At 59.1% G+C, this 55,181-nt stretch carries 60 protein-coding genes (2 of these 60 cut by a window edge); 23 read left to right on the top strand and 37 right to left on the bottom strand.

The genetic code is table 11. The features are described 5' to 3' along the window. Together J4721_RS04060 and J4721_RS04055 are read right to left on the bottom strand one after the other, a co-directional pair. On the bottom strand, window positions 1–4 hold the start of the coding sequence (locus tag J4721_RS04060) for a TRAP transporter small permease subunit (RefSeq protein ID WP_014874420.1). The gene continues 647 nt to the left of window position 1, outside the view; 4 of the gene's 651 nt are visible here — the first part of the coding sequence; it begins with the start codon at window positions 2–4; its stop codon lies off the left edge, out of view. 86 nt (window positions 5–90) lie between these two features. Continuing rightward, the gene (locus J4721_RS04055; RefSeq protein ID WP_102848989.1) at window positions 91–1,107 is read right to left on the bottom strand and encodes a C4-dicarboxylate TRAP transporter substrate-binding protein; all 1,017 of its coding nucleotides are present in this window, start codon (window positions 1,105–1,107) and stop codon (window positions 91–93) included. A gap of 601 nt (window positions 1,108–1,708) precedes the next feature. On the opposite strand from J4721_RS04055, the gene acs reads away from it, so the two are divergent. From acs to J4721_RS04040, 3 genes are all read left to right on the top strand, one after another. Further along, on the top strand, window positions 1,709–3,670 hold the full coding sequence (gene acs / locus J4721_RS04050; protein ID WP_211002147.1) for an acetate--CoA ligase: 1,962 nt from the start codon (window positions 1,709–1,711) through the stop codon (window positions 3,668–3,670). Window positions 3,671–3,678: 8 nt separating this feature from the next. Then, a complete protein-coding gene (locus J4721_RS04045; RefSeq protein WP_102855812.1) occupies window positions 3,679–4,362 on the top strand; it encodes an adenylate kinase in 684 nt (227 codons plus the stop codon). 201 nt (window positions 4,363–4,563) lie between these two features. After that, window positions 4,564–5,064 (top strand): flavin reductase family protein, encoded by a 501-nt coding sequence (locus J4721_RS04040; protein WP_014879792.1) that lies wholly within the window; start codon window positions 4,564–4,566, stop codon window positions 5,062–5,064. A gap of 33 nt (window positions 5,065–5,097) precedes the next feature. On the opposite strand, the gene J4721_RS04035 is transcribed toward J4721_RS04040, so the two are convergent. The 8 genes from J4721_RS04035 to J4721_RS04000 form a co-directional block, all read right to left on the bottom strand. Continuing rightward, window positions 5,098–6,345 carry a 4Fe-4S dicluster domain-containing protein gene (locus J4721_RS04035; protein ID WP_247655848.1) on the bottom strand — a complete coding sequence of 416 codons (1,248 nt, stop codon included), beginning with the start codon at window positions 6,343–6,345 and terminating at the stop codon, window positions 5,098–5,100. A gap of 293 nt (window positions 6,346–6,638) precedes the next feature. Further along, window positions 6,639–6,857 carry a DUF6500 family protein gene (locus tag J4721_RS04030; protein WP_014879790.1) on the bottom strand — a complete coding sequence of 73 codons (219 nt, stop codon included), beginning with the start codon at window positions 6,855–6,857 and terminating at the stop codon, window positions 6,639–6,641. A gap of 134 nt (window positions 6,858–6,991) precedes the next feature. Further along, window positions 6,992–7,978, bottom strand: coding sequence for an ABC transporter substrate-binding protein (locus tag J4721_RS04025; RefSeq protein WP_014874414.1), 987 nt, complete (start codon window positions 7,976–7,978; stop codon window positions 6,992–6,994). 120 nt (window positions 7,979–8,098) lie between these two features. Beyond that, window positions 8,099–8,944, bottom strand: coding sequence for an ABC transporter permease (locus tag J4721_RS04020; RefSeq protein WP_014879788.1), 846 nt, complete (start codon window positions 8,942–8,944; stop codon window positions 8,099–8,101). Between the two features lie 85 nt (window positions 8,945–9,029). Next, on the bottom strand, window positions 9,030–9,947 hold the full coding sequence (locus J4721_RS04015) for an ABC transporter permease (protein WP_027247488.1): 918 nt from the start codon (window positions 9,945–9,947) through the stop codon (window positions 9,030–9,032). Window positions 9,948–10,052: 105 nt separating this feature from the next. After that, a complete protein-coding gene (locus J4721_RS04010; RefSeq protein ID WP_061049273.1) occupies window positions 10,053–10,892 on the bottom strand; it encodes an ABC transporter ATP-binding protein in 840 nt (279 codons plus the stop codon). A gap of 60 nt (window positions 10,893–10,952) precedes the next feature. After that, window positions 10,953–12,407 carry a dihydropyrimidinase gene (gene hydA / locus J4721_RS04005; RefSeq protein WP_014874410.1) on the bottom strand — a complete coding sequence of 485 codons (1,455 nt, stop codon included), beginning with the start codon at window positions 12,405–12,407 and terminating at the stop codon, window positions 10,953–10,955. A 125-nt stretch (window positions 12,408–12,532) separates the two neighbouring features. Next, on the bottom strand, window positions 12,533–13,783 hold the full coding sequence (locus tag J4721_RS04000; RefSeq protein WP_211002145.1) for a Zn-dependent hydrolase: 1,251 nt from the start codon (window positions 13,781–13,783) through the stop codon (window positions 12,533–12,535). Between the two features lie 240 nt (window positions 13,784–14,023). Between J4721_RS04000 and J4721_RS03995 the strand changes: the two genes are divergently transcribed. Then, window positions 14,024–14,650, top strand: coding sequence for a TetR family transcriptional regulator C-terminal domain-containing protein (locus tag J4721_RS03995; RefSeq protein WP_102848985.1), 627 nt, complete (start codon window positions 14,024–14,026; stop codon window positions 14,648–14,650). A gap of 102 nt (window positions 14,651–14,752) precedes the next feature. On the opposite strand, the gene preA is transcribed toward J4721_RS03995, so the two are convergent. From preA to J4721_RS03975, 4 genes are all read right to left on the bottom strand, one after another. Then, window positions 14,753–16,057 (bottom strand): NAD-dependent dihydropyrimidine dehydrogenase subunit PreA, encoded by a 1,305-nt coding sequence (gene preA / locus J4721_RS03990; protein WP_014874407.1) that lies wholly within the window; start codon window positions 16,055–16,057, stop codon window positions 14,753–14,755. Between the two features lie 53 nt (window positions 16,058–16,110). Further along, a complete protein-coding gene (locus J4721_RS03985) occupies window positions 16,111–17,445 on the bottom strand; it encodes an NAD(P)-dependent oxidoreductase (protein WP_211002144.1) in 1,335 nt (444 codons plus the stop codon). Window positions 17,446–17,772: 327 nt separating this feature from the next. Further along, window positions 17,773–18,168, bottom strand: a complete 396-nt coding sequence (locus J4721_RS03980) for a RidA family protein (protein WP_102854466.1) — start codon at window positions 18,166–18,168, stop codon at window positions 17,773–17,775. Window positions 18,169–18,339: 171 nt separating this feature from the next. Continuing rightward, window positions 18,340–18,603, bottom strand: coding sequence for a DUF2312 domain-containing protein (locus J4721_RS03975; RefSeq protein WP_014874404.1), 264 nt, complete (start codon window positions 18,601–18,603; stop codon window positions 18,340–18,342). A 233-nt stretch (window positions 18,604–18,836) separates the two neighbouring features. Between J4721_RS03975 and J4721_RS03970 the strand changes: the two genes are divergently transcribed. Continuing rightward, on the top strand, window positions 18,837–19,058 hold the full coding sequence (locus J4721_RS03970) for a hypothetical protein (protein WP_014874403.1): 222 nt from the start codon (window positions 18,837–18,839) through the stop codon (window positions 19,056–19,058). Between the two features lie 113 nt (window positions 19,059–19,171). On the opposite strand, the gene J4721_RS03965 is transcribed toward J4721_RS03970, so the two are convergent. Next, window positions 19,172–19,402 carry a hypothetical protein gene (locus J4721_RS03965; protein WP_027247495.1) on the bottom strand — a complete coding sequence of 77 codons (231 nt, stop codon included), beginning with the start codon at window positions 19,400–19,402 and terminating at the stop codon, window positions 19,172–19,174. A gap of 346 nt (window positions 19,403–19,748) precedes the next feature. Between J4721_RS03965 and J4721_RS03960 the strand changes: the two genes are divergently transcribed. The 4 genes from J4721_RS03960 (at window position 19,749) to J4721_RS03945 (ending at window position 22,013) form a co-directional block, all read left to right on the top strand. Then, entirely contained in the window at window positions 19,749–20,612 is an 864-nt protein-coding gene (locus J4721_RS03960; protein WP_211002143.1) for an MBL fold metallo-hydrolase, read from the top strand. A gap of 80 nt (window positions 20,613–20,692) precedes the next feature. Continuing rightward, window positions 20,693–21,121 carry a YeeE/YedE family protein gene (locus J4721_RS03955; protein WP_014874401.1) on the top strand — a complete coding sequence of 143 codons (429 nt, stop codon included), beginning with the start codon at window positions 20,693–20,695 and terminating at the stop codon, window positions 21,119–21,121. Continuing rightward, entirely contained in the window at window positions 21,121–21,552 is a 432-nt protein-coding gene (locus J4721_RS03950; protein WP_014874400.1) for a DUF6691 family protein, read from the top strand. Before J4721_RS03955 ends, J4721_RS03950 begins: the two co-directional genes overlap by 1 nt. 11 nt (window positions 21,553–21,563) lie before the next feature. Next, the gene (locus J4721_RS03945) at window positions 21,564–22,013 is read left to right on the top strand and encodes a TIGR01244 family sulfur transferase (protein WP_014874399.1); all 450 of its coding nucleotides are present in this window, start codon (window positions 21,564–21,566) and stop codon (window positions 22,011–22,013) included. Between the two features lie 115 nt (window positions 22,014–22,128). Here J4721_RS03945 and J4721_RS03940 read toward each other — a convergent pair whose 3' ends face one another. From J4721_RS03940 to J4721_RS03920, 5 genes are all read right to left on the bottom strand, one after another. Beyond that, complete coding sequence (locus J4721_RS03940; RefSeq protein ID WP_211002142.1) at window positions 22,129–23,523, bottom strand: FliM/FliN family flagellar motor C-terminal domain-containing protein; 1,395 nt, start codon at window positions 23,521–23,523, stop codon at window positions 22,129–22,131. A gap of 81 nt (window positions 23,524–23,604) precedes the next feature. Next, window positions 23,605–26,283, bottom strand: a complete 2,679-nt coding sequence (locus J4721_RS03935; RefSeq protein ID WP_211002141.1) for a sensor histidine kinase — start codon at window positions 26,281–26,283, stop codon at window positions 23,605–23,607. Next, window positions 26,283–26,618, bottom strand: coding sequence for a hypothetical protein (locus J4721_RS03930; protein ID WP_014874396.1), 336 nt, complete (start codon window positions 26,616–26,618; stop codon window positions 26,283–26,285). The genes J4721_RS03935 and J4721_RS03930 overlap by 1 nt, the downstream gene beginning before the upstream one ends. Continuing rightward, entirely contained in the window at window positions 26,615–27,058 is a 444-nt protein-coding gene (locus J4721_RS03925; protein WP_211002140.1) for a response regulator transcription factor, read from the bottom strand. The genes J4721_RS03930 and J4721_RS03925 overlap by 4 nt, the downstream gene beginning before the upstream one ends. A 99-nt stretch (window positions 27,059–27,157) precedes the next feature. Next, window positions 27,158–28,471 carry an XRE family transcriptional regulator gene (locus tag J4721_RS03920; protein ID WP_211002139.1) on the bottom strand — a complete coding sequence of 438 codons (1,314 nt, stop codon included), beginning with the start codon at window positions 28,469–28,471 and terminating at the stop codon, window positions 27,158–27,160. A gap of 232 nt (window positions 28,472–28,703) precedes the next feature. Between J4721_RS03920 and J4721_RS03915 the strand changes: the two genes are divergently transcribed. The 9 genes from J4721_RS03915 to aat all read left to right on the top strand — a co-directional run bounded on the left by J4721_RS03915 (window position 28,704) and on the right by aat (window position 37,470). Then, the gene (locus J4721_RS03915; RefSeq protein ID WP_014874393.1) at window positions 28,704–30,050 is read left to right on the top strand and encodes a substrate-binding protein; all 1,347 of its coding nucleotides are present in this window, start codon (window positions 28,704–28,706) and stop codon (window positions 30,048–30,050) included. 152 nt (window positions 30,051–30,202) lie between these two features. Next, a complete protein-coding gene (locus J4721_RS03910) occupies window positions 30,203–31,225 on the top strand; it encodes a branched-chain amino acid ABC transporter permease (RefSeq protein WP_014874392.1) in 1,023 nt (340 codons plus the stop codon). A 4-nt stretch (window positions 31,226–31,229) separates the two neighbouring features. Continuing rightward, window positions 31,230–32,432 carry a branched-chain amino acid ABC transporter permease gene (locus tag J4721_RS03905; RefSeq protein ID WP_014874391.1) on the top strand — a complete coding sequence of 401 codons (1,203 nt, stop codon included), beginning with the start codon at window positions 31,230–31,232 and terminating at the stop codon, window positions 32,430–32,432. Window positions 32,433–32,444: 12 nt separating this feature from the next. Continuing rightward, window positions 32,445–33,200: an ABC transporter ATP-binding protein gene (locus tag J4721_RS03900; RefSeq protein WP_014874390.1), complete on the top strand. Its 756-nt coding sequence runs from the start codon at window positions 32,445–32,447 to the stop codon at window positions 33,198–33,200. A gap of 11 nt (window positions 33,201–33,211) precedes the next feature. Continuing rightward, a complete protein-coding gene (locus J4721_RS03895; RefSeq protein WP_014874389.1) occupies window positions 33,212–33,967 on the top strand; it encodes an ABC transporter ATP-binding protein in 756 nt (251 codons plus the stop codon). A gap of 197 nt (window positions 33,968–34,164) precedes the next feature. Then, window positions 34,165–34,701 (top strand): PAS and helix-turn-helix domain-containing protein, encoded by a 537-nt coding sequence (locus J4721_RS03890; protein ID WP_102854459.1) that lies wholly within the window; start codon window positions 34,165–34,167, stop codon window positions 34,699–34,701. 159 nt (window positions 34,702–34,860) lie between these two features. After that, window positions 34,861–35,358: an acetyl-CoA carboxylase biotin carboxyl carrier protein gene (accB, locus tag J4721_RS03885; protein ID WP_014874387.1), complete on the top strand. Its 498-nt coding sequence runs from the start codon at window positions 34,861–34,863 to the stop codon at window positions 35,356–35,358. A 9-nt stretch (window positions 35,359–35,367) separates the two neighbouring features. Continuing rightward, a complete protein-coding gene (gene accC / locus J4721_RS03880) occupies window positions 35,368–36,720 on the top strand; it encodes an acetyl-CoA carboxylase biotin carboxylase subunit (protein WP_211002138.1) in 1,353 nt (450 codons plus the stop codon). Between the two features lie 117 nt (window positions 36,721–36,837). Further along, window positions 36,838–37,470, top strand: coding sequence for a leucyl/phenylalanyl-tRNA--protein transferase (aat, locus tag J4721_RS03875; protein ID WP_211002137.1), 633 nt, complete (start codon window positions 36,838–36,840; stop codon window positions 37,468–37,470). Here aat and J4721_RS03870 read toward each other — a convergent pair. The 3 genes from J4721_RS03870 to J4721_RS03860 form a co-directional block, all read right to left on the bottom strand. Continuing rightward, window positions 37,434–37,796 carry a DUF2155 domain-containing protein gene (locus tag J4721_RS03870; RefSeq protein WP_076614802.1) on the bottom strand — a complete coding sequence of 121 codons (363 nt, stop codon included), beginning with the start codon at window positions 37,794–37,796 and terminating at the stop codon, window positions 37,434–37,436. The two genes, aat and J4721_RS03870, sit on opposite strands and share 37 nt — an antisense overlap. After that, a complete protein-coding gene (gene mlaD / locus J4721_RS03865) occupies window positions 37,796–38,248 on the bottom strand; it encodes an outer membrane lipid asymmetry maintenance protein MlaD (protein ID WP_014874383.1) in 453 nt (150 codons plus the stop codon). Before mlaD ends, J4721_RS03870 begins: the two co-directional genes overlap by 1 nt. A 93-nt stretch (window positions 38,249–38,341) precedes the next feature. Continuing rightward, window positions 38,342–38,728: an NADH:ubiquinone oxidoreductase subunit NDUFA12 gene (locus tag J4721_RS03860; RefSeq protein WP_014874382.1), complete on the bottom strand. Its 387-nt coding sequence runs from the start codon at window positions 38,726–38,728 to the stop codon at window positions 38,342–38,344. 172 nt (window positions 38,729–38,900) lie between these two features. Here J4721_RS03860 and J4721_RS03855 point away from each other — a divergent pair, with 172 nt between their 5' ends. Continuing rightward, window positions 38,901–39,188 (top strand): hypothetical protein, encoded by a 288-nt coding sequence (locus tag J4721_RS03855; protein WP_211002136.1) that lies wholly within the window; start codon window positions 38,901–38,903, stop codon window positions 39,186–39,188. A gap of 25 nt (window positions 39,189–39,213) precedes the next feature. On the opposite strand, the gene J4721_RS03850 is transcribed toward J4721_RS03855, so the two are convergent. The 3 genes from J4721_RS03850 to J4721_RS03840 all read right to left on the bottom strand — a co-directional run bounded on the left by J4721_RS03850 (window position 39,214) and on the right by J4721_RS03840 (window position 41,708). Continuing rightward, window positions 39,214–39,573 carry a RidA family protein gene (locus J4721_RS03850; protein ID WP_211002135.1) on the bottom strand — a complete coding sequence of 120 codons (360 nt, stop codon included), beginning with the start codon at window positions 39,571–39,573 and terminating at the stop codon, window positions 39,214–39,216. A gap of 93 nt (window positions 39,574–39,666) precedes the next feature. Further along, on the bottom strand, window positions 39,667–40,935 hold the full coding sequence (gene clpX / locus J4721_RS03845) for an ATP-dependent Clp protease ATP-binding subunit ClpX (RefSeq protein WP_014874379.1): 1,269 nt from the start codon (window positions 40,933–40,935) through the stop codon (window positions 39,667–39,669). A gap of 140 nt (window positions 40,936–41,075) precedes the next feature. Then, the gene (locus J4721_RS03840; RefSeq protein WP_014874378.1) at window positions 41,076–41,708 is read right to left on the bottom strand and encodes an ATP-dependent Clp protease proteolytic subunit; all 633 of its coding nucleotides are present in this window, start codon (window positions 41,706–41,708) and stop codon (window positions 41,076–41,078) included. A 274-nt stretch (window positions 41,709–41,982) separates the two neighbouring features. On the opposite strand from J4721_RS03840, the gene J4721_RS03835 reads away from it, so the two are divergent. Then, window positions 41,983–42,990: a GlxA family transcriptional regulator gene (locus J4721_RS03835; protein ID WP_014874377.1), complete on the top strand. Its 1,008-nt coding sequence runs from the start codon at window positions 41,983–41,985 to the stop codon at window positions 42,988–42,990. A gap of 35 nt (window positions 42,991–43,025) precedes the next feature. On the opposite strand, the gene J4721_RS03830 is transcribed toward J4721_RS03835, so the two are convergent. The 11 genes from J4721_RS03830 to J4721_RS03780 form a co-directional block, all read right to left on the bottom strand. Continuing rightward, a complete protein-coding gene (locus tag J4721_RS03830) occupies window positions 43,026–43,907 on the bottom strand; it encodes a lytic transglycosylase domain-containing protein (protein ID WP_014879757.1) in 882 nt (293 codons plus the stop codon). 117 nt (window positions 43,908–44,024) lie between these two features. Then, complete coding sequence (locus J4721_RS03825; protein WP_211002134.1) at window positions 44,025–45,275, bottom strand: Hsp70 family protein; 1,251 nt, start codon at window positions 45,273–45,275, stop codon at window positions 44,025–44,027. A gap of 160 nt (window positions 45,276–45,435) precedes the next feature. Continuing rightward, entirely contained in the window at window positions 45,436–46,485 is a 1,050-nt protein-coding gene (locus tag J4721_RS03820) for a c-type cytochrome (protein WP_211002133.1), read from the bottom strand. Further along, entirely contained in the window at window positions 46,469–47,740 is a 1,272-nt protein-coding gene (gene soxC, locus J4721_RS03815; protein ID WP_211002132.1) for a sulfite dehydrogenase, read from the bottom strand. Before soxC ends, J4721_RS03820 begins: the two co-directional genes overlap by 17 nt. A gap of 76 nt (window positions 47,741–47,816) precedes the next feature. Next, on the bottom strand, window positions 47,817–49,514 hold the full coding sequence (gene soxB, locus J4721_RS03810; protein ID WP_211002131.1) for a thiosulfohydrolase SoxB: 1,698 nt from the start codon (window positions 49,512–49,514) through the stop codon (window positions 47,817–47,819). A 98-nt stretch (window positions 49,515–49,612) separates the two neighbouring features. Beyond that, on the bottom strand, window positions 49,613–50,464 hold the full coding sequence (gene soxA, locus J4721_RS03805; RefSeq protein WP_102874449.1) for a sulfur oxidation c-type cytochrome SoxA: 852 nt from the start codon (window positions 50,462–50,464) through the stop codon (window positions 49,613–49,615). A gap of 73 nt (window positions 50,465–50,537) precedes the next feature. Continuing rightward, window positions 50,538–50,867, bottom strand: a complete 330-nt coding sequence (gene soxZ / locus J4721_RS03800) for a thiosulfate oxidation carrier complex protein SoxZ (protein ID WP_014874370.1) — start codon at window positions 50,865–50,867, stop codon at window positions 50,538–50,540. Between the two features lie 49 nt (window positions 50,868–50,916). After that, the gene (gene soxY / locus J4721_RS03795) at window positions 50,917–51,333 is read right to left on the bottom strand and encodes a thiosulfate oxidation carrier protein SoxY (protein WP_014874369.1); all 417 of its coding nucleotides are present in this window, start codon (window positions 51,331–51,333) and stop codon (window positions 50,917–50,919) included. 50 nt (window positions 51,334–51,383) lie between these two features. Next, complete coding sequence (soxX, locus tag J4721_RS03790; RefSeq protein WP_076614778.1) at window positions 51,384–51,860, bottom strand: sulfur oxidation c-type cytochrome SoxX; 477 nt, start codon at window positions 51,858–51,860, stop codon at window positions 51,384–51,386. Between the two features lie 197 nt (window positions 51,861–52,057). Then, window positions 52,058–52,633: a thioredoxin family protein gene (locus J4721_RS03785; protein ID WP_211002130.1), complete on the bottom strand. Its 576-nt coding sequence runs from the start codon at window positions 52,631–52,633 to the stop codon at window positions 52,058–52,060. 49 nt (window positions 52,634–52,682) lie between these two features. Beyond that, window positions 52,683–53,420: a cytochrome c biogenesis CcdA family protein gene (locus tag J4721_RS03780; RefSeq protein ID WP_102869844.1), complete on the bottom strand. Its 738-nt coding sequence runs from the start codon at window positions 53,418–53,420 to the stop codon at window positions 52,683–52,685. Window positions 53,421–53,668: 248 nt separating this feature from the next. Here J4721_RS03780 and J4721_RS03775 point away from each other — a divergent pair, with 248 nt between their 5' ends. The 3 genes from J4721_RS03775 to J4721_RS03765 form a co-directional block, all read left to right on the top strand. Further along, window positions 53,669–54,136 (top strand): hypothetical protein, encoded by a 468-nt coding sequence (locus tag J4721_RS03775; RefSeq protein ID WP_076614767.1) that lies wholly within the window; start codon window positions 53,669–53,671, stop codon window positions 54,134–54,136. A 19-nt stretch (window positions 54,137–54,155) separates the two neighbouring features. Next, window positions 54,156–54,491, top strand: a complete 336-nt coding sequence (locus J4721_RS03770; RefSeq protein ID WP_014879745.1) for a helix-turn-helix transcriptional regulator — start codon at window positions 54,156–54,158, stop codon at window positions 54,489–54,491. 88 nt (window positions 54,492–54,579) lie between these two features. Continuing rightward, on the top strand, window positions 54,580–55,181 hold the 5' portion of the coding sequence (locus J4721_RS03765) for a YeeE/YedE family protein (RefSeq protein WP_014879744.1). The gene runs 469 nt beyond the window's last position; only the first 602 of its 1,071 coding nucleotides appear in the window; the start codon lies at window positions 54,580–54,582; its stop codon lies off the right edge, out of view.

The raw sequence follows: 55,181 nt of genomic DNA, 5'->3' as shown, positions 1-55,181 counted from the left end.
CCATGCCCTGCCCCCGTTTTCTCTAGTCTAAATTCACGCAATAAAGGGCCGGCGCAAAACTGCCCGGCCCCCTTTACAACTCTCTGGAGATCAGCTGCCTGACCGCTGATCGCTCAGGGTTTTCTGCACCAGATCATAGAGCTCTTGTGCAGGTAGGCCCTGCGCGCTCATGTCTGCAATCCACTGTTCGCGGATCGGATCGGCGGCCACTTTACGGAACTCTGCCAGCTGATCCTCGGAAATGGTGACCTTTTCGACGCCTTTTTCGGCCAGAACACTGTCCCATTTCTCAAGCAGAGCACCGTAGTTGGCGAGGTAATGTGCGATCGCCTCGTCAACAGAACTGTCGAGCGCCTCGCGCTCAGCATCGCTCAGCGCCTCATAGGCATCGGTGTTCACAACAACCGGGCAGTTCACGGTGCCGGGGTTGAGGTTCTCGGTCCACCAGTCGGCCTTGTTGATGGTGCCAAAGCTCAGATGTGCATGCTGGGCAAAGGCAACGGTGTCAACAACGCCGGATTCCATGGCATTATAGGCTTCGGTCGCGGTCACGGAGGTCGGAACGGCCCCAACGGCCGAAAACGCCTTACCGATGCCGCCAGTGGCGCGCACCCGCATATCCTTGAATTCGCCCAACTCGTCACGGGCTTTGCCAGTGCCGACGATATTGTACTGCGGCATCGGCGAGGTCATCAGCAGCTTCGCGTTCCAGCGCGCCAGATCTTTCTGCACGGCGGGATGCGCATAAACCGCGTGGCTGACCGCCACCTCTTCCTCAAGGTTCGCAACACCCAAGAATGGCAGCTCCAGCACGGTAATTGTCGGGTTCTTGTCCCGGTGATAGCCCGCGCAGAACTGCGCCATCTCGAAGGCACCGATGGAGATCCCGTCGAGATTCTCCTTGTTCTTCGACAGGCCACCGTAGCTGATGTTCATGGTGAACTCGCCGCCGGTTTTCTCAGAGACCAGCTCAGCCAGCTTTTCAACATGTTCGGTAAAGGCACGGCGTTTGCCCCAGACGGAAACATTCCATTCGGTGGCGGCCGCACTGCCTGCAATGGACAGGCCCGCAATCGCCGCAGTTGCGACGGTCAGATAAGTGTTCATGAGTTCCTCCCAGTTTGTACTCTTGCCCCATTGTCCCCCTGCCAGCCGCTCAAGCATCTGAGCGCAGGCCTGCCCACAATCATGAGATCACGGTCCCTTGGAGGTACAAAGCGACGAGCATCTGGCACCACGCTAGCGCCAAGCCAAGGCGCTGCCAACCCCACAAGACAGCCGTGCGGCATGGGCACAAAACCTGCTCACATCGTGGGCATATGGATCATTTCTAGCCACCAAGAGTGCACCCGGCACGGTCTGACGCGCGACAGCCTGACACAGTTTGCCGCAGGCGATGGGGCCAGTCGCCGCTGGCTGATAGCGCCAGCACTGCGCCCTGCTTCGAATTACAGCCTCACGAGCGAGGCCAAGGATTTACAGCCAACACTATGATAAACAACAGATCACCCTCATATAAACCCATCAAATTTACAATCAAACCTCTGAAAGGGAAATAGATTTACAGGTAAACCCTTATTCCATGGACACTTATTTCCTTATTTTCAAGCTTGGGTATTATCGCTGCGGAGGACGGAAAAGGTTTGACACATCTCGCTGTGCGCTGTGGTGTGCCATTCCGAGAACAGACTGGAGGGAGGGACACAAGATGACCCAGGAGAGCGACAGCAAAGCCTATGCGCCGTCGGAGGAGACGGTTGCGCGTGCCCATGTTAACGCCGCACAATATGATGAGATGTACGCCGCTTCTATGCAGGATCCAGAAGGTTTCTGGCGTCAGCAGGCGGAGCGGATCGACTGGATCAAACCCTTCACCCAAGTGAAGGACGTGGACTTCACGCTCGGTAATGTCTCGATCAACTGGTACGCAGAAGGCACGCTGAATGTCGCTGCCAACTGCATCGACCGCCACCTTGACACCCGCGGCGATCAGACGGCGATCATCTGGGAGCCCGACAGCCCCGATGAGGCTGCACAGCACATTTCTTACAAGCAGCTCCATACCCGCGTCTGCCGTATGGCCAACGTGCTGGAGACGATGGGCGTGCGCAAAGGGGATCGCGTGGTGATCTACCTGCCGATGATCCCCGAAGCCGCCTATGCCATGCTGGCCTGCGCCCGTATCGGCGCAATTCACTCCATTGTCTTTGCCGGTTTCTCGCCAGATGCCCTGGCGGCGCGGATCAATGGCTGCGATGCCAAGGTCCTCATCACCGCGGATGAGGCCCCCCGTGGTGGCCGCAAGACCCCGCTGAAATCCAACGCCGACGCCGCGCTCTTGCACACCAAGGACACTGTGAAATGTCTGGTGGTCAAACGCACCGGCGGCCAGACCACCTGGATCGACGGGCGCGACTATGACTACAACGAAATGGCGTTGGAGGCGGACGACTACTCCAAACCAGCAGAGATGAACGCCGAGGACCCGCTATTCATCCTCTACACCTCCGGCTCCACCGGCCAGCCCAAGGGGGTTGTACACACCACCGGCGGCTACCTGACCTATGCCGCGATGACCCATGAGATCACCTTTGATTACCATGACGGCGACATCTACTGGTGTACGGCGGATGTGGGCTGGGTAACCGGCCACAGTTATATCGTCTATGGGCCGCTGGCCAATGGTGCCACCACGCTGATGTTCGAAGGCGTGCCGACCTACCCGGACGCCAGCCGGTTCTGGCAGGTCTGCGACAAGCATAAGGTGACGCAGTTCTACACCGCCCCCACTGCACTGCGCGCCCTGATGGGTCAGGGCAACGAATGGGTCGAAAAATGCGATCTGTCCTCTCTGCGCACCCTTGGCACCGTGGGCGAGCCGATCAATCCCGAAGCCTGGAACTGGTACAATGATATCGTCGGCAAAGGAAAATGTCCTATTGTCGACACGTGGTGGCAGACCGAAACCGGTGGTCACCTGATGACCCCCCTGCCCGGTGCCCATGCAACCAAACCCGGTGCGGCGATGAAGCCCTTCTTTGGCGTGGCTCCCGTGGTTCTGGACCCGCAATCCGGCGCGGAAATCACCGGTAACGGCGTCGAAGGTGTGCTCTGCATCAAGGACAGCTGGCCCGGCCAGATGCGCACCGTCTGGGGCGACCATGAGCGGTTCGAGAAGACGTATTTCTCGGACTACAAAGGCTACTACTTCACCGGTGATGGCTGCCGTCGCGACGAGGACGGCGACTATTGGATCACGGGCCGCGTCGATGACGTGATCAATGTCTCCGGTCACCGCATGGGCACAGCCGAGGTCGAAAGCGCGCTGGTCGCCCACGCCGCCGTAGCGGAGGCCGCCGTGGTAGGCTACCCGCACGACATCAAGGGACAAGGCATTTATTGCTATGTCACCCTGATGAACGACCGCGAACCGTCGGATGAGCTGGTGAAGGAGCTGCGCACCTGGGTCCGGACGGAGATCGGCCCGATTGCCTCTCCTGATGTGATCCAATGGGCGCCGGGCCTGCCGAAAACCCGCTCCGGCAAGATTATGCGCCGCATTCTGCGCAAGATTGCGGAGAATGATTTTGGCAGTCTTGGCGACACCTCAACCCTCGCCGATCCGTCGGTGGTGGATGATTTGATCGTAAACCGAGCCGACAAAGGATGATTGCAGACATGGACACCGCAGTTCTTACCCGCCCCGCTGTTTTGATCCTGCTCGGCCCTCCTGGTGCCGGTAAAGGGACGCAAGCGCGCAAACTGGAACAGGGTTTTGGTCTGGTGCAACTCTCGACCGGCGATCTATTGCGGGCGGCTGTAGCCGCTGGCACCCCTGCGGGTCTTGCGGCGAAGGCAGTGATGGAGGCCGGGGAGCTGGTCAGCGATGAGATCGTCATCAACATTCTGCGCGACAGGCTGGCCGAGCCAGACTGTGCCAAGGGCGTGATCCTCGACGGGTTCCCCCGCACCACGGTGCAGGCCGAGGCGCTGGACCGGCTGCTGGCGGAATCGGGTCAGCAGATCAACGCGGCTGTCAGCCTTGAGGTGGATGACGCCGCCATGGTGGCCCGCGTGGCCGGGCGCTACACCTGTGGCGGCTGCGGCGAAGGCTATCATGATCAGTTCAAACAACCGCGCATGGCTGGAACCTGCGATGCCTGTGGCAGCACCGACATGACGCGTCGCGCCGATGACAACGCCGAGACTGTCACCAGTCGACTGGCCGCCTATCATGCGCAGACGGCCCCGCTGATCAGCTACTATGACGGCAAGGGCGTGTTGAACCGAATCGATGCCATGGGCGAGATCAACCAGATTGCCACCGCACTGAGCGCGGTGGTCAAATCGGCAACCGCCTGAGCGACATCCTGAAACACCAGAGCCGGTCAGGCGCCAGCACATCGCCCGGCCACCAACCTATTGAACAGGCCCGCATAAAAATGTGGGCCTGTTTTCAATCTGCTCTGGCTTTTGTCGATGCGCATGCCACATTGGAAGCGGGTAGACATGGGATCCCTCCCATGGCACCCAGCACAGACCTGAAGTGAAAGCGCGCGCGATATGTCCGAAACCAGCTTTATTCCCGGCCCAGACAGCCTGCGGGCCTATCGCGATGCCCTGGGCTGCTTTGGCACCGGCGTCACTGTTGTGACCACCCGCACGGACCGCGGAGGACTCGCAATCACGGCAAATAGCTTCACATCGGTCTCCATGGATCCGCCGCTGTTGCTTTGGTGTCCTGCCCGGCAGTCCAAGCGTCACGATCCCTTTATCGCGGCCTCCCATTTTGCCATCCACGTGATGGCAGAGGATCAGTTGGACATGGCGATGCATTTTGCCCGCAACGGCGAGGATTTTTCCTGCGTGCCAAAGCATGAGAACGACAATGGCGTGCCCGTGCTGCCCAATGTCATTGCCCGTTTCGATTGCCGTCGGCATGCCTGCCACGATGGCGGCGATCACAGCATTCTGGTGGGTGCGGTCCTGCGCACTACCAGCCGTCCCGGCAAAGGCCTGATCTTCAAGCGGGGTCAATATGGCGGTTTTCTGGAGCAAGGTTAGCCGCGCAATCTGTGACGGTGGCGAAATCGCGCTCTAGGATAACTTATCTGCCCGATCAGCCCCAAAGAATGCCAGAATGCGCGCCAGATCCGGCCATGGTGCACGGCGCATCTCCGCGAGCTGTCGCAGCGCTGGCCCTGTCACAGGTGCCCGGTCCGTAACATCCGCACCCCCCTCTCCTGCCCAATTGCCCGGGCCGCCATTGGGCCAATCATCTGGCCCCTGCTGATCATCGTCGTCCCGGTCATCCCGGAGAGATTGATTTTCCGACGCAGCCGCAATCGGAGTTCCGTCCGTCGACACCAGACACGGCTGCTGCAGGCTCGCTGGAGCAGCATCTGCAGTACTGCAGCCGGACACCCCATCTGACCAGAAAAAATCCTGATGTGTCAGCGACACCGGCATTCGGTGTCGTGACAGCTCCAACCGTGGCACCAGCCGGATCGCGTTTTGGCGACAAACCGACACACATAACCCGCATTGCATGCAGTCCGCCTCGACGAAGTCCAGCCCGCCGCCATTCTCAGCCCCGATCAGCGCATTGGTAGGGCACACCCAGGTGCAGGCCTGACAGAGGGTGCAATCACCGGTCAGCTCAATCCCGCCGTAGGGCGCATCCTGCGGTAAGGCAATCACATCCATCTCTTCGGACAGAGTCACAGTGGCAAACAGCTGCAAGGCCTCGCGCCGACGGGTCGGCTTGGCCTTGCTCTCACTGTCGATGCGGCGATGTTCCAGCACCGGAAGCTGTGAAATCCCCTCCGTCAGCAATTGCTCCAGATGTTCCGAGGAATGAAACAGGACAACGCGGTCTTCCAGTCCAAGGCAGGCCGCCAGCTCCATCTCACGCAGCTGCGCGAGACGCGCGTTCTCCTCCAATGCCGCTTCCAGGAGAACCCAGTCGAAACCGTCGGAGATCGCATGCAACAGATCGGCATGACCGGCACGCTCCAGGCCCCTGGTCGATGCCGCAGTAACATCCATGCCGGTCAGCGATATCCGATCTTTCAGCCATGACACCCCGGCCTCGCCCCCGGCATCATACATCACCAGCACCTGATCAGCCCCCCGCATGGACCCGGTGCCCGTGCGGTGCTGCCCCCGGCGCCGCGCCGCCGCCTCACAAAGGTCGGCCAGCGGCCAACGGACCTGGCTTTCCGGATTGTAACGCCGGTAGGAGGATCCGGGATGCGACACCCGCACCGCTGTCTTGCGCTCGGCCATATCCCGCACATCGGGCTGAGAGCGCAGACACAGTTGGACATTTTCCCAGTTAGTCATGGTCTCTCCCTTCGGATTGAGAACCAAACCACAGCCAATACGCTCCATCGTTTGATGATATAAAGCTAACATGGAATCCCCGGCTGTAACGGGTAATCGAAAATATGACTCAACTTTTAACTGTCATTTATCCTTAAATATACGCCATGCCCGAAGCAAAAAAACGAGTTTCCTTCAACGGAAAGAGAGTGTTTTTTCCGGTATCAGCACCCGTCCTGAGGCGGGCCTTTCCAAACTGATCTACAGTCAGGACTACAGGCCACATAACGACGGACACCTGATGACCGTCCTAATCAAAGATCAGCCTTCACCATCTCCCTAATCTTCACAGCTTTTTCAAAATGATCCAGCTGATGGCGCTTGATCCACCATTCCGCCGCCTCCATTAGCTGCACCGGATCGTCATTCCGGTTGGCAAAAAAGGCATAAAAGGACAGCCCCACATTTTCTCCCTTTTTTGCTATCTTCTCGTCGCAAACCGTGACGATCTTCTGCCGCAAACTGTCTCTCATCATCTTGGTCCTTTTAATTTCCGAGGGTGTCGGCGTCATCACTACGCAAAAAACAACACGTTAAACACATATCTCACGGCAAATAAAAATCCCGCCCGCGGGAGCGGACGGGAAAAACCTCACCTAGGCGAGTTTTAGTTCAGCGCAGCGTCAGTAATGACATGCGTCCAGGCGCCCTCGGGCTCTTTGGTGATCACCGGGCTTGAGCCACCATCAAGCAGCGTCTTCACCGTACGCTGGTAATCAGCTTCACTCAGCGCACCATTGCTGCCGGCCGTGAGCTTCGCCACCTCAGACATCATCCGCTTCTGGTGCTCCTCGGTCTGAGCGCCGGAGGCATCATTGTCCAACACAATCTCCGCCGCGTCGTCCGGATTTTCCTCAGCCCATTTCCACCCTTTCATCGAGGCGCGCACAAACCGCTGCATCTTGTCGACAAAGGCCGGATCGTTCAGGTTCTCTTCCAGCACATAAAGACCATCCTCAAGCGTTGCCACGCCCTGGTCTTCATATTTGAAGGTAATCAGCTCATCCGGAGCCACGCCCGCGTCAATCACCTGCCAATACTCATTATAGGTCATGGTCGAAATACAATCGGCCTGACGCTGCAACAGAGGATCGACATTGAAACCCTGTTTCAGAACCTCGACACCTTTTTCGCCTTTCCCTTCGGTCGAAATGCCCAGCTGACTCATCCAGCTCATAAAGGGAAATTCATTGCCGAAGAACCAGACGCCAAGGGTTCGGTTGGCCAGATCTTCAGGCGCTGCAATGCCGGTGTCTTTCCAACAGGTGAGCATCATGCCGGAACTCTTGTACGGCTGGGCGATATTGACCAGCGGCAGCCCCTTTTCGCGCGCGGCAAGGGCGGCTGGCATCCACTCCACTGTAACATCCGCGCCGCCCCCGGCAATCACCTGGGTTGGCGCAATATCTGGGCCACCAGGCAGAATGGTGACATCCAGATCCTCAGCCTCGTAGAAGCCCTGATCCAATGCAACATAATAGCCTGCAAACTGGGCCTGGGTGACCCATTTCAGCTGCAGCTTCACCTCATCGGCGGCCTGCGCCACCGATGCAGCTCCCAGCGCCATGGCGGCGGCGGTCAGCAGTGTTTTCATCTGTCTTCTCCCTGTTGTTATATCTGGTTGTATTCCTGAATTCTGCGCGAGTTACCCCGCTGTCTCCAAAGGTTTTCTACCGGTTGACGCCAACTTCCAAACCGCAGGTCGCCAAGCTGCCTACCCCCGTTGCGACGGGTGCCAGAAGGTGAGCGTTTTCTCAATCAGCGCCATCATGCCATAAAATGCTGACCCGGCCAGTGCCGCCACAAGGATCTCGGCCCAGACCATATCCAGCGCCAGCTGCCCCACCGAGGTCGAGATACGAAATCCCATCCCCACGGTTGGTGAGCCAAAGAACTCCGCCACAATGGCTCCTACCAGCGCCAGCGTCGTGGAGATCTTCAGCCCGTTGAAGACAAACGGCAGCGCGGCCGGCAGGCGCAGTTTGAAGAAACTCTGCCAATAGCTGGCCGCATAGGTCTGCATCAGGTCACGTTGCATCGCTGAGGTTTCGCGCAGCCCCGCCACCGTATTCACAAGGACCGGGAAGAACACCATCACCACAACCACCGCCGCTTTTGACTGCCAGTCAAACCCAAACCACATCACCAGAATAGGTGCCGTACCGACAATGGGCAGCGCGGCGACAAAATTCCCCACTGGCAACAGCCCACGACGCAGGAAATCGCTGCGGTCTACCGCAATCGCCATCAGCAACGCAGCACCGCAACCAATGATATAGCCGGACAGCGCGCCCTTCAGAATGGTCTGCTGAAAATCCTGCCACAAAATCGGCAGGCTGGTGGCAAAGCGTGCGGCGATCACGCTGGGGGCTGGCAGGATGACCAACGACACCTCAAGCCCTCTCACCAACAGCTCCCAGACAATTAGCAGCGTCACGCCGAAGATGGCCGGAACCAGCAGTTTCACTGCAGACGTATTCGACGCCGGACTATTGGCCAGTCTGCCATTCAGCCACCAGCCGCCACACCACACAAGCAGCGCCATAGATACCATCATCATTGACCACGCCCCCCGTTTTTCTGGCCCGAAATATCCCGGGTGAGCCGCAGAGCGGCGAGGGCAGCGCTCTCAATCCTTGCAGTGCTCATGCCTGAACCCCCATGCGTTTCAGAACCAGCCGCTCAATCACGCCCAGCAGGGCAACCAGTGCGGCGGCCAGAATTGCAGCGGCAAACAGCGCTGACCAGATCTGCACGGTCTGCCCATAGTAGCTGCCCGCCAGAAGCCGCGCACCCAGCCCTGCGACGGCACCGGTCGGCAACTCCCCGACGATGGCCCCTACAAGCGAGGCTGCGATGCCAATTTTCAAAGACGCAAACAGATAGGGCATCGATGCCGGCAGGCGGAGCTTCCAGAACCCCTGCCCCAGACTGGCGTTATAGGTCTTCAGCAAATCCAGCTGCATCTGATCCGGGCTGCGAAGCCCCTTGACCATGCCGACAACAACCGGGAAGAAACTAAGATAGGCCGAGATCACCGCCTTTGGCAAAATCCCTTGCACGCCAATGGAATACAACACAACGATGATCATCGGTGCCAGAGCGATAATTGGAATGGTCTGGCTGACAATCGCCCAAGGCATCACCGACATGTCCATCACCCGGCTATGCACGATGCCGACCGCCAACAGGATCCCCAGACCGGTGCCGATGACAAACCCCAGCAATGTCGCCGAAAGCGTCACCTGCCCATGATAGATCAGGCTCCGCTTTGAGGTGATCTTCTTCTCGACCGTGGTCTCCCATAGCTCCACTGCCACCTGATGCGGCGCTGGCAGTCGCGGCCGGTCCTGCGACCAGACATCTCTTATGGCAAAGGAATTGGTCGCAACCAGTCCAAACGAGCCCATGTCGCGACGCTCTCGGGCGGTGGCAGGAACCACCTCAGCACCCGAACGCTCCGCCGCATCCAGAACCCCCTTGATGTTCATGGGAACGCAGGCCGCGTACCAGATCACAGCAATTGCCGCGAGCACGCTTAAGACAGCAAGCACCGTTTTCATGATCCTGCCCCTTTCCACGTATTCACATGCCACGCCAAGTTTCTCCGAGGAAAATTTCCGGGGAAATTCAAATTTTCCGCTGGCCTATCTCTGCCGTTGGGCTGATCAGTCATCGGCATGTCCCGCGCGCAGACCGTCGCGGACCCGGTGGGCGATCTCGATAAACTCGGCGCTATCGCGAATATCCAAAGGCCGCTCCTTTGGCAGCGGGCTGTCGATCACATCGTGAATGCGCCCCGGGCGCGGTGACATCACAACGATCTTCGTGGACAGATAGACCGCCTCCGGAATGGAATGCGTGACAAAACCGATGGTCTTGTCAGTGCGCGCCCAAAGCTTCAGAAGCTGCTCATTCAGGTGATCCCGGACGATCTCATCCAGCGCCCCAAACGGCTCATCCATCAACAGGATATCCGCATCAAACGCCAAAGCCCGTGCAATGCTGGCCCGCTGCTGCATACCACCAGACAGCTGCCAGGGGTATTTACCGCCAAACCCTGCCAGCTCCACCAGCTCCAAGACCTGTTCGACCCGCGTGGCCTGCTCAGCCTTGGAGTAGCCCATAATTTCAAGTGGCAGTTTGATGTTCTTGGCGATCGTCCGCCAGGGATATAGCCCGGCAGCCTGAAACACATAGCCGTAGGCGCGTTGCCTGCGGGCCTCATCCGGCGTCATTCCATTGACAGTCAGCGCGCCGCCAGTGGGTTGTTCTAACGCCGCGATGCAGCGCAAGAACGTGGTCTTGCCACATCCGGACGGGCCGATGAAGGAGACAAAGTCGCCCTTGTTGATTTCTAGGCTCACATCCTTCAGCGCATGCACCGGCCCGTCGTTGGTCTGGAAGGTCAGGTCCAGGTTGCGCGCCTCTATGACCGGCGCCTGCGGGGTGATATCGGAAGCGGCGGCCTGGGATTTGAGCGCCTGGGTGGTCGTTTCCATATTCATCTATTCGCCTTGATTTCACACAGGAAAACGGGCCGCCAATAGTGGCAGCCCGTCCCTGAATTACACACCTGTCACCGGAATACCCGACCGTTCCACCGGACGCGGCGCCGTCAGATCTTTCCAGGTCGACAACGCCTTGTTCACGGTAGCATTGGCCTCGCGCTCAACGAAGGTGCCATGGCCTTCCTGACAGCGGATCTCGCCGTCATGAACCGCCACATGGCCACGGGTCAGGGTAAAGCGCGGCAATCCCTTCACCTCATGCCCTTCAAAAACGTTGTAGTCGATCGCCGACTGCTGGCTCGCCGCCGATATCACCTTGGTTTTTTCAGGATCCCAGACCACCAGATCCGCATCCGCCCCGACCAGAACCGCACCTTTCTTGGGGTAGCAATTCAGGATTTTGGCAATATTGGTCGACGTCACGGCGACAAACTCATTCGGCGTCAGGCGGCCTGTGGCCACCCCATGCGTCCACAGCATCGGCATCCGGTCTTCCAAACCGCCGGTGCCATTTGGGATCTTGGTAAAATCGCCCACACCGGTGCGCTTCTGCTCGGTGGTAAAGGCACAGTGATCCGTTGCCACAACCGACAGCGAGCCAGACTGCAACCCATTCCACAGGCTATCCTGATGCTGCTTGTTGCGGAACGGCGGCGACATGACCCGGCGCGCCGCATGGTCCCAATCCGTATTGAAATACTCGCTTTCATCCAGGGTCAGATGCTGGATCAACGGCTCACCCCAGACGCGTTTCCCCTGCATGCGGGCACGGCGAATGGCCTCGTGACTGTCCTCGCAGGACGTATGCACCACATAAAGCGGCACGCCAGCCATATCAGCGATCATGATGGCCCGGTTGGTGGCCTCACCTTCAACCTGCGGCGGACGGGAATAGGCATGCGCCTCAGGACCGGTATTGCCCTCTGCCAACAGCTTGGCCGAGAGTTCCGCCACCACATCGCCATTTTCCGCATGCACCATGGCGATGCCGCCCAATTCGGCCAGTCGCTGGAAGGAGGCGTAAAGCTCATCATCATTCACCATCAATGCGCCCTTGTAGGCCATGAAGTGTTTGAAGGTGTTGATGCCGCGGGTCTCGATGACGGTTTTCATATCGTCAAAGACTTGCTCCCCCCACCAGGTCACCGCCATATGGAAAGAGTAGTCACAATTGGCACGGGTCGATTTGTTGTCCCAGCGCTTCAACGCGTCCAGCAGGCTCTCGCCCGGGTTGGGCAGCGCAAAATCCACCACCATGGTGGTGCCGCCAGCAAGCCCCGCCCGCGTCCCACTCTCAAAATCATCACTGGAGTATGTCCCCATAAAGGGCATCTCCAAATGTGTATGCGGATCAATGCCGCCCGGCATCACATAGCAGCCGGTCGCGTCCAGCTCCTCATCCCCTTTCAGTCCCTGACCGATCTCGATGATTACACCGTTTTCGATCAGCACATCCGCCTTGTAGGTCAGATCCGCCGTCACGATGGTGCCGTTCTTGATGACTTTCGCCATGGTCTATCTCCCTGTGAGAGCGCGGTCATTGCCGCATCTTTCTTATTACACCCCCAATGGCACGGACATCTTCTGGCCCAGATTATCCTCGGGGGAGCCGCGCGGACGCGACGGGGGCGCGCGCCCTATGCGATGATTTCGGCAGTCTCCAGAACTGCGTGCAACATGACATCTGTGCCAGCTGCCGCCCAGTCCTTGGAGATATCCTCGGCCTCGTTGTGGCTTAGCCCGTCGACGCAGGGGCACATAATCATCGCGGTCGGGGCCAGATCATTGATCCAGCAGGCGTCATGCCCGGCGCCGGACACGATATCCATATGGCTGTACCCCAGCCGTTCAGCAGCGGAGCGCACCGCGGTCACGCAGCCCTCGTCAAAGGTGACAGGATCAAAATGCCCGACCGGCTCAATCTCAAGTCCAAGGCCAAGCTCATCAGCGATTTCCTTCGCCTTCACCTCATATTGCGCCCGCATGGAGGTCAGTTTCTCCAAATCCGGAGACCGGAAATCGACCGTGAAAACCACCTTTCCAGGGATCACATTGCGTGAATTGGGATAAACATCGCAGTGACCAACAGCGCCCACGGCATGGGGTTGATGGGCCATGGCGATCTGATGTGCCGCCTCGGTCATCCGGGCCATACCTAGGCCCGCATTGACCCGCATGTTCATCGGGGTGGAGCCTGTATGGGCATCTTTGCCAGTGACGGTGCACTGCAGCCACCACAGTCCCTGACCATGGGTGACAACGCCGATATCCTTGTTTTCCACTTCAAGGATCGGCCCTTGTTCAATATGCAGCTCAAACATCGCGTGCATCTTGCGGGCGCCAACCTGCTCGTCACCGACCCAGCCGATGCGCTTCAACTCGTCACCGAATGTTTTTCCGTCAGCGTCTTCGCGCGCGTAGGCCCAGTCCTGCGTGTGTTTTCCGGCAAAAACACCAGAGGCCAGCATCGCAGGCGCAAACCGCGTGCCCTCCTCATTGGTCCAATTGGTCACGACAATCGGATGTTTGGTCTTGATCCCAAGATCATTGAGCGTGCGGACAACTTCCAACCCGCCCAACACCCCAAGGACACCGTCATATTTGCCCCCTGTGGGCTGCGTATCCAGATGAGATCCCATATAAACCGGCAGCGCATCGGGGTCGGTCCCTTCGCGCCGGGCAAACATATTGCCCATCGTGTCCAGCCCCATGGTGCAACCCGCTGCCTCGCACCAGGACTGAAACAGTGCCCGCCCTTCGGCATCCGCATCGGTAAGGGTCTGACGGTTGTTGCCGCCTGCGACACCGGGGCCCATTTTTGCCATTTCCATCAGGCTGTCCCACAGCCTGTCGCCATTGATCTTCAGATTCTGTCCAAGCGACGTCATCTCAGCTTCCTTCCCTGTTGCCCTGCTTTTTCGCAGGGACGTGCGGCTTTGCGCCTTGTCGGTGGCTTTGAAACGCTGGTCATGATTTGACCAACTGGTCAAACTCAGGCTATCACGGGTGGACATTCAGTCAAGAAATTGCGTCTAACGAAGCAAGAAAACTCCGGCAGGCAGAGCCGGTTGAGTGAAAATCAGGCGCGCAGCGGTGTTGCGGCCCCCAGGAAGAGCCCGAACAGCCCGATGCCCAAGGATCGCAGCCCGACCCGCATTCAGAAAAAGAATCGCGCCACTATTCTGGAGGCAGCCCTTGAGGTGTTTTCCAACAGCGGATTTCGCGGTGCGACCGTGGACCAGATTGCCCGCGCTGCCGGGTTAAGCAAGCCCAATCTGCTTTATTACTTCCCCTCGAAGGAAGCAATTTTCACGGAACTGTTGTCCGGATTGCTCGACACCTGGCTTGACCCGCTGCGCGCCATCGACCCCGAGGGCGATCCGCTGGAGGAATTGCTAGCCTATGTGCAGCGCAAATTGCAGATGAGCCGGGACTTCCCGCGCGAAAGTCGACTGTTTGCCAATGAGATCGTGCAGGGTGCACCGCGAATGCTGGACACCCTGTCCAAGGATCTCAAACCTCTGCTGGAAGAAAAAGCGGATCTGATCGAAGGCTGGATGATCGCTGGGAAGCTGAACCCGACCCATCCGAAACACCTACTGTTTTCGGTCTGGTCGCTGACCCAGCATTATGCGGATTTCGATGTCCAGGTGCGGACGTTGATGGGGGATGAGGATCCCTTTGATGCGGCACCAGAGCATCTGGATCGGATGTTCCGACGCATGCTGACACCCGCTGCCACCGGCATTCGCTGACCGCTCTCCTTTTTTACAGGACGGACAAAAAACGGCGCGCCGGTCAGGACGCGCCGTTTCTCATATCACTCACACCGGCCATTGCGGGCCAGTGATCCCCGCTTACTCAGCAGCGGTCACCGCCGGGTTGTTCGGATGGGTTGTCCAATTGGCATAATCGTCGGAAACAACCTCGCCCGTACGCTCATCAATCTGCCCGGCCGGCACCTCTTCCATGGTGATGCAGCCTTCGACCGGGCAAACATTCACGCAGAGATTACAGGCCACGCATTCATCGTCTTTCACGGTGAAGACGCGGTCCTCGCTCATCGCGATGGCCTGATGCGAGGTGTCTTCGCAAGCGGCAAAGCAGCGGCCGCATTTGATGCAATCATCCTGATTGATCTTGGCTTTGGCGACGTAGTTCAGATCCAGATACTGCCAGTCGGTGACATTGGGGACAGCTTTGCCGACAAAATCATCCAGCCGGTCATAACCTTTATCGTCCATCCACTGGTTCAGGCCGGAGATCATCTCCTTCACGACATTAAAACCATAAGTCATGGCAGCGGTGCAGACCTGCACATTGCCAGCGCCCATGGTCATGAACTCCGCGGCATCGCGCCAGGTTGTCACGCCGCCGATGGCCGAAATCGGCAGACCATGAGTTTGCGGACAACGGGCAATTTCAGCCACCATATTCAGCGCAATCGGCTTCACCGCCGGACCGCAATAACCGCCGTGTGTACCTTTGTCGCCGATGGTCGGCTCAGGCGCCATTGCATCAAGATTTACCGAAACGATGGAGTTGATGGTGTTGATCAGGCTGACAGCATCCGCACCGCCCGCTTTTGCCGCCCGCGCAGGGTGGCGAATGTCGGTAATATTCGGCGTCAGCTTCACGATCACCGGCTTGGAGTAGTATTTCTTGCACCATTCCGTGACCATCTGGATGTATTCCGGCACCTGCCCCACGGCAGAGCCCATACCACGTTCCGCCATCCCATGCGGGCAACCAAAGTTCAGCTCGATCCCGTCAGCACCGGTGGCTTCGACGCGCGGCAGGATATCCTTCCAGGCCTGCTCTTCACAGGGCACCATCAGGGAGACGATGATCGCACGATCCGGGTAGTCCTTCTTCACACGGGTGATCTCTTCCAGATTCACCTCAAGCGGGCGGTCGGTGATCAGTTCGATATTGTTGAGCCCCAGAAGGCGGCGATCCGCCCCCCAGATCGCGCCATAGCGCGGCCCATTTACATTGACGACGGGAGGGCCCTCGGAGCCGAGGGTCTTCCAGACCACCCCGCCCCAGCCGGCCTCAAAAGCACGGCGCACGTTGTATTCTTTGTCCGTCGGCGGCGCGGAGGCGAGCCAGAACGGGTTCGGAGATTTGATCCCCAGAAAATCTGCTGTCAGATCAGCCATTTGTCTGTTCCTTACACTGGCAACACAGGGCCGGGTCTGGCCCTGTGGCTGGCTTAGCCCATCAGGCTGGCGTGGATATCCATAGCGGCGTCGCGCCCTTCGGCGACGGCTGTCACGGTGAGGTCTTCTCCGCCAGAGGCGCAATCCCCCCCGGCCCAGACCCCGGCAAGTGACGTGCGGCCCTGCGCGTCCACCTTGATCTTGCGCCCTTCAAGCATCAGCGCATCGGGCTGATCTTCGAGGGCCTGCCCGATCGCCTTGTAGATCTGATCCGCCGCGATCCGCAGCGTTTCTCCGGTGCCTTTCAGTTGTCCATCGTCGTTCGTGGTATATTCCAGCTCAATTTCAGCACAGGCACCGTTGCCATGCACCGCGACAGGCTGAACATTGAACAGCAGGCGCACCCCCTTGGTTGCGGCCAGATCCTGCTCAAACCTGCTCGCGCCCATGGCGTCACGGCCGCGGCGGTAGGCGATGGTCACAGTCTCAGAACCAAGAAGCTTGGACTGCACCGCAGCATCCACTGCCGTCATGCCGCCGCCGATCACGACAACATTGCGCCCGACCGGCAGGCTCGTCAGATCATCAGCCTGACGCAGTTCGGCGATGAAATCGACGGCATCACGGACGCCATCCTTGTCCTCGCCAGCGGCACGCAGCGCATTGACGCCGCCAAGACCGATAGACAGGAACACTGCATCATAGTCGGCCTTGAGCGCGTCCAGGCTCAGTTCCGCACCGAGTTTTTTACCGTACTCGACGGTGATCCCACCGATTTGAAGCAGCCAATCCACTTCACGACTGGCAAAATTCTCAGTCGATTTATAGGCAGCGATCCCGAATTCGTTGAGGCCACCCGCTTTTGGCCGGGCCTCATAGATGACCACGTCATTGCCCAGCATTGCCAGACGATGCGCTGCTGCCAATCCTGCGGGTCCGGCACCGACAACAGCGATCCGCTTGCCCGTTGCGGCTGCGCGCGTAAAGGGATGTACCCCCTTTTCCATCAACGTATCGGTCGCATGGCGTTGCAGGCGACCGATCTCAACCGGCTTGCCCTCTGCCGCTTCGCGGACGCAGGCTTCCTCGCAGAGTGTTTCGGTCGGACACACCCGGGCGCACATACCGCCAAGGATATTCTGTTCCAGAATAGTCTTCGCCGCAGCTTCCGGGTGACCGGTCTGGATCTCGCGAATGAATTGAGGAATGTCGATGGAGGTGGGACATGCCGTCATACAGGGCGCATCGTAGCAGAAATAACAGCGATCCGCTGCCACTGCCGCCTCATGCGCCTCATATTGCGGATGCAGATCTCCAAAGTTATCGGCAATTTCTGAGGCGGACAAACGCCCTGCCTGGATGCCGGATGCCTGATGGCTGGTCGCCATTGGGTGTCTCCCTGGATTTGTTTTTTATGCAAATCAGAGTGCCACAGTTTGATTTTTTATCAACTGGTAAAATTTTTGATCGGTCGATTTTTCAAGGCGACATCATGAAGAAAGCGCGGCAACACATTGAATAATAATAGAAATACCGCCCCGCACAAAAGTTGGACAGCTGGGGCAAACCACCCCGATAAGCCGATTTGCGCAAATACTGCGACCCAAACAGGGTCAGCACCATTGCCCTAAGCAAAGTAAAAAAGCCGCCCCTCTGCCCGATACAATCGTACAGAAAAGCGGCTTCAAAAACTCTGAATAGATGCGCAGACTCGGTTAGGTGAGCATGGCGGTGGCTTCGATCTCGATCTTCGCGCGATCTTCGACAAGCCCCGCAACCACGACCATCGTCATCGCCGGAAAGTGGTAGCCCATGACAGCGCGGTACGCCGAGCCGACGTCACGCTGATGCGCCAGATACTCAGCCTTGTCGGTCACATACCAGGTCAGCCGGGTGATGTCGCTGGCGGTGCCACCGGCCTCCTGCACGACCGTCAGAATATTCTCAAGCGCCTGGCTCATCTGGCCAATGAAGTCGTCCGTCTCAAAGACCTGATCCGCAGTCCAACCGATCTGGCCACCAACAAACAGCATCCGCCCCTCGCCGATCATGCCGTTGGCATAGCCTTTGGCCGGTTTCCAGCCTTCGGGGTGCACATTCACTGTCGGCATGTTTGGCTCCTGTTCTGAGCGCGACGATCCGCGCAATCCCTAACGGGTTCCAATATCCATCAGGAATAAATTTACTTCAAGCTTAAAATATGCAAACTTAAAGAACAAAAAAGCCCTCCGCCATCGCGAAGGGCCAAACAGGCTTGCGCCATCAGATGAAGCCGTATCGGCTCACATGCCAAGCGCTTCCTTGTACATTTCCAGAACCGCCTCTTCTTCGGCGATATCATCTTTGTCACGTTTGCGCAGCGCAATCACCTTGCGGATCACCTTGGTGTCATAGCCGCGCGCCTTGGCCTCGGCCATGATCTCTTTCTGCTGCTCAGCAAGATCTTTTTTCTCAGCGTCCAGACGCTCAAACCGTTCAATAAACTGGCGCAATTCACCAGCGGTCACACGGTAGCTGTCGCTTTTTTCGTCTTCGGTCATATCCATCGTGGGCTCCGTCGGCAAAGGGTGGAAACTCGGATCAGCCCCCCAGATACAATCGCACCCCTTGCTCCGCAAGCGGTGATAGGGAGATCGGGCACCCGACCCGCCCGAATAGGCAAAAACAACCACAGTCGGTGCGCGCGCCTAACCCCGGCTGGCTTGCCCTGCCCCTGGCAATCAGGTAGGCGCAGGCCAAACATGACCGGCGCAGCGATGCGCCGCCACTGGAGAGTGCGATGTACGAGATTATGGTTTGGGCCGGCGCGGCCGTATCTGTGGCGGGTTTGATCGGGCTGATGTGGAGCGTGGTGCGCGTCATGCAGGCCAAACGGCAGAAGCTGGACGACGATGCCCTGCGCGCTGTGGTTCAGAAAGTCCTGCCCTATAATCTTGGTGCGTTGTTTCTGTCGGTCATCGGGCTGATGCTGGTCATGCTGGGGCTGACACTGGGCGGCTGATCGCTGACTCAAAACGGTCATGACCACGACAGCGGGCGGCTCCCCTGCAGCCCCCTTGCATCAGCATCCAGCATCTAGGTCTATTGCCCCGAACAGACGGGGTCGGCGCAGCCTCAGACCGGCATGTTGTCGAACATTTCTTCAGCCGCCTCCTCACCGAGCATCTGTTCCAACCGCAGCATTCGGCTTGGAACGCGGCCCCCCGCGACCCGCAACTGTGCCAGGGTTCGGCTGAACTCAGTATATAAGACAAGCCGATCCAGCCGATGCGCGGCCAGTATTCTGCGTTCAAACCCTTGCGCTTGCTGCATCAGATTGTCGATCTTCCTGTTATCACTGGTCATTCTGCACTCCTCCCTTGGACCTGCGCGTCGGACCGCATCAACGGCATGGCCCGGACACCCAGCAGGATTGCGGGAGGCTGCACAACGGCCTCCAACTCCATCCCGGCACCCGAGTCTTGACACAGGTCATCGCCGCTCACCTCACCGCCGTCGCAACGATAGCAGGAAACCCGCTACGTGACTTTGAGCAAGATCAACCATAACGCGAAATTGCGCTCATGCAAGTCATGGCGGCGAACATGGCAGCCTGCACCCGCTAACCAAAGTCCATTCAAGTTTTATCGCCTGCGCTCTTGTACATATTCACTTTTTAATATATGTAACAAGCAGCAGCAGGAGATCCCCCATGAAGCCGATCGTCAAAGCGTTTTTTGATGAACAGACAAACACCGTATCCTATCTGGTGCGCGAGCCCGATGGCACTGCTTGTGCCCTGATCGATTCCGTTTTGGATTTCGATCACGCAGCCGGTCGCACCGACACCCGCTCTGCCGATGAGATGATCGCCTGGGTAAAGGCCGAGGGTATGCGGGTTGAGTGGATCCTCGAAAGCCACGTTCACGCCGATCACCTCTCAGCAGCCCCCTACCTTCAGGAGCATCTCGGTGGTAATATCGGCATCGGTGCCAATATCACCCTGGTGCAGGACACCTTCGGCAAAGTCTTCAACGAAGGCACAGAATTTCAACGCGATGGCAGCCAGTTTGACGCGCTGTTCAGGGAGGGCGACAGTTTCCACATCGGGCAATTGCGCGGTGATGTGCTGCACACGCCGGGCCACACCCCTGCCTGTCTCACCTATGTGATTGGAGACGCTGCATTTGTGGGCGATACACTGTTCATGCCCGACTTTGGCACCGCCCGCTGCGATTTCCCCGGTGGCTCTTCGGAAGCGCTGTTTCAGTCGATCCAGAAGATCCTGACGCTCCCCGATGAGACACGTATTTTCGTCGGCCATGACTACAAGGCACCGGGCAGAGACGATTACGCCTGGGAAACCACGGTGGGCGAGCAGAAAGCGCTCAACATCCATATTGGTCAGGGCCGTCCGATTGAGGACTTCGTCGCCATGCGGGATGCCCGCGACGCAACACTGCCGATGCCGCGTCTGATCCTGCCATCTTTGCAGGTCAATATGCGCGCAGGCCAGATGCCGGACACCGATACAGACGGCAATGTCTACCTGAAGGTGCCGATCAACAAACTCTGATCCGAAGGTTCCTGATAGATCCGGCGCGGATATGTCCGGGGTTGCCTTGCCACAGACTGATAGATCACAAGGATTTCACCATGAATATAGATTGGATCTGGGGACTGATCGGCGGCGCGCTGATCGGTACGGGCGGTGCGGTGTACCTGCACGGCAATGGACGCATCATGGGCGCCAGCGGCATTCTTGGCGGCCTGATTGATGGCAGCGGCCGTAACAGCGCCGCCGAGCGGCTGGCCTTTATTGCGGGCGTTGTTCTGATCCCGCTGGTGATGTGGCTGACCATCGCCGAAGTGCCGGATACGCATCTCACCTCAAACACTGCGGTGATCGTAGCGGCGGGGCTCCTGGTGGGGCTTGGCACCAGGATTGCAAATGGCTGCACCTCCGGTCACGGCGTATGTGGCATCTCCCGGCTGTCCCTGCGCGGGTTGATTGCCACTGTCATCTATATTCTTGCCGGTGCCCTGACCCTGGCTCTGTTCCGCCATGTCTGGAGCCTGATCTGATGCGTCTTCTTCTGTCTTTCTCGGCTGGCGGGCTGTTTGGCCTTGGCCTGTTTCTCTCTGGCATGACCGACACACAAAAGGTTCAGGGGTGGCTTGATATATTCGGTGCCTGGGATCCGACGCTGGCCTTTGTGATGGGAGGGGCCATATTGCCAATGGCACTGGCCTGGCAGCTGACCCAGGGTCGCGCGCCGCTGGTTGGGGGCCACTTTCCAACCCCGCCACGGCAGGAGCTGGACCGACGACTGATCATCGGGTCTGTCCTGTTTGGTATCGGCTGGGGGCTGGCTGGCCTCTGCCCCGGACCGGCGATCGCCTCTCTCAGCTATGGCGGCACCGGCGGCATCATTTTCATCGCAGCAATGCTCGTCGGCATGATTGCAGCGCCACCAGTCGCCCTGCGACTGGACCGCGCGGCTGCAAGCACGTAAAAGGCCGGATCATGGACCCACGCACGTTGACCCCCCGCTATTCCGTCTCGCCGCAAATTTCGGTCGAGGACCTGCCGCAACTGGCCGCCGCCGGATTCACCACGGTGATCTGCAACCGCCCTGATGCTGAGGTTCCGCCCAGCCATCAAGCCGATGCCATCCGCGCCGCTGCCGAGGCGCAGGGGTTGCGGTTCGAGGTGCTGCCGCTGACCCACCAAACCATGACACCGGAGAATGTTGCGAAACAGCAAGCCTTTGTAGAGGCCTCAGAAGGTCCGGTGCTGGCCTATTGCGCATCCGGGACCCGCTGCTCGGTTGTCTGGGCATTGGGCCAGGCTCCCCTGCTGCCGGTGGATGAGATACTCGCCACCACTGCGGAGGCCGGGTATCAGCTTGATGGGCTGCGCCCGACGTTGATTGCGGTGGCCACACAGGCGACCCAGACTGCAAACGAAAACTGATATCGTCAGCTGAAGTTCTGATTGTAGATGAGCTTCACCCTGTAAGACGCGGAAATCTAATGGCAGTGCTGATCATGCGCTGCCATTTTCTATTTCGCCCCGCAGTTTGACAGGTTCACCCTGTGCCGCTGTTCAGCCCGGCCAGATCGGAGATTTCCACCGCAGCGGCATCCGCGCTGAAATCGCCCAGGCCGTCACCTAAGCCATCCCCGAAGTCGTCGCCCATAGGCATCGCACCAAGGTCTGGGAGGTCCCCAAGATCAGGCAGATCACCGGACATGGCGTCACCAAGCCCATCGCCCAGACCATCTGGAAGGTCTCCGCCCATCGGCATACCAGCGAGGTCACCACCAAGGTCGCCGCCCAGATCCCCTCCGAGGTCGCCGCCCAGATCGCCGCCCAGATCGCCGCCAAAGCCACCTAGATCACCTCCGAGGTCGCCAAGCCCATCGCTCAGGTCTCCACCCATGCCACCCATACCGCCCATGGGGTCCTGCAAACCGTCAGCCGCGACGGAGAGATCCAAGGTGGGTGGCTCATGCTCCAACGCCCCGGCACCGTCGCCCATGTGGGAGGAGAACGCACTCTCGTCAGCCGCACGGTCGTTCACCAGTTTCGTGCGAGGATCAGTTAGCCTGACAGCGCGGGCACCGTTCATCTGGCCCAGACGCCCCTGCGCAATAGCCTGACCACTGATGGATATCATTTCCGTCTCATAGAGGAACGCCTGATCCAGCGGTAGAAGATCCCCCTCCTCGAGCGCGGAAAATTCATTCGCGGGAACCTTCATTCTGCATAGAACAGCGCGCAACTCGGCCCGCATGGATCCCATGTTGCTTCCCAGCGATGGGCCAGCCTGATGAGCGTTCTGGCCTGCCTCGCCCAGATCTTCGGGCGAAGGTTCAGGCAGGATCAGGGTCAGCCCGCCCTGCATCGCCCCGCAGGCAAGATCCAGCGTGAGCTCAATCACCCGGTAGTCTTCGGCCTCGAGCCCGAGAACGAGGCTGCGCACATCCTCCACCTGCGCTCCGAAACGATAGCCGGAGAAAATCGCCTCATCCTTCTGCTGAGCCAGCATCGAAACCACCTTAGCAAAGGTGCGCTCAAGAAAATCGGCAACCATGGCCGCGTCTGTCGGGGTGTAATTCCGCTCACTCGGTGCCTTGCCCAGCACCTGCCCCATGGTCTGCTGTTGGATAAGCGCGGTGACGGTCGGTGCATCCAGAGTGGCGGCCCCAATTCGCCCGTTTGGCCCATCCAGCACCACCAACAGATGCTTGTCCGACAAATGTGGTGGCAGATCCTCGGGAATGCGGTTGGCCTGGCGCGCGGCCAGCACCGCAACGGGAAGGTCACACAGATCCGCTGCTGCCCGCGCAATCGAACGGCGCAAAGCCTTAAGGGTCAGCGAACTGGTAAGCCCGCCCTTGCCCTCTTTGGTGGCTGCCAGTTTGCGGGCCAAGACCCCGCCGCCACCGTTCGCTGTCGCTTCCGATTTCGTTTCAGACATAGGTTGTAAACCTGCCCCTCTCGCACCGCTTTGCCCTAGATTTACCTCAAGAGTGGTTACCAATAACTTTACGCGAAACAGTTAAACCGGGTTTTCCTGACGAAAAGGTAAGGAAACTTGAAAGGCACCGCCAACCTCCCCAGAAAGATAGGCCACATCGCCGCCGAGACGCTGCATGATCTCCCGACAAATCGCCAGACCAAGGCCCGCACCGCCTGCCCGCTCCGGGCTAACCCTCGAAAATTTCTCAAAAATAGTGGTGCGAAACGCGGGCGGGATCCCGTCACCATTGTCGATGAAATCAATGAACAACCAATGACCACTTTGACGGGCAGTGATGCGCAGTTGCGGATCCGCTGCCGTACAGTATTTGTCGGCGTTGGCGATCAGATTGATGAACACCTGCGCCAACCGGTCCAGATCAGAAGAGAGCCGCAACTCATCTGTCGCCGCGTCACGCTCCACCCGCAACCGCGCCGATCCATCCGCCAGCGCAGTGGCCACCGCATGATCCAGCACATCCCCCAAGCGCCCGGCACTGATATTGAGGCTCACCTGGCCATTTTCCAGCACGCTAAGGTCCAGTAGATCGTTCAGCAGACGGGTGAGCCGCTGCGCCTCATCATGGATAATGCCCGCATAGCGACTGTGATCTTGCGACGCGAGGTTCTCGGTATCGCGCAGGATTTCGGAAAACGCACGGATGGAGGTCATCGGCGTGCGCAATTCATGGCTCACCTGGCTGAGGAAGGCATCTTTCTGCTGTGACAACTGCGTCAGTTTTTCGTTTGTTTCCTGAAGTTTGCGCGCAGTTCTTGACAGTTCTTCAGACTGTGTTTCAAGCCGATTGGAATACTCGAGGATCTGCGCCGTCTCATCCGCCACCGCTAACAGATCCTGCACCGAGACCGAAGACCCACCAACGATTTGCCCGACCATCGCATGGGCCGCCGCCGCCCCGATAGAGGCGCTGAGCTCGCGCTCCAGCCGCTCCAAGAACGCAGGGGTCGGCTCCGGCAGCGGGCCGCGCCCGCCCTGGCGCGTCAACTCGCTCTGAAAGAACTTCTGCGCCTCACCCGCCCCCAGGATACGCTGGGACATGACCATCAGATCCTCGCTCTGCGCTACGGAGCCGGTCCAGCCGCGCGGACCCGAAGAATGGTCAAATACGTGAACAAATTGCGCGCCCTGAAGGCGCTCCATCGGGCTAGGGAAGGTCAGCAGAGACCCGATCAGGAACGCCGCCGTGTTCAATGCCATCGACCACAGAACCGCATGGACCGTAGGGTCCAGCCCCTCAATCCCAAAGAGCGCATGAGGGCGCAGCCACGACAGGCCCAGCACCCCGTCCGCCAGCACATGCGCAGGCAGCAGCCCCCCGCCCAGTTCTGGCAAAAGCATCGTATAAAGCCAGATCGCAAACCCAACGGACAACCCTGCAAGCGCTCCACTGCGGGTCGCGCCGCGCCAGAACAGCCCGCCCACGAGGCTTGGCAGCATCTGTGAAATACCGGTGAACGAAATCAGACCGATAGCCGCCAGCGCCGCACCGCCACCCGAGAGCGTATAATAGAAATAGCCCAGCGCCATGATGCCCGCGATCGACAGCCGCCGCGACAGCAGCACGACATGGCGCACATCCCCGGAGACGGAGGCGCCCACCTCCTGCCAGCGCAGCCAGATCGGCATGACGATATGGTTCGACACCATGGTCGACAATGCCATCGCAGCGACAATCGCCATGGATGTCGCAGAAGAGAACCCTCCCAGAAAGGACAACATCGCCAGCCCCTGTTGCCCCTCGGCCAAGGGCAGGGTCAGGACGAATAGATCCGGGTTTGATCCCACTGGCAACAGCTCCAGCCCGATGGCGGCGATCGGCACCACAAAGATCGAGATCAGCAGGAGATAGAGTGGAAACGCCCAGGCCGCGACGCGCAGATGCCGTTCATCCTCATTCTCGACCACCATGACCTGGAACATTCGCGGCAGGCAGACAAAGGCCGCCGCCGAGAGGAAGGTGATCGTCGCCCAGCGCCCGCCATCAACCTGCCATTGCCCGATGGAGGAGGCATCAATCCGGGCCATAGTCTCACCGACCCCACCCGCGATTCCCCAGACAACAAAGATTCCCACCGCCAGCAGCGAGACCAGCTTGACCACCGCCTCAAGTGCCACGGCAGTAACGACGCCGTGGTGGCGCTCATTGGCGTTGAGATTGCGCGTGCCGAACAGAATGGCAAAAGCTGCAAGCCCGGCCGCCACCCAGAACACCGTCTGCGTTTCATTGACACTGCGCAGCGGGTCAGCTTCTGCGAAGATCGAAAAAGACAGCGTAATAGACTGCAGTTGCAGTGAAATATAGGGAGTCGTGCCAATCACTGCGAGAATGGTGACACCAATTGCCAAGAGGTTGGACTTGCCATAGCGCGCCGACAGAAGATCCGCGATGGAGGTGATCCGCTGGCTGCGCCCGATACGGACCAGCTTGCGCAACCCCCACCACCAGCCGACCATGACCAGTGTCGGGCCAAGATAGATGGTGATGTATTCCAATCCTGAGCGCGCCGCGTAGCCGACCGCCCCGTAGAAGGTCCAGGCGGTGCAATAGATCGACAGCGACAGTGTGTAGATCAACGGTGACCGCATCCAGCGGGCGGGACGTCCATGGCTGGCATGACGATCCGCAGCGAAAGCCACGATGAACAGCAGCGCAACATAGCTCAGACAGACCAGCGCCAGAACATTGAGTGACGCCATCAGTCCGCGTCCCCGCCCCGGCGCGGTTCGCCACCTTCGGTCCAGTGCTCCGCCCAGCGCCTCACCGCCAGAGCAAAGCCAAAGCTCGCCAGAATCAACCCCGCCCAGACCACAAGGATATAGATCATGGCCCGTGACAAAGGCATGCCTGACATGCTGTCCGGTGCAGGATAGGGGTCTGGGTCCGGCCACATCAGTGGCACCAGCAGTAACAGCGCGCCCAAGACCGGCAACACGCGGGCAACATCCATCAGACGGCGGCGGCGATATGTCCGGCGCTCAACAAACGGCGCGCCGGTTTCGCCCTCGCCTTCGGCGCCGTCGCCACGGATCATCCCTGGCGGGCCTGTTCAGCCAGATCATCAGCCGCACCGCCAGCCTCAGACAGACCCGCGCGGTTCTGGGCCGCTTGCGCATGAAGGTCGCGGACCGCGGTCAGAACCTCATTGTTGGAGAACGGTTTTGTCATGAACCGAGTGACCCCGGCCTGCTCTGCCATTTCGCGGTCGCGCAGCTGTCCCCTTGCGGTCAGCATCAGAACCGGCAAATCCGGCAGCTGCCCGCTGTCGCGCAGTTCGCGAATGATCTCCAGCCCGCTTTTGCCCGGCAACATCAGATCCAGGATCACCAGATCCGGCTTAGCCGTGCGGATCACCTCAACCGCATCACTGCCATCGGCGTGGCTGTCGACCTGCCAGCCATCGCGGGTCAGCAGAAATCGGATTGCCTCGGTAATATTCGGCTCGTCTTCGACCAGAACAACATGCCTGCCCATTGTGTGGATATTCCTCCCCTACGCCCGATCTTTCGCGAGGTCATTGCCTCAAGGCGTCTCCGTCCCTGTCGCAACAGTAGCGTTGCGGTTACGCCGCTGTCAAAACTCTTCCTTCAGGATCGACGGTTCGCGCCGCGCCACACAGTCGCGGCGCGAACAGATCCGGCAGCTCGCGCCAACTGGCTGCGCCGTCTCCGCCACCTCACCTTTGGGCAAGATCAGCATCACCGCGTGATACAGCGGATCGCTATCAAAATCTGGCCGCTGATGAGGCCAGGACACCGCCAGACAGTCGAAACCAACGGCACTACGCCCCTGCTGCACCACATCCCGGCGCACAGGCACCTGAGGGCGCGATAGCGCAGTATAAAGCGGCCACAACGGACAGGAGGCTCCGAACCTTGGCAATGCAAACCCCGTGACCGGCTTGCGGAAAAGGATCGATCCAGAGGCATCGCAGACCACCAGCCCCGCCTCCTGGCCGAGCACTGCAGGCGGCAACGCCCCAAGCCGACGCAGCACCGTCGACAAATCACAGTCAAACGTACGAGCCAAGTTGACGGGCGCAATCCCACCGCTGGCTAGGCATTCAGCAAGCGGCGACAAAGGCAGCGCCTCGGCGTCGGCGCAGTATTGCAGCAGGGCTGCACGGGCGATGACACGCCCCGCCTCACTCACCAGATCGCTCCCCTGCGCAATCAGCACCTCAATCAGATCCCCCCGCGCCTCAGTCTCCGACTCTTCCAGATCCGGAAAGTGATGACCATGAGTGGCAAAGAACTGCTCGACCTCCTCCTGGGGGACACCACGGCGATCAGCGGAGGTATTGCTCTCATCAAGGAAGTTCACCAACGCGCGGCTACTTTCTGCAAGGCGCAGCGAATCCTCATTGAGGTTCTTGTGGAACCGGTCACGCCATTCGACCTCCAGCTCTCCGGTCTCCGCCAGGATCGACGCAGTTGAACGGATCGCCGCGGCAGTGGACAGAACCTCATGCAGCGAGGCTGCCAGCTGCGGGTCATGGGTCAGCCGGTCCGACAGGGTTTGAACCGTCCGCTCCAGGCTGGCGATACGCTGCTGGCTTTGTGCCAGCACCTCGGCCCAGCCCGGGAACCTGCCCGCAAATTCATCCACCCGGTCCAGCTCGGCCACCGGCCGGGGCAGATCCGCGGCAGCCTCCCGCAGGGTCGACAGCAGCGCCACCTCCGCCCCTTCCGTCAGCATCGAAGGTTCAACAGCCAGCACCCGCGCCAGATCAACCAGTAGCTTGCCACCGATTCTGCGCCGGTTGTGTTCAATCAGGTTCAGATAGGAGGCTGAGATTTTCACCTGTCGCGCAAGATCGGCCTGCCGCAGCCCCAGCATCAACCGCCGCTCGCGGATGCGGCTCCCTGTCAGCGTGTCACGCCCCATGGCGGCACTCCCTTCCAAAAGCATGGCGGATCAAGGGCTTTCTGCATTGCAACATAAGTTTCTTTACAGAAAACCCTTAACACCTGTTCATTTGTTTACAGAATAAGTCAGTATTTCAAGGGTTTTATTGCGTGATTTTACAAGCCGCGCCCATACTAGTTTTGCACGAGAACGTGCGGACGTCAGCGGAAGTGAGGAGCTGTTGTCGTCGTTACACATAAGGGAGGATTACATGTCCAAGACTGACGTATCGCGTCGCGGTGTCCTGAAGACCGGTGCCATCGCGGGCGCCGGCGTGGCGCTTCCGACGATCTTTACCGCATCGTCTGCAGCCGCGTTTACAAATGAGCCAACCGGCAGCACCGTGACGCTGGGCTTCAACGTACCCCAAACCGGTCCCTACGCCGATGAGGGCGCGGACGAGCTACGCGCCTATCAGCTGGCGGTCGAACACCTGAATGGCGGCGGCGACGGCGGCATGATGAACACCTTCTCATCCAAGGCCCTGCAGGGCAACGGGATCATGGGCAAGGAAGTCAAATTCGTCACTGGCGACACGCAGACAAAATCGGACGCGGCCCGTGCATCGGCCAAGTCGATGATCGAAAAAGACGGCGCCGTGATGATCACCGGCGGTTCGTCCTCCGGTGTGGCGATTGCTGTACAGGGCCTCTGCCAAGAGGCTGGCGTGATCTTCATGGCCGGTCTCACCCACTCCAACGACACCACCGGCAAAGACAAGAAGGCCAATGGTTTCCGCCACTTCTTCAACGGCTATATGTCGGGCGCGGCTTTGGCACCGGTGCTGAAGAACCTCTACGGCACGGACCGGAACGCCTATCACCTGACGGCGGATTACACTTGGGGCTGGACACAGGAAGAATCCATCGCCGCCGCCACCGAGGCGCTGGGATGGAACACCGTGAACAAGGTGCGCACGCCGCTGGCGGCAACCGACTTCTCGTCCTACATTGCACCGGTTCTGAACTCCGGCGCCGACGTGCTGGTACTGAACCACTATGGCGGCAACATGGTGAACTCGCTCACCAACGCGGTACAGTTCGGTCTGCGTGAAAAGGTTGTAAACGGCAAGAACTTCGAAATCGTTGTTCCGCTTTACTCCCGCCTGATGGCCAAGGGTGCAGGTGCCAACGTGAAGGGCATTCACGGGTCCACCAACTGGCACTGGTCGCTGCAGGACGAAGGCTCGCAAGCATTCGTACGCTCCTTCGGCTCCAAATATGGCTTCCCACCGAGCCAGGCGGCACATACCGTTTACTGCCAGACCCTGCTTTATGCAGATGCCGTAGAACGCGCGGGCTCCTTCAACCCCTGCGCCGTTGTTGAGGCCCTTGAAGGGTTTGAGTTCGACGGTTTGGGCAATGGCAAAACGCTGTACCGTGCCGAAGACCACCAGTGCTTCAAAGACGTGCTGGTCGTACGTGGTAAGGAAAACCCGACCTCGGAGTTCGACCTGCTTGAAGTCGTCGAAGTAACCCCGGCGGAACAAGTGACCTACGCGCCCGATCATCCGATGTTTGCTGGCGGTGCCCTTGGCACCTGCAACAGCGGCGCCTGATCACAGACCTGGGGCGGGCGCAGATCATGTGCCCGCCCTGCTAATCTCCCGGCGTCAACCTGCCCGACAATTCACGACGACAGGACCAGCGCCAGCGGCGCTGAACAGCCGACTTATGCCAATTCCAGACGGACCAACCGAAGGTGGGGACAATGGACGCAATCCTATTGCAAATCTTAAACGGGCTCGACAAGGGCTCGGCCTATGCGCTGATCGCGCTGGGTCTGACACTCATCTTTGGCACGCTCGGCGTGGTGAACTTTGCCCATGGGGCGCTGTTCATGATCGGCGCCTTCTGTGCGGTCACCGTGCAACGGGTCCTGAGCCTCAGCTTTGAAACCGTGGATGAAACCCAGAAGGACTTTCTGGGCAATCCGCTCAAAGTTAAAACCCCCTATGTCGAAAGTTGGTTCGGCCCCGAGGTGGGCGGCGCAATTATTGACTGGGCGGTACCACTCGCGATTCTCTTTGCCATCCCGATTATGATCGGCGTTGGCTATGTGATGGAACGCGGGCTGATCAAACATTTCTACAAGCGCCCCCATGCAGACCAGATTCTGGTAACCTTCGGCCTCGCCATCGTGCTGCAGGAGGTCGTGAAGTACTTCTACGGTGCCAACCCGATCCAGACCCCTGCCCCGGACGCCCTGAACGGCGTTGTCAACCTCGGCTCCATCATCGGAATGGACATCGTCTATCCGGTCTGGCGTGTGGTCTATTTCTTCTTTGCTGTGGTAATTATCGGCGGCATCTTCTCCTTCCTGCAATTCACCACATTTGGCATGGTGGTGCGCGCAGGCATGGCTGACCGTGAGACTGTGGGCCTGTTGGGCATCAATATCGACCGCCGCTTTACCATCATGTTCGGTATCGCTGCTGCGGTCGCAGGGCTGGCCGGTGTTATGTATACCCCAATCAACTCCCCCAACTATCACATGGGCATGGATTTTCTGGTGCTGAGCTTTGTTGTGGTTGTTGTCGGCGGCATGGGGTCCCTACCCGGCGCGGTGCTGGCAGGGTTTCTTCTCGGTGTGCTCGAAAGCTTCGCCTCGATGAATGAAATCAAATCCCTGATCCCCGGCATCGACCAGATCATCATCTATGTGGTCGCAATCATCATTCTGCTCACCCGCCCGCGGGGCCTGATGGGCCGCAAAGGTGTGATGGAGGACTAAGCACATGTTCACACTCAACAAAAAAGACAAGACGCTGCTGCTGGTCGTTGCCATCCTGACCCTGTTTGCACCGTTCATCCTGAACCCCTTCCCGACGGGCAGCGCCCTGGCGCAGTTCAACGCGGGCTACCCCGACCTGATGCAACGGTTTGTGATCTTTGGCATCTTTGCCATTGGTTTCAACATTCTCTTTGGCCTCACTGGCTACCTCTCCTTTGGCCACGCGGCCTTCCTTGGTGTCGGGTCCTATTCGGCGGTTTGGATGTTCAAGCTGCTAAGCATGAACGTGGTGCCCGCCATTGTACTCTCTGTGATCGTCGCGGGCCTGTTTGCACTGGTGATCGGCTATGTCAGCCTGCGTCGCTCCGGCATCTACTTCTCGATCCTGACGCTGGCTTTTGCGCAGATGTCGTTCAACCTGGCCTATTCGGTGCTGACCCCAATCACCAATGGCGAGACCGGCCTACAGCTGACGCTGGATGATCCCCGTGTTCTGGGCGTGTCGGCGACCGCCGATGGCTCCATCCCGGTGACCAGCCTCTTTGGCCTGGAAATGCGCTCGACCTTCGAGATGGTTGTGGGTCCATGGGCGTTCCAGTTCAACGCAGGCTACTATCTCTGCGCGCTGATCCTGCTGGCCGCATTCTACCTGTCGATCCGGATCTTTCGCTCGCCCTTTGGCCTGATGCTGAAGGCCGTGAAGTCGAACCAGCAGCGGATGAACTACACTGGCCTGAATACCCGGCCCTACACACTGGCCGCGTTTGTGATCTCGGGCATGTATGCCGGTCTGGCTGGTGGTCTGATGGCCTCAATGGACCCGCTGGCTGGCGCTGAGCGGATGCAGTGGACCGCCTCTGGTGAAGTGGTCCTGATGACCATCCTCGGCGGTGCCGGCACGCTGATCGGCCCGGTGCTGGGCGCAGGTTTCATCAAATACTTCGAAAACATCTTCTCCAAGATCAATGACAACGTCCTGCACAGCTGGTTCAGCTTCATGCCCGACGGGATCGAAGATGCGATGGTCTTCATCGTTCACCCCTTCATCGGCAAGGGCTGGCACCTGACCCTCGGCATCCTGTTCATGCTGGTGGTGATCTTCCTGCCCGGTGGCCTGGTCGAAGGCGGACAGAAGCTGCGCGGCTGGATCCAGGGGCGCAAAGCCAAAAAAGACGGCCCTTCGGGCAAAACTGAACCTGCGGAATAAGGAGCAAGACCAATGGGTATCCTTGAAGTCAAAAACGTAGGCAAACGGTTCGGCGGCCTGCAGGCGCTGTCAGATGTGAACCTCAGTGTGCGCGAAAACACGGTCCATGCCATTATCGGCCCCAATGGCGCGGGCAAGTCCACCCTGCTGAACTGTCTGGTGGGCAAGCTGATCCCCGACACCGGATCGGTGATGTTCGATGGCAAATCCGTACTGGGCCGCGCGCCCTATGAGATCAACCAGATGGGCATTTCCCGCGTCTTCCAGACGCCTGAGATCTTTGGCGATCTGTCGGTGCTGGAAAACATGATGATCCCCTGCTTTGCCAAACGTGACGGGGCCTTTGAAATGAATGCGATCAGCGCCGTTTCCGGCCAGCGCGACATTCTGGAAAAGGCGGAACATATGTTGGAGGAGATGAACATGGCCGACAAACGGCACATGAACGCCGCCTCCATGTCACGCGGGGATAAACGGCGGCTTGAGATTGGCATGTGTCTGTCACAAGAACCCCGCCTCCTGCTGCTGGATGAGCCGACAGCGGGCATGGCGCGGGCCGATACCAACAACACCATCGACCTGCTGAAACAGATCAAATCCGAACGCGACATTACCATTGCGATCATCGAACACGACATGCACGTCGTATTCTCGCTGGCGGATCGGATCACTGTGCTGGCACAGGGCACCCCGCTGGTGGAAGACGACCCGCAGAACATCAAAGGCAACCCGAAGGTGCGCGAAGCCTACCTCGGCGAGTCGGCGTAAGGAGATCACAGATGAACGTCAAACCCGACTTTTCCAAACACGCCAACCACGCCACCACGGCACCGGCCTTCCTCTCGGTCTGGGACATGCATGCCTACTACGGCGAGAGCTACATCGTGCAGGGCATTTCCTTCAATGTGCATGAAGGCGAGATCCTCGCCCTGTTAGGCCGCAACGGCGCTGGCAAGACCTCGACCCTGCGCTCAATCGCGCGCACCGGCTCACCGATGGTGACCAAGGGTGAGATCTGGCTCGACCATCAGCCGCTGCACAAAATGTCCTCCCACGAGGCCTCCGCCGCCGGTCTGGGACTCGTTCCCGAAGATCGCCGCATTATTCCCGGTCTCACTGTTGAGGAGAACCTTCAACTGGCGCAGATCGCCCCGCCCGTCGGCTGGTCGATCGAGCGGCTCTATGAGCTGTTCCCGCGTCTTGGCGAGCGGCGCAAGCAAGAGGGCGTCACGCTTTCTGGAGGCGAACAGCAGATGCTGGCCATTGCCCGCGCATTGGCGCGCGACATCAAGGTACTGCTGCTTGACGAACCCTATGAAGGTCTGGCGCCCGTCATCGTCGATGAGATCGAAAAAACCCTCATCCATATCAAACAACAAGGCATCACCACCGTCATTGTCGAACAGAACGCAGTGCGCGCGCTGGAACTGGCGGACCGTGCCGTGATCCTTGATACCGGTGGCATTGTCTTTGACGGCGCCGCAGCGGAGGTTCTTGAGAACGAAGAACTGCGCGCCGAATACTTGGCCATCTGATCCCAACACTCCCCGTCGGGCCGGTTCATGTGCCGGCCTTGGCACCTTGGGGCTGATGCAGTGGCATCGGCCCCTTTTTTGACTTCGCATAATGGAACCGGTGCCGCCCGTTTTCAAAGAGTCGCGCTTGCTCCCGGTTGCTCATTTGCCCTCTGAATTCGCTTTGCTTTGCGCCGGAACAGCGGTTATCTGCCCCCATGACCGATCTTGCCTTTGAATTTGCGCCAGTAGGGATTGCCCTGCTTGACCAACGGGTGATCCAGCGCTGCAACCAGCAGTTTGCCGAAACCTTTGGCGGCGACAGCGCCAGCTATGTCGGCCTGCCCATCGCCGAGCTTTACCCCAGCCGGGAAGATTTCCAACGCATCGGCGACCGGCTGCAACAGCCAGACGCACAATCCGGGCATTATAACGACGAACGGATCATGCGTCGGCGCAATGGCGACCTGTTTTGGTGTCGTGTGCGGGGGCGGTCTCTGACGCCGGAGCACCATTTTCGCAGCGGTGTCTGGAGCTTTGCCGATATCTCGGACGACCGGCCCGTGGTCAGCCTCACCCCGCGCGAGCGCGATGTGGCAATCCTCACCTGTCGCGGGCTTTCCGCCAAGGAAATCGGCGCTGAGTTGAACTTGTCCTATCGAACCATTGAAACCCACCGGGCGCATCTTCTGGTCAAATTCTCTGCCCGCAAATTGCCTGAACTGGTGGCGAAACTAACCGGAATGCCGCTCTGAACAGGGATCCGCACCGCAAGATTGCAAATCGCGTCAAGGGCGCCCATGTTAGCGTCCATATTGTCAGCGCTTTCCTTGTGGTAAAGCATACCCTATAAGCGCCTTCAAATCTTATGCCCGCAGCTTCTGTGGGCCTGTCGGAACCGGCTGAGGACAAAAATGACAAATAAGACCCACGAAGCAGACGTATCCTTCATCAAAGCGCTGGCGGAACTGCTGCGCGACAATGACCTGACCGAACTGCAGGTGAAACGTGACTACGGCGAAGACGACAGCCTGAATGTGCGCGTGTCGCGTCAGACCATCGCCGCACCTGCCCCGGTGCAGGCATACGCAGCCCCTGCGCCTGTTGCCGCTGCTCCTGCAGCACCGGCTGCTCCTGCCGCGGCACCTGCCGCCACCAATGACGATCCCGCAAGCCATCCCGGCGCTGTCCCGTCGCCGATGGTGGGCACCGTTTACACCCAGCCCGAACCCGGCGCGCCGACCTTTGTAAAGGTGGGTGATCAGGTGGCCGAAGGCGATACCCTGCTGATCGTCGAAGCCATGAAGACCATGAACCACATCCCGGCCCCCAAAGCCGGCACCATCAAGCGTATCCTCGTCGAAGACGGCGCAGCGGTCGAGTTCGGAACTCCGCTGGCCATCATCGAGTAAGGGTCCACCATGTTTGACAAGATCCTGATTGCCAACCGCGGTGAGATCGCCCTTCGCGTGATCCGTGCCTGCCGGGAGATGGGCATCCAGTCGGTTGCCGTCCATTCCACCGCAGACGCTGATGCCATGCATGTGCGCATGGCCGATGAATCCGTTTGCATTGGCCCCCCCTCCGGCACCCACAGCTACCTGTCGATCCCCGCCATTATCTCCGCTTGTGAGATCACTGGTGCGCAGGCAATCCATCCCGGCTATGGCTTCCTGTCGGAAAATGCCAATTTCGTGCAGATTGTCGAAGATCACGGCCTCACCTTCATCGGTCCAACCGCTGAACACATCCGCGTCATGGGTGACAAGATCACCGCCAAGGACACGATGAAAGACCTCGGCGTGCCCTGTGTGCCCGGTTCTGACGGCGGTGTGCCCGATCTGGAAACCGCCAAGAAGATTGGCGAAGACATCGGCTACCCCGTGATCATCAAGGCCACCGCCGGTGGTGGCGGTCGTGGCATGAAGGTGGCCAAGACCGCTGCCGACATGGAGCAGGCTTTCATGACGGCGCGTGCCGAGGGCAAGGCTGCTTTTGGCAACGACGAAGTCTATATCGAGAAATACCTGACCACGCCGCGCCACATTGAGATCCAGGTCTTCGGTGACGGCAAGGGCAAGGCCGTCCATCTGGGCGAGCGGGACTGTTCACTGCAGCGCCGCCACCAGAAGGTGTTCGAGGAGGCCCCCGGCCCCTGTATCACCCCGGAAGAGCGCGCCCGCATCGGCAAGACCTGTGCTGAGGCCGTGGCCAAGATCAACTACATCGGCGCCGGGACCATCGAGTTCCTCTATGAAAACGGTGAGTTCTATTTCATCGAGATGAACACCCGCCTTCAGGTGGAACACCCGGTCACGGAAAGCATCTTTGGTGTCGATCTGGTGCGCGAGCAGATCCGCGTTGCCGAGGGGCTGCCGATGTCCTTCAGCCAGGACGATCTGGAAATCAACGGCCACTCCATCGAAGTGCGCATCAACGCCGAGAAACTGCCGAACTTCTCGCCCTGCCCGGGCAGGATCACCCAGTATCACGCCCCCGGCGGTTTGGGTGTTCGCATGGACTCGGCGCTTTATGACGGCTATTCGATTCCGCCCTACTATGACAGCTTGATCGGCAAGCTGATCGTGCATGGACGCGACCGGCCCGAGGCCTTGGCGCGTCTGAGCCGCGCATTGGGTGAGTTGATCGTGGATGGTGTCGACACCACCGTGCCGCTGTTCCACGCGCTGCTAGAGGAAAAGGACATCCACACCGGTGAGTATAATATTCACTGGTTGGAGCACTGGTTGGAAACCAACCTCGGCAACGCCTAAGAGATCGGGGCGGTCCAATCGGGCCGCCCCTTCTTGATTTCTGCACCGGCCAATACATCAACCGTACCGGACTTTTTTCGGTTCCGTGACTGCCCACTCCCGTTTTAGACTAACGCCATGACCCTCACGCCAGACCTGCTGCTGCACGCCTATTCCGTCGGCGTTTTTCCCATGGCCGAAAGCCGGGACGACCCGGAGGTGTTCTGGGTAGACCCCAAGCGGCGTGGTATCTTCCCCGTTGGCGGCTTTCGCCTGTCGCGGTCACTGACCAAAACCCTGCGGCGGGGTGAATACGAGATCGCAGTGAACCGGGATTTTGCAGCTGTGCTGGATGGTTGCGCAGACCGAGAAGAAACTTGGATCAACCCGGAAATCCGCGCCAGGTACATTGACCTTCACAATCAGGGCAACGCCCATTCGCTTGAGGTCTACCATGCTGGTATGCTGACTGGCGGCGTCTATGGCGTGGCTCTGGGGGGCGCATTCTTTGGTGAGAGCATGTTCTCACGGCGGCGTGACGCGTCCAAGATCGCACTGGCCTATCTGATGGACCGTTTGCAACAAACCGGGTTCACGCTCTGCGATACGCAATTTCTGACGCCGCATCTGGCCTCGCTTGGGGCGATCGAAATCTCCAGGGCAAGCTACCGCCGCCAATTGCGCGACGCGCTGGATATCGCCGCAGACTTCACCGTTGCTGAGCTGCCCGACCCTCAGGTGCTGGTGCAGCGCATGACCCAGACGTCATAACGGCTGTGGTCCAGCGCATTCAGCGCCGGGCTTGAGGCAATCATCCAACCGTCGAAATATACTGTGGCATCATTGGGGTTGCGCACGGTCAGATAGGCATAGGCATCGCCTGTCGGGTTGTCCGCCGGATAGCGGCATTCCCGCAGACTAACGATCACGCCAAAAATCTCCGCGCTGCCGCCCACTGGAATTTCCAGATCCTGTGTCTGACCATTAACCTTGTCGAGACCGCGCAGAACAGCCGAACTGCCGTTCTCCGCAGCCCCCTGCGCCGAAACGGTGCCAATGCTCAACCCACATGCCAAGGCTGCCGAGAGCAGACGCATCACCCCTCGTCCCCGCCACCTGCAACGAACTTCACCAGAAGCGAGATCAGGCTGACCGCGCCTTGGGTATCTTCCACCGCATCGCCGGCTTCAAAGGCGAAGGGAGACCCGCCTGGCATCACTTCGACAAAATTTCCACCCAGCAGACCTTCGGAGGATATCACCACCGCGCTGTCGTCCGGGATCTCAATCCCGTCTTTCACCGAGAACCGCGTGTCAGCGCGGAAGGTCTGAGGATTGAGATCAACCCCGGTCACGGTGCCGATCTTGACACCGGCGAGGCGTACATCAGTGCCGATGCTGACCCCCTCCAATGAACGAAAGGAGGCATTCAGTTCATAGCTTGATCCGGCCCGTGACAGGCCCGCGGCCTGCCCGGCATAGACGGCAAATCCAATTGCAGCGGCCAGAACCAGCCCACCTGCCAGAACCTCAGTAGTGTTATGCGACATGCTGTTTCAGCCCCTGCCCTTGGATGGTTGGCGATCCTGCCAACCGATCAGCGCCATATCCCGGCGCTGCTGTCTCACATGGATAGGCCGGACTTATTCCGGCGACCATGCCTCATAGTCGCTGCGTTCCTTGGGTGCGCCAGCGGCTCGGATCGACCCGGCAGGCGCGTAGGCCAACATGGTGCCGGTCAGGTTTTCCTGATGCGGCTTTTCCCAGGATTTATGCGCGAGCGGCTTTTCCGACGGAACTTCGTCAAAGGTGCGGTGCAGCCAGCCATGCCAATCCGCGCCAATGCGGGAGGCCTCGACCTCGCCGTTGAACATCACCCAGCGCTTGCTGTCGTCGGCATTGCGGTAAAACACGTTGCCCTGATCGTCTTCGCCCACCTTGAGCCCCTTACGGGCGGTGAAAATACGCGTATTCAGGGTCGAGCCATTCCACCAGGTTACAGCCCGCAAGAGAGAGTTCAGGATTCCCATCGGTTCCTCCGAAAATTTCGCTTCTGATATGGCGCAATTTGCCGCCAAGGTCCAGACACGCCGCACCCGCCCGTGGGGATTGTCGCAAAACTTCTTGGACAATTGCACAAACGGGCCACAATTGCGGCCCATGTTGATCTCGAAATCTTAACATCCGATAGCGAGGCCGCCCGTGCGCTTCATCCTTTCTCTGGTCGCCACCCTTATTGTCACTGTTGCCGTTCTGGATCTGATGCAGGTTACCAGCCTGATGATCCATGGCACGGCAGCCGCGCAAGGGCCCAAGACAATTCGCCTGGCTGAACCGGAGAACAGAGATTGGCAAAAGATGACAAAGAAAACACTGACCGCCGCAAAAACCATGCTGGGTCTGGAGCCGGAACCGGAGAAAAGCGAGTTACAGCAGTTGATGGACCGGCGGCGCAAGGAAACCGCGCCGATGCATGCCTTCGAATTCTAGTGGTCTCAGCCCGGTCGATGCCCTCTTAGCCCGGCGCCAGCGCAGTCACCTCAATCTCGATCCGAAACTTGGGATCGATCAACCCGCATTCAATCATCGTTGCAGCGGGCGGATTATCCCCAAAGGCCTGCGCCAACACCGGCCAGCAGGGTTCGAATTCTGCCCGGTCCGGCAGGTAGTAATTCACCCGCACCGCATGGGCAAAGCTGGCGCCTGCGTCTTCAAGGGCTGCCCCGATAATCTCCAGCGCCGATTTACACTGCGCCACCACATCATCCCCCTGCCCAACAGTCCCCGCGACATGCACAAAGCCGCCGGCAATCACGGCGCGGCAATAGCCGATCTTGGCTTCGAACTCACCACCTGAGGAGATACGTTTGATCATTACAACAGCCCTTCATTATCGAAAAACGGCGCAGGATTTCCCCTGCGCCGCCTAAATTCAATATTCACTGTGACACGCGTGCCACCCTTAGACTCAGCCCGCTGTCGCCGACTCTTTTTCGGCGTCGGCGTGGATCATAAGCGGTTGTGCGTCCGAGTTCACAGCCTCTTCGTTCACAACCACCTTTTCGACACTGTCCATTCCCGGCAGCTCAAACATGGTGTCGAGCAGGATATCCTCCAGAATGGAGCGCAGACCACGGGCGCCGGTTTTGCGTTCGATCGCTTTCTTCGCGATGGAGCTCAGTGCTTCTTCGGTGAAGTCCAGTTCGGTGTCTTCCAGTTCAAAGAGACGCTGATACTGTTTGACCAGAGCGTTCTTCGGCTTGGTCAAGATTGTGATCAACGCATCTTCGTCCAGATCTTCCAGCGTCGCCAGAACCGGCAAACGGCCGACGAATTCCGGGATCAGGCCGAATTTCAGCAGATCTTCCGGTTCCAGATCCTTGAAGGTTTCGCCCACACCCGCATCGCTGTCGTCGCGCACATCGGCACCAAAGCCCATGGCCGAACCTTTGCCGCGCTGTTTGATGATCTTGTCCAGACCCGCAAAAGCGCCGCCACAGATGAACAGGATATTGGTGGTGTCGACTTGCAGGAATTCCTGCTGCGGATGCTTGCGCCCCCCCTGCGGCGGAACCGAGGCAACGGTGCCTTCCATCAGCTTCAGCAGGGCCTGCTGCACGCCCTCGCCCGACACATCGCGGGTGATCGACGGGTTTTCCGACTTGCGGGTGATTTTGTCCACCTCGTCGATATAGACGATGCCGCGCTGCGCGCGCTCGACGTTATATTCCGACGCCTGCAGCAGCTTGAGAATGATATTCTCAACATCCTCACCCACATAACCGGCTTCGGTCAACGTGGTGGCGTCCGCCATGGTGAAGGGCACATCCAGGATCCGCGCCAGCGTCTGTGCCAGCAGCGTCTTGCCGCAGCCGGTGGGGCCAATCAGCAGGATGTTGGATTTCGACAATTCAATGTCCGAACCCGCCTTCTGGGCGTGGTTCAGGCGCTTGTAGTGATTGTGCACCGCAACCGACAGCACCCGCTTGGCCATGGCCTGACCAATCACATAGTCGTCCAGAACTTCGCAGATGTCCTTGGGCGTGGGCACGCCGTCGGTGGACTTCAGGCCAGAGGCCTTGGTCTCTTCGCGGATGATGTCCATGCACAATTCGACGCATTCGTCGCAGATGAACACGGTTGGGCCCGCAATAAGCTTGCGCACCTCATGCTGGCTCTTGCCGCAGAAGCTGCAATATAGCGTGTTCTTGCTGTCGCCGCTTGAGTTCGTTGCCATGGTCTACCTTTCCGTCCGGGGCGTGCATGCGCCTCCTGCGCCACCCGTAATATTGGCAGCTTATGCCACCGGCACAGCCGCCACAATCGCAAAGTGTGCCCCGATGACGACGGGGCACACCTGCCAGCTCATACCGTAGATCAGCTGTCCTGGTCGTCCAGCTTGCTGCGGTTTTCGACGATTTCATCGATCAGACCGAAGTCTTTTGCCTCCTCAGGCGACATGAAGTTGTCGCGCTCCAGCGCGTCCACGATCTTGTCGTATTCCTGACCGGTGTGCTTAACGTAGATTTCGTTCAGACGCTTCTTCAGTTTCAGCGTTTCCTCGGCGTGGATCATGATATCCGTCGCCTGACCCTGAAAACCACCAGAGGGCTGGTGCACCATGACGCGGCTGTTGGGCAGCGAGAAGCGCATCCCGGCCTCGCCAGCGGTCAGCAGAAGCGAGCCCATGGACGCCGCCTGACCAATCACCAGCGTCGAGACTTTCGGCTTGATGTACTGCATGGTGTCATAGATCGACAGACCCGAGGTCACAACGCCACCCGGGCTGTTGATGTACATCGAGATCTCTTTCGAGGGGTTTTCCGCCTCAAGATGCAGCAACTGTGCCACGATGAGCGAGCTCATCCCGTCGTGAACCGGACCATTCAGAAAAATGATCCGCTCCTTCAGCAGGCGGGAAAAGATATCATAGGCGCGTTCGCCGCGGCTGGTCTGTTCCACCACCATCGGCACCAGCGTGTTCATGTATGTTTCTCTTGGATCGACCATATTGACCTGCCTGCTTTGAATTGTGTCGGCATCATAGCCGACTGAGTATTACCTGAGTCTTAGTGCCCGCACATTTGGGCTGCAAGAGGCGGCGATTGTTTTTGCCTTCTGCTGTGGCCAGCCCCGAACCGGCGGCACCGATGGCGCAAACAGTCAGGTCGGCGTCGAAAACCGCAGTCTCGCCGTCGCAAAACGTTGGATGCAAGCCGCAGATCGGGGTTAACTAGCATAGATCAAAGACCCAACCGAAACCGGCGTGTTACAGGTTCCCCACATGATCGATGACTACTTCGTGCAAAAAGGGGCTTCGGCCAATCTGACCATCCCTTTTGACGGTGAGCCTCAGGATTTCTATTTTCTGTTGTTGCCCAAGGCAACGATGTTGCCCATTGCGGCTGCCGTTGAACCGCTGCGCATTGCCAATCAGGTCACCAACACGCAGCTCTATCGCTGGTATGTAATGACGCCCGACGGCGCGCCGATCCAATGTTCCAACGGGATGGCCATCACCCCCGATCTGCCAATGGGACCGCTGCCGGGGGATGCTCTGGCGTTTGTCTGCTCCGGAGTGGAACCGCAGAATGCCGCCAGTGACGCGGTGCTGAACTGGTTGCGACGCGAACGCCGCTTTGGCCGCTCCATCGGCGGAATTTGTACCGGCGCCTTTGCTCTGGCGCAGGCCGGGCTTCTGGGCGATCATCGCTTCACCCTGCATTGGGAGAACCAGCCCGGGTTTGTGGAACGCTATCCGGATCTGTTGCCCTCACCCCGGATCTTTGAGATCAGCGATACGCTGATGACCTGCGGCGGCGGCAATGCAGCCACCGATATGATGCTGAACCTGATCGAAGACCGCCACGGCAAGCAGTTGGCGATCATCGTCGCCGACATGTGCCTGCATGTGCGCACCGGCGGTCAGAGCACACCGCAGAAATCCAACTATGCTGTCGCCATCGGCAGCCGGAACCAACGCCTGCTGAACGCGCTGCAACTGATGCAGGAATCGATTGAAGAGCCGCTCTCCATCGGTGAGCTGTGTGATCGGTTGGACATTTCGCGCCGCCAGCTGGAGCGACTCTTTGCCCGCTATCTCGACCAGAGCCCGATGCATGTCTATTTCGATATGCGCCTCAGCCATGCGTTTGCGCTGATGAATGAAACATCAATGTCCGTCACAGAGATCGCGCTGGCGTCCGGTTTCAACAGTGCCACGCATTTCTCACGCCAATTCAAACGCAAATTTGGCGCCAGCCCGCATTTCTTCCGCAAGGGCTGGAACTAAACAGCCCTTGCGGAGACAGATGTTATTCGGCCCGATCAGCCGTCGATCTTGCGCCCCATGATTGCCAAGGACTGCTGGTAGACCGTTGCAGCATTCCACTGTTTGAGGACCTTATAGTTGGGTTCTCCCTGCTGATAGCCGCGCCCCGGCTTCCAGCCTTTCTTGCGCAGAAAATAGGCGGTTGAGGCCAGCGCATCGCCCATATTGTAGAAGTCCACCCGCCCGTTCCCGTCCCAGTCAACACCGTAGTTCAGCGCATTTCCGGGCAGAAATTGAGTATGGCCCAATTCGCCATGTTTGGCCCCCTTGGTGGCACCGGTGATCGCGCCACGATCCACCAGTTTCAGCGCTCCAATTGCATGGGGTTTAAAAAACTCCGAGCGGCGGCAGTCATAGGTCAGTGTCACGATGGCAGAGACCACCTGACTGTCCCCCATGTAGTTGCCAAAGGCGGTTTCCATACCGTGAATGGCGATCAGGATCCCGGCAGGCACACCGTATTTGCGTTCCAGCGCAGCAAAGAATTCGGCATTGCGCGCCTTACGCTTGCGCCCCTGCGCGATGATCGTATTAGCACCGCGGATCTGCATGAATTTCTCCAGAGAATAGCGAAAGCTCTTCTGGTTGCGGTCGGCGGCAATGGTGCGACGGGCGTAGGTCGTATTGGCCAGAGCGTTCAACCCGGCTTGACGCACGCCTGCCCGCTTGGCCTCGGCGGCGAAATCGCGTTTCCAGCTGTCAAATCCGGCGGAAGTATTGCCGCAGGGAGCGGCGATCACAGTATGTGGCAGGCTACAGAACACTGCTCCAGCCAGCGTGAGCGCCGAGAGATGCCGCGCCAGGCGCCGTCTCGGCTCCGCCCTCTCTGGGGAGATTGCAGAATTTGAGAGAGATCGGCGAAACAACTGGAAAATCATAATAACCTGGGTCCAACGCTTGGGAAGTGGGTTTTCAGTCTAGCTGATTTCTGCACCAAAACCAGTCGCAGGATCGGCGTTTTTCCCCCTTGTGCGTGTTGATGCCCTTACCCGCGCTCAGGCAAAGGCGCTGCCTGAAGCCAGCGCCAGACCATCCGCCACCGCCGTCATCGCATTTTCGGTGTACAGCTCCGCCTCAGGGCAAAGCTGCTGCATCTGCTGTTGCACGCCCCTCAACAGGGCTGAGCCGCCCACCAGCACCACCCGCGAAACCTGCTCCTCGCGCAGGTCGGCGCGGCGCAGGGTTTCCCGGGCGCAAGCGGTGATCTCGGCGATATCACCGGCAAGGCTGCGCTGAAGCCCCTCAGCGACGAGGGGCACCGACAGCCCCCGTTCGAGCACTTTCAGATCAATCACCGCATTCCGCTCCCCCGGCTGATTGGCCGCAATTTTGCCCCGCTCAACCGCGAAGGCCAGATCATGGCCCAATTCATCCTCCAGCACCGACACCAGACGGGCCAGCTTCTCTGGCTCTTCGGCATTGCGCGCCAGATCCTGTGCGGCGCGGCGGCTATCCGCGGCGTAGAGGAAAGGGATCATCTGCCATGTCGCCAGATCGTTGAACAACCGATTGGGTGCAGGCAGGTTGCCACCACCGAAGCTGTTGCGAATGGCGCTGCCCCGCCCCAGAAGCGGCATGACGTGATCGATACTGAGCTGCCGGTCGAAATCTGTCCCGCCAAGGCGCACACCGTGTGAGGCCAGAATGCGGGTCGTGTCCTCTGCAGTCTGCTCAAACGCGGTGAAGTCCGAGGTCCCGCCGCCGATGTCGACAATCAATCCGATACCCGATTGCGCGCGGGCCGAACGCAGGGCGGCCTCTGGTTCTAGCATGAAGCGCACATCCTCAAACCCCGCAGCCATGTAGCAGGCCCGCAGATCGACCTCCGCCTGCGCATTGCGGGTGGTGTCCTTGCTGTGAAACAGCACCGGACGGCCGGACAGCGCATGGGTGAACGTCTGGCTGGTGGCGGCCTCTGCACGCGCCTTCAGCTCTGCCAGAAACCGCGCCACAATGGTTACAAAATCAACCAGCTCTCCGTTCAGGCGACGTTTTTCGTGCATCAGGGGGGTGCCAAGCAGGCTTTTCAAGGCGCGCATAAATCGCCCTTCGTCGCCGTTGATCAGCGCCCGTGTGGCACGGCGCCCGATGGTCATTCTACGGCTATCAAGGTCAAAGAACACTGCCGTCGGCAGAGTGGTTTCCCCCGGCTCGGCTTCGACCAGCCAGGGCCGCCCGTTCACGGCGACACCCGCGGCGGAGTTCGAGGTGCCAAAGTCGATACCAAGGGTGTTGGGATGGGTCATGTCGGGCACCTGTCGTTCAGAAAGAACCGGCGTAAGTATCGCAAAGGCTTGCGCAAAACAAGTGCCCAGAGACATGTAACGCTAGATCGGCGCGCCTGAAATAAAACCACCTCCGCACCAGACGGTTGCGGAGGTGATATGCAGGCCGATGTGCCCTGCTTTACTCGGCGGTTGCAGCTTTCAGATAGGCAATCACCGCCTCAATATCCGCGTCTTTCTTTAGACCCGCAAAGGACATTTTGGTGCCCTTCATGTATGTCTTCGGCTTCGCAAGGAAGGCGGCAAGTTCAGCCTCATCCCAGACCAAGCCATCCTCGGCGGCGGCTTTCATTGCTTTTGAGTAACGGAACCCCTCAACATGGGCCGCCGGCGCGCCAATGATCCCATTCAGGATCGGACCGGTTTTCGATTTGGCCCCCGCCCCGATCTGGTGGCAGGATTTGCACTTACGAAAGGTTTTCTCGCCCTTGGCGACCAGTTCCGGGTCCAGGGCAACAACCACTTCGGCAGGGACTTCTGCGGGTTGCTCGGCTGCGGTGTCCTCAACCGGTTCGACGTCGGCGGGCGCATCAGCCCGGTCTTCCTCAGGTGTCACATCCAGCACCATGGCGCGCATGGTGATTTCGACGCTCTCCTTGCAATTCTCCATGCAGGGTTCCGGGTTCCAGAAATGCGCCTCAGCCTCTTGCCGGTCATCCAGAATGAACCCGTCGGCATTGGGCAGCTCCACCTCATTGAAGGTTGCATCCGACAGCACGAACTCATCATCCACCAAGTCGTTGGAATAAAGAATATAGGCGACAATCGCATAGACCTCATCCGGGGTCAGAGATTGTGCGTCGCCAAAAGGCATGGAACGGTTCACATAGTCCCAGGTGGTGGACAGATATGGCCAATAGCTGCCGACGGTTTTCAGTGGATCATCATGATCCAACGTTCCCTGCCCGCCTGCCAATTTGGGCCAGTTGCCCACGCCTTCGGCAAAATCGCCATGGCAGACGGCGCATTTCTCGGCAAAGACCTCTTCGCCGGTGAAGACATCACCCGAGCCTTTGGGCAGGCCGGTGCCATCGGGCGCGACATCCAAATCCCAAGCGGCGATTTCTTCGGGCAAAGCCGGACGACCAAGGCCGAATTTTTCCGCAGCAGCAGGAACCGCCAACGTCAGCGCAACCGATGTTGCCGCAATAACCTTAGGAAACTTCGACATTTTCCGCCTCCCCACTTGCCTTGACCCACCAGGTCTGGATGGCGTTGTTGTGATAGATTGAATTGAGGCCCCGCACCTCACGCAGCTGCGCCTTGGTCGGCTGGACGTAGCCGGATGCATCGCGCGCACGGCTTTGCAGCAACATCTCGGAACCGTCCCAGTTGGTATCAAGGTAAAAGCGCGTCAAAGCCTTGTCAGTGCCAGGAGCCGCCAGACGTGCTTCGGTCCAGCTCTTGCCGCCATCTACCGACACATCGACACCCGTAATCGCACCACGGCCAGACCAGGCCAGACCGGTGATCACCAGCGGTCCCGTGCCATGTTTAATGGGCGATTGCGGGCTGGGGCTGGTGACGACAGATTTTGCATCCATCTCCCAGGTCCATTTGCGGCTGGTGCCATCGGCCAGCGTATCGGTGTATTTCGAGGTTTCCTCGCGGCTTTCAACCGGTTGATCCATCACCTCAACCCGACGCAGCCATTTTATCCACATATTGCCTTCCCAGCCCGGCACCACGAGGCGGACGGGATAACCGTGCTCCTTGCGCAGCGCCTCGCCGTTGGCCTTGAAGGCGACCAGCACGTCGTCCATCGCCTTTTCCAGGGGGATGGAGCGGCCGTTGGAGGAGGCATCGGCCCCCTCAACATAAACCCATTTGCCCGCGGGGTTTACGCCCGCTTCCTCAAGAAGGGTGCGCAAGGGAACACCGGAATATTCCATATTGTGAATCATGCCATGGGTGAACTGCGCACCGTTGAGCTGCGCCCCGGCCCATTCCATGCCAGAGTTCGCCGCACACTCGCAGAAATAAACGCGGTTTTCGCGCGGGAAACGCTCAAGATCGGCATATGTGAACACCAAGGGGGTATCGACCAGACCGTTGATCATCAGCCGGTAGTCTTCCTTGCGCAGCTCAATCGCGCCTGAGTGATGCCGCTCAAACGCGCAACCCTGCGGGGTGATGGTTCCGTCCAGCGCGTGGATCGGTGTGAAGTTGATTGACGAGATGGTATCCGCCGTCAGCCACTCCACGTTGCGCCGGACCACATCGGCCTCATACTCGATGGGCAAGCCATAGGGCGTCGCATCCACCCCATCCCCCAGACCAGAGGCCCAGTCCTGTACCTCAGTGATCAGCGGATCAGGGGTCGCAGCCTCCGCCGGGCGGCTCGTCACCACCCCTGCCCCGACCGCCGCAGCACCAGCCAGAAACTGGCGGCGTGAGGGGCTGGTTTGCTTCGGTTTGTCAGTCATCTCTGAATGTCTCCTTACATCGAAAAATTCACTTTCGTGAATTCATCAGCGTAAAATTTTTTGGCGGATGCCGGGCTTAAGCGCCCGACACCTGCACGGATGTATTTGGTGACAGGGTGACGGTGCCCATCTTGCGAATGTGGTTTTCGACCACATCCCAGATCTGCGGGCCCTCGGTCCCTTCATTCACGCTAGCCCAGCCAGCAACGATGTAGGTCTTGGCCGGATCAATCGCCTCGCCGGTCTTGAGCAGCGTCATATTGCTGATCCGCTCGCCCTGAGGTTTGGTGATGTCGATGTGGTAGCCCATGCCGCCGACCCGCACCATGTCACCACCCTGCTGGTAATAGGGATCAGGATTGAAGATATTGTCGGCCACATCCTCCATCACCACCTTCAGGAAATCGCCTGTCATTTCATTGCGATAGGCTGAACCATAGCTCATGGAGGTGACATTCCAGATATCCTCGCGGGTGATGTCATCGCCGGGCAGCAAGGATGGCCCCCAGCGCACCCCGGGCGACAGGGCGATATCAGCCTCCCGTTCGCTCAGCAGCGCATCGCAGATCAGATCATCCCAGGTGCCGTTGAAGTTGCCGCGCCGATACAACAGCTCATCAGTCTGGCCGATCACCTCAGCCAAGTCTGCCTCATAGGGCGCGCGCTGATCATCGATCAACTGGGTGATCACCGGATCCGGCGCAATGACGTCGGCAAACACCGGGATCAGCTTATGCCGCAGCCCCATCAGCTGCCTGTCACGCACGTCCAGATCCACGCGGGAGACAAATTTGCCATTGGACCCAGACGCAACAATGTGGGTCTGACCAACAAGAACCGGTTCCGGCAGCGCATCATGGGTGTGACCGGACAGGATCACGTCAATGCCACTGACCACACCGGCCATTTTCTTATCAACATCAAACCCGTTGTGCGACAGCACCACGACAACATCCGCACCCGCGGCGCGCACCTCGTCAACCATGTCCTGCATATGCTCATCACGGATCCCGAAGGAGTATTCCGGAAACATCCAGCCAGGGTTTGCAATCGGCATATAGGGGAAGGCCTGACCGATCACGGCAACCTCCGCGCCGCCACGGTCGAAGAACTTGTAAGGTTTGAACAGTTCAGCCGGCTCATCCCATTCCGCATCAAAGATATTCTGGCCAAGTGCCGCAAAGGGCAGCCCCTCGACGATCTCATTCACCCGATCCGACCCCAGCGTGAACTCCCAATGGAAGGTCATCGCATCCGGCTTCAGCGCGTTCATCACATTGACCATGTCCTGGCCTTCGGTGTGATGACAGGTGTAGGAGCCGTGCCAGGTGTCGCCGCCATCCAGCAGAAGCGCATCGGGGCGGTCGGCGCGGATCGCATTGATAATGGTGGCAACCCGATCCAGCCCCCCGACCCGGCCATACCCCTGCGCAAGCGACGCAAAATCATTATAGGTCAGTGCATAAGCTGAGGGGCTGCCATCGGCGATCCCATAGGCCTTGCGGAAATCCGCGCCGGTGATATGGGGCACATGGCCCTTGTTGTCACCAACCCCAAGGTTGATCGAAGGTTCGCGAAAATAGATCGGCTTCAGCTGGGCGTGGATATCGGTGACATGGATCAGACTGATATTGCCATAGGTATCAAATTGCAGAAGCTGGTCCTGCGTCAGACGTTGCTGAGCCGCCAGTCGACCCCAGTTGCCAAAACCAGAGGCGCCAACCAGCGCTGACGCTGCCATGGAGACCTGCAAGAAATCACGCCGCGAGATCATTGGGTTATCTTTCTACTGAGACACACGATACATTCGCATGTTTGAATGAAACGAGAGGAAACGCGCCCCGCACCATTTCTGATACGGGGCTGCGCAAATCAGTTGCGGACAGACGGCGCCTCGACCGAGAGACCGTTGCCACGCGACGCGACATACAGCTCCAGAGCCACGAACTCAGCCGAACCCGGTTTGTAAGTCTCTGCACGGGTGTCACGTACACAGCCTTTGAACCGCGCATGGGCCGTGTTCAGCTTGGTGTTTTTCAAGCGATAGACCGGGAAGCCATTGATCTGGCCCTGACTCAGATGGTCGGCACGGATCATGTTGCCATAGTTATCCTCATGGCAATTGGCGCAGGAGAGTTCCAACTGGCCAGTGCGGGTGTAGTAGAGTTCCTTGCCTTGCTCCCAAGTAGATTGGGCCGGGCCGTCGATGGCGACATTCACCGGCATGCCACGCGACTGCACTGAAATAAGCGCCTCCATAGCCGCCATTTTACCGCCGGTGTATTTCCACTTATCAGCGCCCATCTGGTTCTCACGGCAGTCGTTGATCTGCATCGCAAGGGTGCGCATCTCGCCTGCGTCCTCGTTCCACTTGGGGTAGACCGCGCGGACACCTGCCATGCTCTCTTCGACATCGTCATGGCAGGAGGCACAGGATTTCTCCGCACTGCCCTCAACCTTGGACCAGGTGTCCATCGCTTGATCGACAAACACCATCGCCGGATTGTCAAAATCATCCATCTGCAGCGCCTGCGTCTCATCCGAGCGGAAATGCCAGCCTGACATCACCTCGTCCAGCACATCAGAAACATGGGCAGGTGCGGTGGTCTTGGTGACCATTTCAATCTCTTCGTTGACGACCAGCGTGTCGTCATCTGCCTCGGCAAAAGCCGCGACAGGTAGCGCCATCGCCATGGCAATTGCAGTGATTGCCTTATTGTTCATGTTGTTTCCTCCCTTGGGTGGTCGTCCCGCCCGGTATCCCGGACAGGGCGTTTGCCTATGGATCCGGAAGGGATCAGCCAATCGCAATCGACTTTTGTTCCGTGTAGACCGACCCGTCGTCGTCATACCAGGTGAAGACGAAATCGCCCGCTTCGGGGACGGTTGCATCAAACTGGAAATACGGGTTGGTGGAAATGGCGGGTTCCATGGTCACATCAACAACGCTCTCGCCGTTGAATTCGCAGGTGAAGCGATTGATGATCGACCGTGGAATGACATTGCCTTCCTTGTCTTTGCGCTGACCACTTTCCATTTTGTGGCTGATCAGCGTCTTGATGGTCACCGCTTCGCCTGCGGCTGCTTTCTTGGGGACTTTGACGCGGGGTTTTACACCGGATGCCATGTCGTAAACTCCTGATATCTATGGGGCGAACCTGTATGACAGGTCGCGCTTAGCCGCCGCAACCGCCGATGGTCACCTTGACGGTGGAACTGGCCTTGGCGAAGCTGCCGTCGGCCATCTTGGCCACCGCTACGATATCCTGCGTGCCTGCAAGACGAATCCGGGTGGAGGCCGACTGGCTGGCAGCCAGCGGGCCAAAGGCGAAAGTCGCCACGCCCGGTGTCGGGTTACCGGTCGCCAGGATGATGATGGCAGTGGCGCCGGGGGCGTCGACCGCGATCGGTACCGTATTGCCGTTTTCAGCGATTTCCGGCGCGGTCAGGGTCAGGCCGCTGTCGGCCATTTCCGCACCACCGGTGAACTCTGCAATCCGATCCTCGGCTGCAGCAACGACACGCAGGGGCAGCATGGTCAGAGCAGCGGCCCCAAGGCCAAGACCAAGTGTGTCGCGACGTGAGAACTCCATCGTATGTCTCCTTTGACGTTGATGGCGCAAAAAGATCCCGGTCTTTTGCGTCAGTCTTCTTTCAGGGTCGCAAGGAATGCGACCACATCTTCGATTTCCTGAGCGGTCAGGATGGGCGGCAGCGGTTCGGTCCCCGCCTCGCCCGTGTAGGCATCGCCCGGACGGGTGAAGCCGTCGACCTTGTAAAAGGCCGGCATCATCGTACCGTCGAATGTCATCTTGGCATTGGCCACAAGGCCGCGCAGCTCTGCTTCGCTCCAGCGGCTGCCAGCACCATCAAGCGCAGGGCCGATCTCGCCGTGGAATGGCACATCGGGCAGCGCGGTCACCTGATGGCAGGCCACGCAATTGCCCTTGGATTTATCGCCAACCAGCAATGCGCCACTGGCAGCATCCCCGGCAACACCGCTGAGCGATGCGGCAACGGCGCCGTCTTCGTCGTAGCCGACGTCTTTCGGCGCGATCTCAGCGGCAAACGCAACTGTCCCGGCCAGACAGGCTGCCAGTGTCAGAGATATTTGCTTCATGTTTCCTCCCATTGGCTCCCACGCGCTTTTGGCGTGCTTCGCTGGCGGTTACCCTAGGCGACCTCACCCGCCCGACGCAACATCAAATTCAGTAATTTGAATTTTATTATGTCGTTTCGCGTACCCCACCATGGAGGGGTCGTGAAACGCAGCTCCCGCATACTGGCTGACGTGTCGGGCACGGGACACGCAGCGTTTCAATCAGCGGAGCCGTTGTCGCGCTCTTGGATGCGACGGGCATGATACCGCTGAAAATCCTCCCCGTTATCAAGCTTATAACGCTCTTCCTTCACCCAAGTGAACATGTCCAGTGTGGTTCCCAGACCAAAGGCCCCCGGCATGATCGATACCGCCGCCTGAGGGGCCGGAACCTCGGACACCTCTTGGGGCAGGAACATCATAGTTGGTGTAAACAGAATGCCCCATTTGCGCGCCATATCCTTTTCGGACAGGGTCTCGCCGTCGAAATCCGTCACTTCCACATCCCCATAAAGATTGAGCTGCACGACGAAGAAGTTATCCGCGATGTAGCCGCTGATCTCAGGTTTGGGAAACACCTCCTCGTGCATTTTGGTGCAGTAGATGCAGCCTCTCTGCTCAAAGAACAGAACCAGCCGTTTTCCTTCGGCGTTGGCCTCCTCCAGATCCTCGCGCAGATCTTTGAAGGTCTCACGCATCCAGGGGGTTTTATGCAGGCCATCATCGCCCAGCTCCACCGCCACAACGGGCCCGGCGCTGAGCAGCCACAGCACGGCCATCCACAATCGTTTCATCTCTCATCCTCCCGTTCAGGTTCACAATAGGCGCCCCGTGCGCCGCTGGTCAGCCAATGCTCGCAAAAGCCGGAAACCAGCGGATCATCGCTTCGGCAATATAGCGCACGCTGCCGGTCGCGATCAGCACCGCAAAAACGATCAACATGACCCCCATCCCCTTCTCCACCCAGGCAAAGGCCGCCCGGTGGCGGGCCACAAAACCAAGGAAAGGGCGCGCAAACAGGGCTGCGATCACAAAAGGTGCAGTCATCGCCGCGCCATAGACCAGCAACAGCAGCCCACCACGCCAGACATCCCCCATCCCGGAAGCAATCATCAGGATCGAGGCCAAGGCAGGCCCCACACAAGGGGTCCAGCCAAAGCCAAAAGCCAGCCCCATCATGTAGGCCCCGGCAAAGGTGGCAGGCGAGGCGCTACTTTCGACTCGGGCCTCGCGATAGAGCAACGGAATGCGAACAACACCCAGGAAATGCAGACCAAACACCAGCAGCAGTGCCGCCGCCCCATAAGCGAGGATATCAAGATACTGCCCAAACAACTGACCCAGCGCTGTGGCACCCATGCCCATCAGCACAAACACGGTGGTCACGCCAGCGGCAAAACAGATCGACGCCAGCACCAGCCGACGCTGCGCCCCCGGCGCAATGTCGCCTTCATTGCGCAACTCAGCCATGGAGAGTCCGCCCATATAGGACAGGTAAAACGGCACCATCGGTAGTACGCAGGGGGTGAAGAAGGACAAAAGCCCGGCAACAAAAGCCCCAAACAGGGAAATTTCCAGCATGTTTTCGGGTCCCTTACGACCTTATGTGTTCGACCTGTTCAGACCGTGATCGCCGCGGGTGCGTGGCAGAGGTGGCAGCGCCCGCCGACGTTCTGAGGGCACAGTCTGCTCTGTGAAACTTGTACTATTCACATATTCAAATTACGTAGTACATATAGACACCGACCAGACCGGGCCGTCAATGGCCCGACTTTGGCCCGCCACTAGCGCATCACGGACACACAGCTGATCATCGAGACCCAACAATCATGGCCTTTGCCCCTCTGATATCCCTACTGCACCGCATTCGTCGCGCTGCCAGTGCCTCCCTGGCGGCGTTGGCCCTTTTGGCGACGACGGGCATTTCGGCTAAGACTGCCGATGCCGCGGAACTGGTGATGGTCGAGCAACCCGGCTGCGCCTGGTGCGCGCGCTGGGACGCCGAGATTGCGCCGATTTACCCCAAAACCGCCGAAGGTCGCTTTGCCCCGCTACGCCGCGCCGATCTGCGCGCGATGCCGGAGGATCTGACCCTGTCACGCCGGGTCACATTCACGCCAACCTTCTTGATCGTTGAAGACGGGCATGAAATGGCCAGACTGGAAGGCTATCCGGGAGAGGATTTCTTCTGGCCGTTGATCACCGGGCTACTGCAAGAACATGCCGGTTTCGTGCCGACAGGCTCCTCGCACAGCGCCCCCGACCAGACCACCGCCCCCTTGGCCACCAATGGTTGAACCAGGAGAGAACACCGATATGGCCCTGCCACAGTTTTCCGCCGATATGGATCCCGAAGATCTCGACACGATGGTGGACAATGCCACCCGTGCTTCGAATTTTCTGAAGGCCATCAGCCATGAGGGGCGCCTGATGATCCTGTGCCATTTGGTATCTGGTGAGAAATCGGTCACCGAATTGGAAGAACTGCTGTCCGCACGGCAGGCCGCTGTTTCACAGCAGCTGTCACGCCTGCGCCTCGAAGGCTTGGTCATTCCTCGCCGTGAGGGCAAGGCCATCTACTACCGGCTGGCCGATGACCGCCCGCGCCGCATTCTCGAAGTGGTCTATGAGCTGTTCTGCAAAGACGGCTGACCGCAGCGACCGGCCATTCCGGTTTCGTTTGCGGAGCCGTCATGTCCGGCCATCCCCGCAGACCTGAAACCGGCGGAGCCCGCCTCTGATGCCCGAAGCCCTGTCCGACCTCTTCAGCGACACGCATCTGACCGCCCTTCTGGGGCTGTTTGGTGGCGTGCTTCTGGGGCTGACTGCGCGGCTGGGTCGTTTCTGCACGCTGGGCGCGATTGAGGATCTACTCTATGGCGGCTCATCCCTGCGTATGCGGATGTGGGGCATGGCGATCGGCATGGCGATCCTTGGCAGCTTCGGGCTGATTGCTCTGGGCTGGTTTGATCCGGTGCAGTCGCAATACCTCGCCATCCGCTGGATGCCGCTGGCCTCAATTACGGGCGGGCTGCTCTTTGGCTATGGGATGGCGCTCAGCGGAATGTGTGGATATGGCGCCATTGCACGGCTCGGCGGCGGTGATCTGCGCAGCTTTGTCATTGTTCTGGTGATGGGGGTGTCCACCTTTGTTGCGTTGTCAGGCCCCCTCGCCCCCTTTCGCAACCTGATCTTCTTTCAGGATCCCATCACGGACGACCTGCCTGCGGGAATTGCTCATCATCTGGCTGACCAGCTCGGGCTGGCTATCACGCCCATTGGCTTTGCCATTGGTGGGGCAATCCTGCTGTTTTCCATCTTGGGCCGGGAGGTGCGCGAGGC

The organism is Phaeobacter sp. HS011 (assembly GCF_018101215.1).
Taxonomy (GTDB): domain Bacteria; phylum Pseudomonadota; class Alphaproteobacteria; order Rhodobacterales; family Rhodobacteraceae; genus Phaeobacter; species Phaeobacter inhibens.
Note: the sequence above shows the minus strand (reverse complement) of the source record. Positions and strands in the feature narration are given on the sequence as shown.

What these genes read in the sequence shown, in the direction of transcription:
- soxZ (WP_014874370.1), bottom strand. Translation starts at nt 50,867, where the DNA reads ATGGCATCCGGTGTAAAACCCCGCGTCAAAGTCCCCAAGAAAGCAGCC.
- J4721_RS03775 (WP_076614767.1), top strand. Translation starts at nt 53,669, where the DNA reads ATGGCCTTTGCCCCTCTGATATCCCTACTGCACCGCATTCGTCGCGCT.
- J4721_RS03995 (WP_102848985.1), top strand. Translation starts at nt 14,024, where the DNA reads ATGCCCAAGGATCGCAGCCCGACCCGCATTCAGAAAAAGAATCGCGCC.
- soxB (WP_211002131.1), bottom strand. Translation starts at nt 49,514, where the DNA reads ATGATCTCGCGGCGTGATTTCTTGCAGGTCTCCATGGCAGCGTCAGCG.
- J4721_RS03965 (WP_027247495.1), bottom strand. Translation starts at nt 19,402, where the DNA reads ATGACCAGTGATAACAGGAAGATCGACAATCTGATGCAGCAAGCGCAA.
- J4721_RS03950 (WP_014874400.1), top strand. Translation starts at nt 21,121, where the DNA reads ATGCGTCTTCTTCTGTCTTTCTCGGCTGGCGGGCTGTTTGGCCTTGGC.
- J4721_RS03820 (WP_211002133.1), bottom strand. Translation starts at nt 46,485, where the DNA reads ATGTCGAAGTTTCCTAAGGTTATTGCGGCAACATCGGTTGCGCTGACG.
- J4721_RS04025 (WP_014874414.1), bottom strand. Translation starts at nt 7,978, where the DNA reads ATGAAAACACTGCTGACCGCCGCCGCCATGGCGCTGGGAGCTGCATCG.
- clpX (WP_014874379.1), bottom strand. Translation starts at nt 40,935, where the DNA reads ATGGCAACGAACTCAAGCGGCGACAGCAAGAACACGCTATATTGCAGC.
- J4721_RS03900 (WP_014874390.1), top strand. Translation starts at nt 32,445, where the DNA reads ATGGGTATCCTTGAAGTCAAAAACGTAGGCAAACGGTTCGGCGGCCTG.
- J4721_RS03840 (WP_014874378.1), bottom strand. Translation starts at nt 41,708, where the DNA reads ATGGTCGATCCAAGAGAAACATACATGAACACGCTGGTGCCGATGGTG.
- J4721_RS03920 (WP_211002139.1), bottom strand. Translation starts at nt 28,471, where the DNA reads ATGGGGCGTGACACGCTGACAGGGAGCCGCATCCGCGAGCGGCGGTTG.
- J4721_RS03910 (WP_014874392.1), top strand. Translation starts at nt 30,203, where the DNA reads ATGGACGCAATCCTATTGCAAATCTTAAACGGGCTCGACAAGGGCTCG.
- hydA (WP_014874410.1), bottom strand. Translation starts at nt 12,407, where the DNA reads ATGGCGAAAGTCATCAAGAACGGCACCATCGTGACGGCGGATCTGACC.
- J4721_RS03955 (WP_014874401.1), top strand. Translation starts at nt 20,693, where the DNA reads ATGAATATAGATTGGATCTGGGGACTGATCGGCGGCGCGCTGATCGGT.
- J4721_RS04015 (WP_027247488.1), bottom strand. Translation starts at nt 9,947, where the DNA reads ATGAAAACGGTGCTTGCTGTCTTAAGCGTGCTCGCGGCAATTGCTGTG.
- accB (WP_014874387.1), top strand. Translation starts at nt 34,861, where the DNA reads ATGACAAATAAGACCCACGAAGCAGACGTATCCTTCATCAAAGCGCTG.
- J4721_RS03905 (WP_014874391.1), top strand. Translation starts at nt 31,230, where the DNA reads ATGTTCACACTCAACAAAAAAGACAAGACGCTGCTGCTGGTCGTTGCC.
- preA (WP_014874407.1), bottom strand. Translation starts at nt 16,057, where the DNA reads ATGGCTGATCTGACAGCAGATTTTCTGGGGATCAAATCTCCGAACCCG.
- accC (WP_211002138.1), top strand. Translation starts at nt 35,368, where the DNA reads ATGTTTGACAAGATCCTGATTGCCAACCGCGGTGAGATCGCCCTTCGC.
- J4721_RS04010 (WP_061049273.1), bottom strand. Translation starts at nt 10,892, where the DNA reads ATGAATATGGAAACGACCACCCAGGCGCTCAAATCCCAGGCCGCCGCT.
- J4721_RS03935 (WP_211002141.1), bottom strand. Translation starts at nt 26,283, where the DNA reads ATGGCGTCACTCAATGTTCTGGCGCTGGTCTGTCTGAGCTATGTTGCG.
- acs (WP_211002147.1), top strand. Translation starts at nt 1,709, where the DNA reads ATGACCCAGGAGAGCGACAGCAAAGCCTATGCGCCGTCGGAGGAGACG.
- J4721_RS03850 (WP_211002135.1), bottom strand. Translation starts at nt 39,573, where the DNA reads ATGATCAAACGTATCTCCTCAGGTGGTGAGTTCGAAGCCAAGATCGGC.
- J4721_RS03925 (WP_211002140.1), bottom strand. Translation starts at nt 27,058, where the DNA reads ATGGGCAGGCATGTTGTTCTGGTCGAAGACGAGCCGAATATTACCGAG.
- J4721_RS03985 (WP_211002144.1), bottom strand. Translation starts at nt 17,445, where the DNA reads ATGGCGACCAGCCATCAGGCATCCGGCATCCAGGCAGGGCGTTTGTCC.
- J4721_RS03895 (WP_014874389.1), top strand. Translation starts at nt 33,212, where the DNA reads ATGAACGTCAAACCCGACTTTTCCAAACACGCCAACCACGCCACCACG.
- J4721_RS03780 (WP_102869844.1), bottom strand. Translation starts at nt 53,420, where the DNA reads ATGCTGGAAATTTCCCTGTTTGGGGCTTTTGTTGCCGGGCTTTTGTCC.
- J4721_RS03940 (WP_211002142.1), bottom strand. Translation starts at nt 23,523, where the DNA reads ATGTCTGAAACGAAATCGGAAGCGACAGCGAACGGTGGCGGCGGGGTC.
- soxY (WP_014874369.1), bottom strand. Translation starts at nt 51,333, where the DNA reads ATGGAGTTCTCACGTCGCGACACACTTGGTCTTGGCCTTGGGGCCGCT.
- J4721_RS03860 (WP_014874382.1), bottom strand. Translation starts at nt 38,728, where the DNA reads ATGGGAATCCTGAACTCTCTCTTGCGGGCTGTAACCTGGTGGAATGGC.
- J4721_RS03945 (WP_014874399.1), top strand. Translation starts at nt 21,564, where the DNA reads ATGGACCCACGCACGTTGACCCCCCGCTATTCCGTCTCGCCGCAAATT.
- J4721_RS03975 (WP_014874404.1), bottom strand. Translation starts at nt 18,603, where the DNA reads ATGGATATGACCGAAGACGAAAAAAGCGACAGCTACCGTGTGACCGCT.
- soxA (WP_102874449.1), bottom strand. Translation starts at nt 50,464, where the DNA reads ATGAACAATAAGGCAATCACTGCAATTGCCATGGCGATGGCGCTACCT.
- J4721_RS04020 (WP_014879788.1), bottom strand. Translation starts at nt 8,944, where the DNA reads ATGATGATGGTATCTATGGCGCTGCTTGTGTGGTGTGGCGGCTGGTGG.
- J4721_RS04000 (WP_211002145.1), bottom strand. Translation starts at nt 13,783, where the DNA reads ATGACGTCGCTTGGACAGAATCTGAAGATCAATGGCGACAGGCTGTGG.
- J4721_RS03770 (WP_014879745.1), top strand. Translation starts at nt 54,156, where the DNA reads ATGGCCCTGCCACAGTTTTCCGCCGATATGGATCCCGAAGATCTCGAC.
- J4721_RS03825 (WP_211002134.1), bottom strand. Translation starts at nt 45,275, where the DNA reads ATGACCCATCCCAACACCCTTGGTATCGACTTTGGCACCTCGAACTCC.
- soxX (WP_076614778.1), bottom strand. Translation starts at nt 51,860, where the DNA reads ATGAAGCAAATATCTCTGACACTGGCAGCCTGTCTGGCCGGGACAGTT.
- aat (WP_211002137.1), top strand. Translation starts at nt 36,838, where the DNA reads ATGACCCTCACGCCAGACCTGCTGCTGCACGCCTATTCCGTCGGCGTT.
- J4721_RS04040 (WP_014879792.1), top strand. Translation starts at nt 4,564, where the DNA reads ATGTCCGAAACCAGCTTTATTCCCGGCCCAGACAGCCTGCGGGCCTAT.
- mlaD (WP_014874383.1), bottom strand. Translation starts at nt 38,248, where the DNA reads ATGTCGCATAACACTACTGAGGTTCTGGCAGGTGGGCTGGTTCTGGCC.
- J4721_RS03830 (WP_014879757.1), bottom strand. Translation starts at nt 43,907, where the DNA reads ATGATTTTCCAGTTGTTTCGCCGATCTCTCTCAAATTCTGCAATCTCC.
- J4721_RS03890 (WP_102854459.1), top strand. Translation starts at nt 34,165, where the DNA reads ATGACCGATCTTGCCTTTGAATTTGCGCCAGTAGGGATTGCCCTGCTT.
- J4721_RS04045 (WP_102855812.1), top strand. Translation starts at nt 3,679, where the DNA reads ATGGACACCGCAGTTCTTACCCGCCCCGCTGTTTTGATCCTGCTCGGC.
- J4721_RS03785 (WP_211002130.1), bottom strand. Translation starts at nt 52,633, where the DNA reads ATGAAACGATTGTGGATGGCCGTGCTGTGGCTGCTCAGCGCCGGGCCC.
- J4721_RS04055 (WP_102848989.1), bottom strand. Translation starts at nt 1,107, where the DNA reads ATGAACACTTATCTGACCGTCGCAACTGCGGCGATTGCGGGCCTGTCC.
- J4721_RS03980 (WP_102854466.1), bottom strand. Translation starts at nt 18,168, where the DNA reads ATGCCGACAGTGAATGTGCACCCCGAAGGCTGGAAACCGGCCAAAGGC.
- J4721_RS03970 (WP_014874403.1), top strand. Translation starts at nt 18,837, where the DNA reads ATGTACGAGATTATGGTTTGGGCCGGCGCGGCCGTATCTGTGGCGGGT.
- soxC (WP_211002132.1), bottom strand. Translation starts at nt 47,740, where the DNA reads ATGACTGACAAACCGAAGCAAACCAGCCCCTCACGCCGCCAGTTTCTG.
- J4721_RS03915 (WP_014874393.1), top strand. Translation starts at nt 28,704, where the DNA reads ATGTCCAAGACTGACGTATCGCGTCGCGGTGTCCTGAAGACCGGTGCC.
- J4721_RS03870 (WP_076614802.1), bottom strand. Translation starts at nt 37,796, where the DNA reads ATGCGTCTGCTCTCGGCAGCCTTGGCATGTGGGTTGAGCATTGGCACC.
- J4721_RS03835 (WP_014874377.1), top strand. Translation starts at nt 41,983, where the DNA reads ATGATCGATGACTACTTCGTGCAAAAAGGGGCTTCGGCCAATCTGACC.
- J4721_RS03960 (WP_211002143.1), top strand. Translation starts at nt 19,749, where the DNA reads ATGAAGCCGATCGTCAAAGCGTTTTTTGATGAACAGACAAACACCGTA.
- J4721_RS04035 (WP_247655848.1), bottom strand. Translation starts at nt 6,345, where the DNA reads ATGACTAACTGGGAAAATGTCCAACTGTGTCTGCGCTCTCAGCCCGAT.
- J4721_RS04030 (WP_014879790.1), bottom strand. Translation starts at nt 6,857, where the DNA reads ATGAGAGACAGTTTGCGGCAGAAGATCGTCACGGTTTGCGACGAGAAG.
- J4721_RS03930 (WP_014874396.1), bottom strand. Translation starts at nt 26,618, where the DNA reads ATGATCCGTGGCGACGGCGCCGAAGGCGAGGGCGAAACCGGCGCGCCG.